Source organism: Clostridium sp. OS1-26 (assembly GCF_030915445.1).
Taxonomy (GTDB): Bacteria; Bacillota; Clostridia; order Clostridiales; family Clostridiaceae; genus Clostridium_AM.
Map to the genome: position 1 here is coordinate 4,265,314 of NZ_CP133264.1, position 57,671 is coordinate 4,322,984.

Annotated in this window: 54 protein-coding genes and 2 pseudogenes (1 of these 56 running past the window's edge); 41 read left to right on the top strand and 15 right to left on the bottom strand. The window is 31.0% G+C overall.

Annotation, left to right across the window (positions count from 1 at the left end):
• Positions 1–70 precede the first annotated feature (70 nt).
• Positions 71–241, top strand: a complete 171-nt coding sequence (locus RCG18_RS21110; protein WP_178908663.1) for a zinc-ribbon domain-containing protein — start codon at positions 71–73, stop codon at positions 239–241.
• A gap of 164 nt (positions 242–405) precedes the next feature.
• Here the strand turns inward: RCG18_RS21110 and RCG18_RS21115 are convergent, their stop codons facing one another.
• Entirely contained in the window at positions 406–864 is a 459-nt protein-coding gene (locus tag RCG18_RS21115) for a DUF441 family protein (RefSeq protein WP_308037983.1), read from the bottom strand.
• A gap of 217 nt (positions 865–1,081) precedes the next feature.
• Here RCG18_RS21115 and RCG18_RS21120 point away from each other — a divergent pair, with 217 nt between their 5' ends.
• The 4 genes and pseudogenes from RCG18_RS21120 (at position 1,082) to RCG18_RS21135 (ending at position 6,753) form a co-directional block, all read left to right on the top strand.
• Positions 1,082–3,379: an ATP-dependent Clp protease ATP-binding subunit gene (locus RCG18_RS21120; RefSeq protein ID WP_308037984.1), complete on the top strand. Its 2,298-nt coding sequence runs from the start codon at positions 1,082–1,084 to the stop codon at positions 3,377–3,379.
• Between the two features lie 111 nt (positions 3,380–3,490).
• Entirely contained in the window at positions 3,491–3,964 is a 474-nt protein-coding gene (locus RCG18_RS21125) for a metallophosphoesterase family protein (protein WP_308037985.1), read from the top strand.
• 63 nt (positions 3,965–4,027) lie between these two features.
• On the top strand, positions 4,028–4,987 hold the full coding sequence (uvsE, locus tag RCG18_RS21130; RefSeq protein ID WP_308037986.1) for a UV DNA damage repair endonuclease UvsE: 960 nt from the start codon (positions 4,028–4,030) through the stop codon (positions 4,985–4,987).
• 108 nt (positions 4,988–5,095) lie between these two features.
• Positions 5,096–6,753 (top strand): annotated as a pseudogene (locus RCG18_RS21135) (glutamine--tRNA ligase/YqeY domain fusion protein).
• A 114-nt stretch (positions 6,754–6,867) separates the two neighbouring features.
• On the opposite strand, the gene RCG18_RS21140 reads toward RCG18_RS21135, so the two are convergent.
• Entirely contained in the window at positions 6,868–7,617 is a 750-nt protein-coding gene (locus tag RCG18_RS21140) for a DUF438 domain-containing protein (RefSeq protein WP_308037987.1), read from the bottom strand.
• Positions 7,618–8,504: 887 nt separating this feature from the next.
• Here RCG18_RS21140 and RCG18_RS21145 point away from each other — a divergent pair.
• Positions 8,505–9,077, top strand: coding sequence for a hypothetical protein (locus RCG18_RS21145; RefSeq protein ID WP_308037988.1), 573 nt, complete (start codon positions 8,505–8,507; stop codon positions 9,075–9,077).
• 350 nt (positions 9,078–9,427) lie between these two features.
• On the opposite strand, the gene RCG18_RS21150 is transcribed toward RCG18_RS21145, so the two are convergent.
• Together RCG18_RS21150 and RCG18_RS21155 are read right to left on the bottom strand one after the other, a co-directional pair.
• Complete coding sequence (locus RCG18_RS21150; RefSeq protein ID WP_308037989.1) at positions 9,428–10,303, bottom strand: SDR family oxidoreductase; 876 nt, start codon at positions 10,301–10,303, stop codon at positions 9,428–9,430.
• A gap of 112 nt (positions 10,304–10,415) precedes the next feature.
• Entirely contained in the window at positions 10,416–10,961 is a 546-nt protein-coding gene (locus tag RCG18_RS21155) for a cupin domain-containing protein (RefSeq protein WP_308037990.1), read from the bottom strand.
• Between the two features lie 521 nt (positions 10,962–11,482).
• Between RCG18_RS21155 and RCG18_RS21160 the strand changes: the two genes are divergently transcribed.
• The 3 genes from RCG18_RS21160 (at position 11,483) to RCG18_RS21170 (ending at position 15,229) form a co-directional block, all read left to right on the top strand.
• Positions 11,483–12,559: a Xaa-Pro peptidase family protein gene (locus tag RCG18_RS21160; protein ID WP_308037991.1), complete on the top strand. Its 1,077-nt coding sequence runs from the start codon at positions 11,483–11,485 to the stop codon at positions 12,557–12,559.
• 430 nt (positions 12,560–12,989) lie between these two features.
• A complete protein-coding gene (locus RCG18_RS21165; protein WP_308037992.1) occupies positions 12,990–13,670 on the top strand; it encodes a response regulator transcription factor in 681 nt (226 codons plus the stop codon).
• Entirely contained in the window at positions 13,667–15,229 is a 1,563-nt protein-coding gene (locus RCG18_RS21170) for an ATP-binding protein (protein ID WP_308037993.1), read from the top strand. The genes RCG18_RS21165 and RCG18_RS21170 overlap by 4 nt, the downstream gene beginning before the upstream one ends.
• A gap of 102 nt (positions 15,230–15,331) precedes the next feature.
• Here RCG18_RS21170 and RCG18_RS21175 read toward each other — a convergent pair whose 3' ends face one another.
• The 5 genes from RCG18_RS21175 to RCG18_RS21195 all read right to left on the bottom strand — a co-directional run bounded on the left by RCG18_RS21175 (position 15,332) and on the right by RCG18_RS21195 (position 20,098).
• Complete coding sequence (locus RCG18_RS21175) at positions 15,332–16,438, bottom strand: endospore germination permease (protein ID WP_308037994.1); 1,107 nt, start codon at positions 16,436–16,438, stop codon at positions 15,332–15,334.
• Between the two features lie 50 nt (positions 16,439–16,488).
• Positions 16,489–16,701 carry a hypothetical protein gene (locus RCG18_RS21180; RefSeq protein WP_308037995.1) on the bottom strand — a complete coding sequence of 71 codons (213 nt, stop codon included), beginning with the start codon at positions 16,699–16,701 and terminating at the stop codon, positions 16,489–16,491.
• A gap of 3 nt (positions 16,702–16,704) precedes the next feature.
• Complete coding sequence (locus RCG18_RS21185) at positions 16,705–17,862, bottom strand: Ger(x)C family spore germination protein (RefSeq protein WP_308037996.1); 1,158 nt, start codon at positions 17,860–17,862, stop codon at positions 16,705–16,707.
• Between the two features lie 3 nt (positions 17,863–17,865).
• A complete protein-coding gene (locus RCG18_RS21190; RefSeq protein WP_308037997.1) occupies positions 17,866–19,401 on the bottom strand; it encodes a spore germination protein in 1,536 nt (511 codons plus the stop codon).
• A 172-nt stretch (positions 19,402–19,573) separates the two neighbouring features.
• Entirely contained in the window at positions 19,574–20,098 is a 525-nt protein-coding gene (locus RCG18_RS21195; RefSeq protein WP_308037998.1) for an amidase domain-containing protein, read from the bottom strand.
• 243 nt (positions 20,099–20,341) lie between these two features.
• Between RCG18_RS21195 and RCG18_RS21200 the strand changes: the two genes are divergently transcribed.
• From RCG18_RS21200 to RCG18_RS21300, 21 genes are all read left to right on the top strand, one after another.
• The gene (locus RCG18_RS21200; RefSeq protein ID WP_374118944.1) at positions 20,342–22,231 is read left to right on the top strand and encodes an LTA synthase family protein; all 1,890 of its coding nucleotides are present in this window, start codon (positions 20,342–20,344) and stop codon (positions 22,229–22,231) included.
• A 116-nt stretch (positions 22,232–22,347) separates the two neighbouring features.
• Complete coding sequence (ppaX, locus tag RCG18_RS21205) at positions 22,348–23,001, top strand: pyrophosphatase PpaX (RefSeq protein WP_308037999.1); 654 nt, start codon at positions 22,348–22,350, stop codon at positions 22,999–23,001.
• A 250-nt stretch (positions 23,002–23,251) separates the two neighbouring features.
• Positions 23,252–23,392, top strand: a complete 141-nt coding sequence (locus RCG18_RS21210; protein WP_308038000.1) for a hypothetical protein — start codon at positions 23,252–23,254, stop codon at positions 23,390–23,392.
• A 379-nt stretch (positions 23,393–23,771) separates the two neighbouring features.
• Positions 23,772–23,969, top strand: coding sequence for an alpha/beta-type small acid-soluble spore protein (locus tag RCG18_RS21215; protein ID WP_308038001.1), 198 nt, complete (start codon positions 23,772–23,774; stop codon positions 23,967–23,969).
• A 144-nt stretch (positions 23,970–24,113) separates the two neighbouring features.
• Positions 24,114–26,837 carry a sigma 54-interacting transcriptional regulator gene (locus RCG18_RS21220; protein ID WP_308038002.1) on the top strand — a complete coding sequence of 908 codons (2,724 nt, stop codon included), beginning with the start codon at positions 24,114–24,116 and terminating at the stop codon, positions 26,835–26,837.
• 214 nt (positions 26,838–27,051) lie between these two features.
• Positions 27,052–27,465 (top strand): PTS sugar transporter subunit IIA, encoded by a 414-nt coding sequence (locus tag RCG18_RS21225; protein ID WP_308038003.1) that lies wholly within the window; start codon positions 27,052–27,054, stop codon positions 27,463–27,465.
• A gap of 27 nt (positions 27,466–27,492) precedes the next feature.
• Positions 27,493–28,281 (top strand): PTS sugar transporter subunit IIC, encoded by a 789-nt coding sequence (locus tag RCG18_RS21230; protein ID WP_308038004.1) that lies wholly within the window; start codon positions 27,493–27,495, stop codon positions 28,279–28,281.
• Positions 28,268–29,089 carry a PTS system mannose/fructose/sorbose family transporter subunit IID gene (locus RCG18_RS21235; RefSeq protein WP_308038005.1) on the top strand — a complete coding sequence of 274 codons (822 nt, stop codon included), beginning with the start codon at positions 28,268–28,270 and terminating at the stop codon, positions 29,087–29,089. The genes RCG18_RS21230 and RCG18_RS21235 overlap by 14 nt, the downstream gene beginning before the upstream one ends.
• A gap of 15 nt (positions 29,090–29,104) precedes the next feature.
• Positions 29,105–29,581 (top strand): PTS sugar transporter subunit IIB, encoded by a 477-nt coding sequence (locus RCG18_RS21240; RefSeq protein ID WP_308038006.1) that lies wholly within the window; start codon positions 29,105–29,107, stop codon positions 29,579–29,581.
• Positions 29,582–29,641: 60 nt separating this feature from the next.
• Positions 29,642–30,550: an N-acetylmuramic acid 6-phosphate etherase gene (murQ, locus tag RCG18_RS21245; RefSeq protein WP_308038007.1), complete on the top strand. Its 909-nt coding sequence runs from the start codon at positions 29,642–29,644 to the stop codon at positions 30,548–30,550.
• Positions 30,551–30,620: 70 nt separating this feature from the next.
• Positions 30,621–31,412 carry a sulfite exporter TauE/SafE family protein gene (locus tag RCG18_RS21250; RefSeq protein ID WP_308038008.1) on the top strand — a complete coding sequence of 264 codons (792 nt, stop codon included), beginning with the start codon at positions 30,621–30,623 and terminating at the stop codon, positions 31,410–31,412.
• Positions 31,413–31,526: 114 nt separating this feature from the next.
• Entirely contained in the window at positions 31,527–32,252 is a 726-nt protein-coding gene (locus RCG18_RS21255; RefSeq protein ID WP_308038009.1) for a GntR family transcriptional regulator, read from the top strand.
• 265 nt (positions 32,253–32,517) lie between these two features.
• Positions 32,518–33,699, top strand: a complete 1,182-nt coding sequence (locus RCG18_RS21260; RefSeq protein WP_308038010.1) for an SIS domain-containing protein — start codon at positions 32,518–32,520, stop codon at positions 33,697–33,699.
• Between the two features lie 27 nt (positions 33,700–33,726).
• The gene (gene agaV, locus RCG18_RS21265; RefSeq protein ID WP_308038011.1) at positions 33,727–34,200 is read left to right on the top strand and encodes a PTS N-acetylgalactosamine transporter subunit IIB; all 474 of its coding nucleotides are present in this window, start codon (positions 33,727–33,729) and stop codon (positions 34,198–34,200) included.
• A gap of 27 nt (positions 34,201–34,227) precedes the next feature.
• The gene (gene agaW / locus RCG18_RS21270) at positions 34,228–34,995 is read left to right on the top strand and encodes a PTS N-acetylgalactosamine transporter subunit IIC (RefSeq protein WP_308038012.1); all 768 of its coding nucleotides are present in this window, start codon (positions 34,228–34,230) and stop codon (positions 34,993–34,995) included.
• On the top strand, positions 34,985–35,788 hold the full coding sequence (locus RCG18_RS21275) for a PTS system mannose/fructose/sorbose family transporter subunit IID (protein WP_308038013.1): 804 nt from the start codon (positions 34,985–34,987) through the stop codon (positions 35,786–35,788). The genes agaW and RCG18_RS21275 overlap by 11 nt, the downstream gene beginning before the upstream one ends.
• Positions 35,789–35,868: 80 nt before the next feature.
• The gene (agaF, locus tag RCG18_RS21280; protein ID WP_308038014.1) at positions 35,869–36,291 is read left to right on the top strand and encodes a PTS galactosamine/N-acetylgalactosamine transporter subunit IIA; all 423 of its coding nucleotides are present in this window, start codon (positions 35,869–35,871) and stop codon (positions 36,289–36,291) included.
• Between the two features lie 18 nt (positions 36,292–36,309).
• Positions 36,310–37,461 (top strand): N-acetylglucosamine-6-phosphate deacetylase, encoded by a 1,152-nt coding sequence (nagA, locus tag RCG18_RS21285; protein ID WP_308038015.1) that lies wholly within the window; start codon positions 36,310–36,312, stop codon positions 37,459–37,461.
• Positions 37,462–37,490: 29 nt separating this feature from the next.
• Complete coding sequence (locus tag RCG18_RS21290; RefSeq protein WP_308038016.1) at positions 37,491–38,348, top strand: tagatose bisphosphate family class II aldolase; 858 nt, start codon at positions 37,491–37,493, stop codon at positions 38,346–38,348.
• Entirely contained in the window at positions 38,345–39,271 is a 927-nt protein-coding gene (gene pfkB, locus RCG18_RS21295; protein WP_308038017.1) for a 1-phosphofructokinase, read from the top strand. The genes RCG18_RS21290 and pfkB overlap by 4 nt, the downstream gene beginning before the upstream one ends.
• Before the next feature lie 207 nt (positions 39,272–39,478).
• Positions 39,479–39,994, top strand: coding sequence for a GatB/YqeY domain-containing protein (locus tag RCG18_RS21300; RefSeq protein ID WP_308038018.1), 516 nt, complete (start codon positions 39,479–39,481; stop codon positions 39,992–39,994).
• Positions 39,995–40,080: 86 nt separating this feature from the next.
• On the opposite strand, the gene RCG18_RS21305 is transcribed toward RCG18_RS21300, so the two are convergent.
• Complete coding sequence (locus RCG18_RS21305; protein ID WP_308038019.1) at positions 40,081–40,428, bottom strand: HesB-like protein; 348 nt, start codon at positions 40,426–40,428, stop codon at positions 40,081–40,083.
• 352 nt (positions 40,429–40,780) lie between these two features.
• Here RCG18_RS21305 and RCG18_RS21310 point away from each other — a divergent pair, with 352 nt between their 5' ends.
• Positions 40,781–41,074 (top strand): hypothetical protein, encoded by a 294-nt coding sequence (locus tag RCG18_RS21310; protein ID WP_308038020.1) that lies wholly within the window; start codon positions 40,781–40,783, stop codon positions 41,072–41,074.
• A 61-nt stretch (positions 41,075–41,135) separates the two neighbouring features.
• Here RCG18_RS21310 and RCG18_RS21315 read toward each other — a convergent pair whose 3' ends face one another.
• Entirely contained in the window at positions 41,136–41,417 is a 282-nt protein-coding gene (locus tag RCG18_RS21315) for a DUF503 domain-containing protein (protein WP_308038021.1), read from the bottom strand.
• A 108-nt stretch (positions 41,418–41,525) separates the two neighbouring features.
• On the opposite strand from RCG18_RS21315, the gene RCG18_RS21320 reads away from it, so the two are divergent.
• Complete coding sequence (locus RCG18_RS21320) at positions 41,526–42,152, top strand: hypothetical protein (protein ID WP_308038022.1); 627 nt, start codon at positions 41,526–41,528, stop codon at positions 42,150–42,152.
• A 457-nt stretch (positions 42,153–42,609) separates the two neighbouring features.
• Here the strand turns inward: RCG18_RS21320 and RCG18_RS21325 are convergent, their stop codons facing one another.
• Together RCG18_RS21325 and RCG18_RS21330 are read right to left on the bottom strand one after the other, a co-directional pair.
• Complete coding sequence (locus RCG18_RS21325; RefSeq protein WP_308038023.1) at positions 42,610–43,491, bottom strand: anti-sigma factor domain-containing protein; 882 nt, start codon at positions 43,489–43,491, stop codon at positions 42,610–42,612.
• The gene (locus RCG18_RS21330; RefSeq protein ID WP_308038024.1) at positions 43,481–44,167 is read right to left on the bottom strand and encodes a sigma factor; all 687 of its coding nucleotides are present in this window, start codon (positions 44,165–44,167) and stop codon (positions 43,481–43,483) included. Before RCG18_RS21330 ends, RCG18_RS21325 begins: the two co-directional genes overlap by 11 nt.
• A 499-nt stretch (positions 44,168–44,666) precedes the next feature.
• Between RCG18_RS21330 and RCG18_RS21335 the strand changes: the two genes are divergently transcribed.
• Positions 44,667–45,782 carry a DUF5667 domain-containing protein gene (locus RCG18_RS21335; RefSeq protein WP_308038025.1) on the top strand — a complete coding sequence of 372 codons (1,116 nt, stop codon included), beginning with the start codon at positions 44,667–44,669 and terminating at the stop codon, positions 45,780–45,782.
• A gap of 230 nt (positions 45,783–46,012) precedes the next feature.
• Here RCG18_RS21335 and RCG18_RS21340 read toward each other — a convergent pair whose 3' ends face one another.
• Entirely contained in the window at positions 46,013–46,882 is an 870-nt protein-coding gene (locus tag RCG18_RS21340) for a fumarylacetoacetate hydrolase family protein (RefSeq protein ID WP_308038026.1), read from the bottom strand.
• Between the two features lie 228 nt (positions 46,883–47,110).
• Entirely contained in the window at positions 47,111–48,364 is a 1,254-nt protein-coding gene (locus RCG18_RS21345) for an Nramp family divalent metal transporter (protein ID WP_308042072.1), read from the bottom strand.
• Between the two features lie 314 nt (positions 48,365–48,678).
• Between RCG18_RS21345 and mntR the strand changes: the two genes are divergently transcribed.
• The 8 genes and pseudogenes from mntR to trsS all read left to right on the top strand — a co-directional run.
• Complete coding sequence (gene mntR / locus RCG18_RS21350) at positions 48,679–49,161, top strand: transcriptional regulator MntR (RefSeq protein WP_308038027.1); 483 nt, start codon at positions 48,679–48,681, stop codon at positions 49,159–49,161.
• A 172-nt stretch (positions 49,162–49,333) separates the two neighbouring features.
• Positions 49,334–49,615, top strand: coding sequence for a hypothetical protein (locus tag RCG18_RS21355; protein ID WP_308038028.1), 282 nt, complete (start codon positions 49,334–49,336; stop codon positions 49,613–49,615).
• Between the two features lie 319 nt (positions 49,616–49,934).
• A pseudogene (locus tag RCG18_RS21360) lies at positions 49,935–52,656 on the top strand (molybdopterin-dependent aldehyde oxidoreductase).
• An 82-nt stretch (positions 52,657–52,738) separates the two neighbouring features.
• Positions 52,739–55,012, top strand: a complete 2,274-nt coding sequence (locus tag RCG18_RS21365) for a pyridine nucleotide-disulfide oxidoreductase/dicluster-binding protein (RefSeq protein ID WP_308038029.1) — start codon at positions 52,739–52,741, stop codon at positions 55,010–55,012.
• A gap of 2 nt (positions 55,013–55,014) precedes the next feature.
• A complete protein-coding gene (locus tag RCG18_RS21370) occupies positions 55,015–55,221 on the top strand; it encodes a DVU_1557 family redox protein (RefSeq protein ID WP_178908706.1) in 207 nt (68 codons plus the stop codon).
• A complete protein-coding gene (trsM, locus tag RCG18_RS21375; protein WP_308038030.1) occupies positions 55,218–55,955 on the top strand; it encodes a DVU_1556 family methyltransferase in 738 nt (245 codons plus the stop codon). Before RCG18_RS21370 ends, trsM begins: the two co-directional genes overlap by 4 nt.
• Positions 55,948–56,400, top strand: a complete 453-nt coding sequence (locus RCG18_RS21380) for a DVU_1555 family C-GCAxxG-C-C protein (RefSeq protein ID WP_308038031.1) — start codon at positions 55,948–55,950, stop codon at positions 56,398–56,400. Before trsM ends, RCG18_RS21380 begins: the two co-directional genes overlap by 8 nt.
• 1 nt (position 56,401) lies before the next feature.
• Positions 56,402–57,671, top strand: the 5' portion of a protein-coding gene (trsS, locus tag RCG18_RS21385; RefSeq protein WP_308042073.1) for a radical SAM (seleno)protein TrsS. Its footprint extends 86 nt past the window's final position; only the first 1,270 of its 1,356 coding nucleotides appear in the window; its start codon is at positions 56,402–56,404; its stop codon lies beyond the right edge, outside the window.

Consider the following 57,671-nt stretch of genomic DNA (forward strand, 5'->3'; position numbering starts at 1 on the left):
ACATTTCCTCTTTTCAGGAATTTATTGTTATCAATTTTTAAATCTTATAATTAAAAGGAGGAATGTTGAAATGGCAGATAAGACATTAGTATGTAAAGATTGTGGAAAAGAATTCGTATTTACAGAGGGCGAGCAAGCTTTCTACAAAGAAAAAGGATTTGAAAATGAGCCACAAAGATGTGCTGATTGTAGAAGAGCTAGAAAGCAACAAAACAACAGCAATAGAGGATTCAGAAGATAATACATTTGGATGTATTAACCCTATAAGGTTTAAGCCTTATAGGGTTTTTTTGTATTATGTGTCCAGTTAGTAGTAATTTGTTAAATAATTATTGGATTTTGTTAAATATTTAAGAAATTTTAAAAAAGTTATTGTAGTATTAAAAACATTTTTATATAATGTTATTAATTTTTAAATATTGCATTAATTAGCCGTACAATTTCATAGGCAATACCAGAAGCAATAAGTGGGCCAACAGGTACTCCGCCTAAGAGTGCTACACCTATAATAGATCCTAATATTACTCCATTTAAGACATCAACACTGCCTTTTAAGAAGCTAACCCCTTGAGCTGCTAGCATGACAACGGCTACTCCTACAATAAATGATACAAGCCCATTAAGATTTAGAAGACTTTTTATGTTTGGAGTAAGTGAATTTTCAGCTTTAATTAATGGAACAAGCATCCACATCATCAAAAATATCATTCCTATGTCCAGAAAGTATTTTTCGATGAAATATATGGATTTTTGATTATTGATAAGTGATACTACAAATATAACGAAAGCTGCAATGGAGAGGTTTTTGTTTTTAGTAACAAAAGAGATGATAATTAGAAAAAATATCACAACTTTATAAAACATCAGTTACACCTTCAAAATGTTGCTTATGCTTATTATATTATTCTAAATTTATAAATTTGTTAACAAAAATTAGTGAAAGATAAAAAGATAAGTTAATAGATGATGGAGAAAATAACATGTAAAAGTTTTACAGATAAACTGTTATAATAAAAATTAATATATGATATACTGTAATTACAATAATCTAATTTTACTATTGAAATATGGAGATGATAACATGCAAATGTGTTCTATTTGTAATAAAAATATAGCAACTATATATACAGCAAAAATGGAGAATGGTAAGTCCGAAATGGTAGGTGTATGTTTAGAGTGTGCTAAAAAAATGGGTATTCCAATTGTTGATCAATTGATGAAACAAAGTGGCATATCAAAGGATGATATTGAGAATCTATCAGAACAAATGAATAGCATGCTTCAAGATATAAATATAGAAGACATGGGAAGTAACCCATTTTTAAATTTATTTAACAATTCAGTTTCCCCTACGGATATGGACAGCAAAGAAGCTACTGGAGAAAAGAAAGAAAAGTCTTCTAATAGAGATGAATCATCTAGAGATGAATCATCAAATGTTAAAACAAAAAGCAATTTCTTTAATAGAAAGAAAAGAAAGCACCTTGATACTTATGGAACAAACTTAACAGACAAAGCAAAAAATAAGGAAGTTGATAAGGTTGTTGGAAGACACAGAGAAATAGATAGGGTTATACAGATACTAAATAGAAGAACTAAAAACAACCCTATACTAATAGGAGAACCAGGTGTGGGGAAAACAGCAATTGCCGAGGGATTGGCAGTTAGAATAGCAGAAAAACAAGTGCCAACAAAGTTGTTTAATGCTGAGGTATATTTACTTGATTTAACAGCAGTTGTAGCTGGAACTCAGTTTAGGGGACAATTTGAAGGACGTATGAAGTCCATCATAGAAGAGGCTAAAGATAGTGGAAACATTATATTGGTAATAGATGAAATTCATAATATAATTGGTGCTGGTGAAGCTCAGGGGGGAGCAATGAATGCTGCTAATATACTAAAACCTGCACTTGCAAGAGGAGAAATTCAAGTAATTGGCGCAACCACTTTAGAAGAGTATAGAAAGCATATAGAAAAGGATTCTGCCCTAGAGCGAAGATTTCAGCCTATACTAGTGGAAGAACCTACAGTAGAGGAAACAATAGAAATTTTAAAGGGCATTAGAGGGTATTACGAAGATTACCATAAGGTTAAAATATGTGATGAAGTAATTGAAGCAGCAGCAAATCTATCTGAAAGGTATATAAATGATAGATTTTTACCAGATAAGGCTATAGATGTAATTGATGAAGCAAGTTCAAGGGCTAACTTAAAAAATCAAGGACTTGTGGAGCTGCACGCTTTAAAAGAAGAATTAAATGAAATTCAGAACAAAATGGAAGATGCTGCGGATAATAATGACTATGAGAAAGCTGCACAGTTTAAAACAGAAGAATGCAAAGTGCAAGGAAAGATAAAGTCTATAGAAAAAGAGTGTGCTTCTGCAAATTTAACTGTAGAAGATATTGCATTTGTAATTGAAGCTTGGACTAAAATTCCTGTGCAAAGTATTACTGAAGAAGAAGCAGAAAAGTTATTAAACCTTGAAGAGAGACTTCATAAAAGAGTAATAGGACAGCACTCAGCGATTATAAGTTTATCAAGATCAATAAGAAGAAATCGCTTAGGCTTTAGAAAAAAGAAAAAGCCATCTTCCTTTATTTTCGTAGGGCCTACTGGTGTAGGTAAAACTGAGCTTGCAAGAGCTCTATCCTGCGAACTTTTCGGAAGTGAAGAGGCTCTTATTCGCCTTGATATGTCAGAATATATGGAGAAGCATACAGCATCTAAGTTAATTGGTGCTCCTCCAGGATATGTTGGATATGATCAAGGCGGCCAGTTGACAGAGAAGGTTAGAAGGAAACCTTATTCCGTTATTCTTTTAGATGAAATTGAAAAAGCACATCCAGATGTGTTTAATATGCTGCTTCAAATTCTTGAGGATGGAAGGCTAACAGATAGCCAAGGAAGAACTGTTCATTTTGATAACTCTGTAATAATTATGACATCAAATGCAGGAACTAATTTTAAATCTAATGGAATTGGTTTTGCAAAGGAAGGCTATAATATTCTAGAAAATCAAGTGAAGGAAGCACTTAAGGAATTCTTCAGACCAGAATTTCTAAATAGAGTTGATGAAACGATAGTATTTACACCTCTTTCAAAAGAAGAACTGCGCAAAATCATTGACTTAATGTTAAAAGAAGTTATTGATGAAGTTAAAGAAAAGAATATTTTCTTAGATATATCTGATGAGGTAAAGGATTATATATTAAAAGTTGGATATGACGAAAGGTATGGTGCAAGACCTCTTAGAAGATCTATTCAAAAGTATATTGAAGATGAAATTGCTGAACAATATCTTCAAAAGAAATTTAGGGAAGGTTCTCATATTAAAGTCGACTTAGAAGATGACAAAATAGTTTTAAGAGTAAATTAATGCATAATTTCTATCCCCGGGTAAATACCGGGGATTTTATCTTAAGCGATCACTCATTTGACAGCATGGAGAAGGAGTTTCACATTAATAGTATGTTTAGGAGATGTTATTATGAGTAAGTATAAGATAGGTGTAATTTCTGATACACATGGATTATTAAGACATGAGGCTTTAGAGATTCTCAAAGGAGTTGACATGATTATACATGCTGGAGATGTAGGTGATCCTGCAATGCTCCAAAAACTAAAGGAAATAGCACCAGTAGTGGCTGTCAGAGGCAATTGTGATAAGGGAGAATGGGCATATAAGCTTAAAAAGACAGAAGTAATAAGGCTAGGAGAAGCACTTATATATGTGATTCACAATATTAATGATATTGATATAGATTTAGAAGCTGCAGGCTTTAATATTGTAATAAGCGGACATTCACATAAACCATTAAGTATGAAGGATAATGGTATATTGTTTTTAAATCCAGGAAGTATCGGACCTAGAAGGTTTAATCTACCCATAAGTATGGGCATATTAAATATTAATAAAGAGAAAGTAAATGCAAATTTAATAGAACTATCCGAAAATAGCTAAGGTATTAATAGCTTATCACTACACAAACTAGTATGGGATTATTACAAGAAGAAGGTGTTACTGATGAAAATGCGTTTAGGATACGTATCAATAGCTTTAAATCTTCCTAAAGTTACGGCCTCAAGTACAGTAACTTACACAAACTATGAAAAGCAAAGTAGTGATGAGAAAAAGTTAAATAAACTAAAGCAGGTAACTTTGTCAAACTTGAATGATTTATATACCATACTTAAATACAATGTAGAAAGAGGAATACATTTTTATAGAATAACTTCACAGCTTGTACCTTTGGCTACTCATCCTAGGGTTGATAACTGGAATTATAGAAAAATTTTTAGTAGAGATTTTGAAAGAATTGGTAAGTTTATAAAAGAACATAATCTGAGAGTGGATACACATCCAGATCAATTTAATGTACTTAACAGTATAAAAGATGAAGTTGTAGAAGTAACTAAAAGAAACCTTTGGTTTCATGTAAATCTCTTTAAGGATTTAGAATATTCTGAAGGAAAAATGGTATTACATATAGGAAGTAGTCAAGGTGGAAAAGAGCAGTCTATAAAAAGATTTATCAATAACTTTAACAGTTATCCAAAAGAAATAAGCAGTAGATTAATATTAGAAAATGATGATAAAACTTTTACAGCTAAAGAAGTATTAAAGATATGCAAGGAAATAGAAAGGCCTATGGTTTTAGATGTTCACCATCATAAGTGTAACAATGAGGGTGAATCAATAGGAGACTTGCTTATAGACATATTCAGTACTTGGAATAAAGAAGCATTTCCTCCTAAAATACACTTTTCAAGTCCAAGGGAAGGTGAGCTCGATAGGAAACATTCAGATTATATTAATCCGCATGATTTTATTGAGTTTTTGGAACTAAGTAAGTGTTTTGAAAGGGACTTTGATATTATGTTAGAAGCAAAACAGAAGGATTTAGCATTGTTAAAATTAATAGAGGATATTAAGAGTATTAAAAGCAATTGGAAGTGGGTAGATGAAACTACGATAGAAATTTAGCTAAAAAAATAATTAATTTGTAAATTATTAATAGAAAGAAATGTTATTTTGTGATATATTTATTTTTAGTGCAATGAAAAATTTAATATAGACGTGAAGGGAGAAAAAATGGAGAATATAACAAGTTCATCAAATTTTATAAGAAATATAGTAGTTGAAGATTTAGAAGCAGGAAAATATAAAGAAATAGTAACACGTTTTCCACCAGAGCCAAATGGCTATTTACATATTGGTCATGCGAAATCAATAGTATTGAATTTTGAGTTGGCAGATGAATTTAAAGGTAAAACAAATTTACGTTTTGATGATACAAATCCAACTAAAGAAGATACAGAATATGTTGAATCAATTAAAGAAGACGTTAAGTGGTTAGGATTTGATTGGGATGAATTATTTTTTGCTTCAAATTATTTTGAAGAAATGTATAATAGAGCTGTTTTGCTAATAAAAAAAGGTTTAGCCTATGTAGATGATTTAAGTGCAGAGCAGATGAGAGAATATAGAGGAACTTTAACTCAGCCAGGAAAAGAAAGCCCATTTAGAAATAGAAGTATAGAAGAAAACTTAGATTTATTCGAAAGAATGAGAAAAGGCGAATTTAAGGATGGAGAAAAGATATTAAGAGCTAAAATAGACATGGCATCTCCTAATATAACTATGAGAGACCCTGCAATATATCGTATAGCTCATGCTTCACATCACAACACCGGTGATAAATGGTGCATATACCCAATGTATGATTTTGCACATCCACTTGAAGATGCTATTGAAGGAATAACACATTCTATTTGTACATTAGAATTTGAAGACCACCGCCCATTATATGATTGGGTTGTAAGAGAGTGTGAAATGGAAAACACTCCTAAGCAAATTGAATTTGCAAGATTAAACTTAACTAATACAGTAATGAGTAAAAGAAAATTAAAGCAATTAGTTGATGAAAAATTCGTAGATGCTTGGGATGACCCTCGTGTTCCTACAATTGCAGGTTTAAGAAGAAAAGGATTTACACCTGAATCCATACGTAATTTCTGTAAAGCTATAGGTGTTGCCAAGGCTGCTAGTACAGTAGATGCTCAAATGTTAGAACATTTTTGAGAGAAGACTTAGAAAAGAAAGCACGTAAAACTATGGCAGTACTAAGACCTCTTAAGGTTGTTATTACAAACTATCCAGAAGATCAAGTTGAAATGCTTGAGGTGCCATACAGCGTAGATAATCCAGAGCTTGGAAGCCGCATGATTCCATTTTCAAGAGAATTATATATTGACGAAGATGATTTTATGGAAGATCCTCCAAAGAAATATCATAGATTATATCCAGGAAATGAAGTTAGATTTAAAGAAGCTTATTTCATTAAATGTAACGATGTTATAAAAGACGAAAATGGAAAAATTATAGAGCTGCACTGCACTTACGATCCTGAGACCAAGAGTGGAACTGGATTTACAGGAAGAAAAGTTAAAGGTACAATTCACTGGGTAAGTGCTAAACATGCAGTACCAGCAGAGGTGAGATTATACGAACCTTTAATATTAGATGAGGAAAAGGAAGAAGGAGAAACTTTCTTAGATCAAGTTAATCCAAATTCATTAGAAATACTTCAAGGATTTGTAGAGCCAAGTATGAAAGATGCAAAAGCTCACGACAAATTCCAATTTATAAGAGTAGGATACTTCAATGTAGATTCTAAGTATACTACTGAAGATAAATTAGTATTTAACAGAATAGTATCCTTAAAGAGTTCATTTAAGATAGAAAAATAAAATATTAGGGTTACAATCTAGAAAGTTAACTTATACAAAGGAATATATTTACGTAGCAAAGAACTGTAAATATATTCCGAGGTATAAGTTAACTTTCAGCCTTATAATCCTATACTATTTTCCAGGAGTGAATCTGCAGTAGCCGATTTTATCACATTTTTCTTTCATTTGACTCCATAGCGCTGAGTCTGTAAGTGTTTCCATGGAAGAAGGATAAAGAATATGATTTTCTTTATAAATGTGATCTCTAAGGTTAAAAATTAAATATTTAGCTGCTTCATCTAGTGCTTCTTTGAAATGATTGAAATCTATTTTGGATACTTCAAAAGCGAGCTTTCTTATTTCATGCTTTTTAGCTCTCAGCATGTCGTGTTCCATTCTCATAATTCTTGTAGGACCAGTAACTCCTCTTGACTCTAATTCAGGGAATAATACATTTTCTTCTCTTCTGTGATGATTTTCAGCATCAATTATTCCATCAGCCGTCTTTAAAAGTATACCAAATTCCACTGCATCTTTATCATAGCCATTCATCTTTTGTATTTTAATGTTAATTTCCTCTAATAAAGTTAATAGCTTTAATATTTCATCATGTTCTTGAATTAAAGTAGCAAGCATATGATCAGGCGATAATTTTAATTTAAGCTTATCTAATTCGCTTTTTAAAACCTCCATATGAATGTCACATAGGTGCCTTAAATCCTCAGGTTTAGTTCCTTCTTCAATTAACTTTTGTTCTGCTAAAGATAACTCTAATGGATCTACCTTTGAAACCATTTCTAAAGCCTCTGCTCTTAGTGATTCTGTAATCTCTTCAGAATTTAATCTTCTTAATAACTCTACTAATTTATCAGTTTTATTCATAATAAATCCTCCTAAAATACTTACGTACAATTTTGTTTTTCCTTGATTTTATTATAAAACTGAAAGGTTTTAATTACTGTGATTACAATCAAAATTTTTCTTAATTAAGACATAAATGTATATTTTAATGTACGGAGTATATATTTAGGAGAAGCAATTATACAACCGCATACTAGGTATGATATTATAAGATATAGCAAGAAAGATAAAACAAAGATAAAACAAAGCCTAGTAATATCAATAACATAAAGCTGCGTATTTTAATAAATGAATTCCATGCAGTTTTGATGGTTATTAAATTACTGGCTTTTGTTTTTTATAGAAAGGATATTTCTAATGATTTTATAATTGTTTTCGAAATTGAACAACGTATCAGGGTCAATTTTTGAATTTAATACAATAGTTTTGTCTATTGCTTCACAAAAACAACGTTAATAGCTTTGATTAGAGCTTCAACTGTATCTCCTTCTTTAAAGCCTGCATCTTCTAAACTTTCTTTAGTCATCACGGACGTAACTAATGGAGAGTTAGCTCATCCATCCACAGTCATTTTGATTTGAGCCATTACATTGTCAGCTTTAATTTCTTCAACTTTACCAATTAGCTTATTTCTTACACCAGCTTCCATAACTTTACCTCCTAATAATATTAATTCTCTATTAGTATTTTCTATGCATAGATAAGCATACATAATTATTTATAATAAGCATAATTATGTTTTGTTATTATAAATAAGGATAAAGCTTTAATTGAATAAGATAAGCACTAAATATGAAAACTAAAAACAATTAAGAAAGTATTAAGATTTAATTTATACTTTCTTAACAATAATGTATCTTATGTAATATATAATATTAATTAAGCATTATATTTTAGAAGGTGAAGTTATGAAAACAACTAATCAAAAGATAAATAGTAAAAGAAAACATACTATTGCAAATCCTGCAGAAAGGAAAAGGGTATTAGTTACAATATCTTTAGGCATTATTTTCTTAACTACTGCAGTAATATTTATAAACAATGCAATTGCGAATTATATGCCTATGCAAAGCAGAAGCTATAGAGAATTATATAAGAATGCTGCATCTATATCAAGAATATTATTTTTCTTTGTTATAGCTATATATCCTGTATTTTGGCTGTTAAGAAATAAAAGTGATAAGGTATTGAATTTAATTGAAAGGTTTAATCTTAAACCAACCTTAAGGTTTTTAGGCAAAACATTAAGACAATGGCATGTACCTATAGCTATAATTGGGGTTTCTATTGTTCTTATTCATGTTTATATGGTTCTTATATCTGGCTTCAAGTTTAATACAAAATATATCTCTGGGCTAGCGGCACTTATAGTATTATTTATACAATGTATATCTGGTGTGTTTAAATATAAAGGAATAGGGAGAAAGTGGCATATATCATTAGGTATACTATTTATAGCTCTAATGCTCATACATGGATAAATACCTAGGAGTCAGGAAGATGGAGGAGTAAGTAGACATTAAATGGTCCGAGCTGAACATAGTGGCTTAATGTCATATGAAACTCCTCTTCCTTACGTCAGAGGAGTACTCACTAAGTAAGAGACCATATCAAAATCAGCACGCTGTGTAAGTGACTATCACCAAATCATAGATTTGGGATATCTACTTAAGATTTTGGATGCTTGCTTAAGATTTGGGATATCTACTTAAGACTTTGGATGTCTGCTTAAAACACAAGCTTTAGGCTGACTAAAAGTTTTTAACGGACTAAAGCTTGGAAAAATAACTGGTCGTATAAGTTAACTTTCGGTCTAGTACCTTTATGCATATTAGCCGCCTATAAAAGCTCCTCCATTTACATGTATGGTTTGCCCTGTAACATATGATGATTCAGGAGATGCTAGATACACATAAGCAGCCGCCAGTTCTACTGGCTCTGCAGGTCTTCCGATTGGAGTATCTGTCCCGAACTTTCCTACCTGTTCTTTGCTAAATGATGATGGGATAAGAGGAGTCCATACAGGGCCAGGAGCAACTGCATTTACTCTTATATTTCTACTTATCAATGAAAGTGCTAAAGAGCGGGTAAGTGTAACTACAGCACCTTTTGTTGCAGAATAATCCAATAGGAGTTCATCGCCAGCATAGGCTGTTATTGAAGCAGTATTTATAATACAGCATCCTGGATTGAAATGGGGCATAACTGCACGTATCATATAAAATATGCTAAAAACATTGGTTTTAAAGGTTTTTTCCAACTGTTCATTTGTAATATCCTCAATACTGTTTTGTGGATACTGTGCAGCGGCATTGTTAACTAAAATATCAATCTTTTTAAACTGTTCTATAATTTTTTGAACTGCAGATTTGCAGAAGTTATCATCGGTAATATCTCCAGGCAGTAGTAAACATTTATGACCTTTACTTTCAATTAACTTTTTTGTAGCTTCTGCATCTTCATGCTCATCGTAATACATAATAGCTACATCTGCACCTTCTTTTGCATAGGCAATAGCTACAGCTTTTCCTATACCGCTGTCACCACCAGTAATTACAGCAACTTTTCCCGATAACCTATCAGAGCCTTTATAATTGGGATCCTCAAAAATAGGATTAGGATTCATTAGAGATTCTATTCCAGGTTGTTTATCCTGTTTTTGTTCAGGAACTGATTTAGGTAAGTTTATATAGAATTGATCGTCCATATTAAATAAAGTCCTCCTTATAACTTAATATAAATAAACAACTTCGAGTTATCGAAGTTGTTTGGCTACATTTAGTATTAGTATTTACGGACTTTATCATTCATAAATGAAACTAAAAAATTGGAGGTGTTACAATAGATAATAATTTTGCAGTTTGTTTTAGAGGATTTTTCCATATATGAGGAATCATAGATGGATAATGCATGGAGTCACCAGCTTTTACAAAGTATTCTGTTCCATCTACCTCTACAATAACAGCTCCTTCTAATACATAAATAAATTCTTCACCAGGGTGGTTGAATTTATGGCCGTGAGCCTTTTCTGGTGGGATGGAAACAATCATCGGTTCCATAGCTCTATCAGAGAACTTACCACTTAATAGGATAAATTCTGAATTTGAGCCTTCCATCTTTAACACGTGTTGCTCTTCGGACTTTATATGGAAGTTATTGTTTTGGCAATCTTCAAAAAAAATATTTATAGAAACACCTAAAGCATCTGCTATTTTTTTAAGAGATGTAATAGCCAATGATGATGTCCCATTTTCTACTTGAGAAAGAAAGCTAACTGATAGACCAGTTTTCTCACCAAGTTCTTTTAATGTTAAATTATTTTTTCTACGTAAATTACGAATTTTTTCAGAAATTTCATTCATCATTTTATCTTCTATAATCATCACAACCTTATCTAAATATAGAAATTTCTAGTGTTACCTTTAAAATAATATCATAGGAAGTAAATAAATTCAATATTTTATATGTATTTAAAGAATAATTGTTAATATTAATTTGTTAAGAATAGAAAAAATTAAGTTTAAACATAGAATTTTTGATATATTTAAAAAAAGTTAAGTAACACTGTAAAAATTACTAGGCATTTTAAGATTATTGTGATAATATTAATTTAGAGTCAAAAATATTCAGTTGCACTTATAAAATATATGTCAAAACTTAAGAAATATTTTGTTTTTAGATATGTTATAAAAATTTTATTGTAAACGTTTATTTAGTGCTCGATAAGTTTTAAATTGAAAAATTTCTCATACAATTTAATCAATATCTTGTGTTAAATTAAGGAAGACTATAGTTAATGAGTTTAAATTATACAAAGCAAAACTTCATAATTACAAAATTTATATGAGGTTTTTTTAATATTATCCAATATTAAGGAGGATGCATTATGAATCAACAAAGATTAGAGAAAGTATTAAGAGAGATGGAAGCTAAAGGATTACCACAAATGTTAGTTTCAGATCCTGCAGCTATATTTTATTTAACAGGAAAATGGATTCACCCTGGTGAGAGAATGTTAGCTTTATATATAAGCCTAAAGGGAAACAACAAATTGTTCATTAATGAATTATTCCCTGTACAGGAAGATTTAGGCGTTGAAAAAGTATGGTTTAATGATACTCAAGACGCTGTAGAAATAGTTTCAAAATATGTTGATAAAGAAAGTCCAATGGGAGTTGACAAAAACTGGCCAGCTCGTTTCTTATTAAGACTTATGGAATTAAAAGGTGGAAGCAATTTTGTAAATGGTTCAGCTATTTTAGATAGAGTAAGAGCGTGTAAAGATGAACAAGAAAAAGACTTTATGAGAGAAGCATCAAGACTTAATGATTTAGCAGTGGAAAGAATGATTAAAATTGTTCCAGAAGAACACACTGAAAAGAAAATGGGACAAATATTAGCAGGAATTTATGAAGAATTAGGTGCAGATGGATTCTCATTTGACCCAATCATAGCGTACGGCGCAAATGCTGCTGACCCACACCATGGACCAGATAACTCAGAAGTTAAAGAAGGGGACAGCGTAATAATAGACATCGGATGTGCTAAAGATTCTTACTGCGCAGATATGACTAGAACTGTATTCTATAAGCATGCATCAGATAAAGCTAGAGAAGTATATAACATTGTTTTAGAAGCTAACTTAAAAGCTATCGCAGCAGTTAAGCCTGGTGTAAGATTCTGTGATATTGATGCTGCAGCAAGAGATTACATTGAAGCTGCTGGATACGGAAAATACTTTACTCACAGAACTGGGCATTCAATTGGTATAGAAGTGCATGATTTTGGTGATGTTTCCTCAGCAAATACTGACAAACTTGAACCAGGTATGATATTCTCGATTGAGCCAGGTATATATTTACCAGGAGAAGTTGGGGTTAGAATAGAAGACTTAGTACTAGTTACTGAAGATGGTTGCGAAGTTCTTAACAACTATAGTAAAGAATTAACTATAATAGGTTAATTAAAAAGGCTTATTAACAACATTTATGTTGTGGTAAGCCTTTTTTATTTTACAATAAGTTAACAAATTTGCCATTAAAGTGTCACAGCACAAAGATAATATTTTAAGTATATGACTATAAGATCGAAAATTGACTTACACTCCTAACTTTAGGTTGCTACGCTCAGTCGGACCAACTTATTCCTTGATTAGAAATATTGATATAGAAGGCTTTTAATAAAGGAATAAGTCAACTTTATGGTTAAGAAACCTATATAGGGGTTTAACAGTGCTTCACAACGATGAAAGAATAAAAGTGAAGATAGAGGTTAGAATTTATGGTATAATTTTGTTTAATAAGGCATATGAAAGAAAACAATACTTAAAAGGATTAACATACTAGCTGATTATTTTTTAAATATGCCTAAATATAGATTAGGAGATTATAAATATGGCTAAAACTATATTAATAGTGGATGACGAAGAAAGAATGAGAGTTCTTATAGAAGCGTATTTAAAAAAAGAGAGCTTTAATGTACTGCATGCAGAAAATGGTGAAGAGGCCTTAGCAGTATTTAAATCAAATACTGTTGATCTTGTTGTACTTGATATAATGATGCCTATTATGGACGGATGGACAACATGTAGAGAGCTTAGAAGAATTTCAAATGTTCCTATAATAATGCTGACAGCTAAAAGTGAAGATGAAGACCAGTTGTTAGGCTTTAGTTTAGGAACAGATAGTTATGTGACAAAACCTTTTAGCCCTAAAATTTTAGCTGCTAAAATAGTAGCTTTATTAAAAAGGGCTTATCCAGAGAATAGTAAGGAAAGTAACAACAATATTTATGATGGATTATATATCAATGAGCAGTATCATGAAGTAAAAATAGATGATGCTGATGTATATTTGTCACCTAAAGAGTATGAGCTTCTATGTTACCTTGTAAAAAATAAGGATTTAGTATTAAGCAGAGAAAAAATTTTAGACTTCGTTTGGGGATTAGATTATTATGGAGATTTAAGGACAGTTGATACCCATATAAAAAGATTAAGAGAAAAACTTGCAGGAAAGGCTTATCTTGTTACCACTGTCAGAGGGGTTGGCTATAAATTTGAGGTGAAGAAATGAAGATAAAAAGAATAAAACTCAAAGATATAGATATTAAAAAGATAAATTTCAAAAAGATAAATAAGAGCATAACACTAAAGCTGTTTGTAGTAACAGCCTTAGTGTTTATTGTATTTATAAGCAGCACGCTGGTAATTCAATCCTTATTTTTTGGCCAATTTTATATGTCAAAAAAGAAAAATGATTTACAAAATGGAATAGAAAAGTTTAGGATTTCTTATAACAAAACTACGGATGAACAGAAGATAGCAGAACTTATAAGAGATTTTGAAGATGCAAATAATGCTAAAATGCTTATACTAGATAGCAATGGTAAATCAAAATTTATAACTAGGCCAGGCAGCGAAAAGACAGAAGCTTTAAAGCTTAGGTTAATAAATGACATAATAAAAAAGTGGACAATGAACCCAAGTATAATCATAGATATAAAAGCAAGCAACAAACCATTAACTATTCTAACTGACAAAAGGGGTAATGAAACTAGATATATGATAAGTGCAGTGCCAGACAATAGCAGAGGCGAAATTGTATTTGCGGTATCTTCATTACAACCTGTAAATGAAGCGTCTTCTGTAATAAAGGAATTTTATTTTTATTTTTATGTTGGCGCTTTATTTTTAATAGTAATATTATCTTTAATATATTCAAATATGGTAACTAAACCTCTTTTGGAGTTAAATAATTCTGCTTCTAAAATGGCTGATCTGGATTTTTCAAAAAAATGTAATATAAAAAGAGAAGATGAAATAGGAAATTTATCCGATACATTAAACTTTTTATCTGAAAATCTAAATAGATCACTAACATCACTAAAAGAAGCTAATTCTAAACTAGAAGAAGACATAGAAAAAGAGAGAAGATTAGAAAAGATGAGAAAAGAATTTGTAGCAGCAGTATCTCATGAACTTAAAACACCTATAAGCCTTATAGGTGGTTACGCAGAAGGATTAAAAGATGACATATTTGAAGGTGAAGAAAAAGATTATTATATAGATGTTATAATAGATGAAAGCAAAAAGATGGCAAACTTAGTTGCTGATATGCTTGATTTATCGCAATTAGAATCTGGAAACTTTAAGTTAGTTAAGGAAGAATTCTATATAGATGAACTTCTAAAAACTACAATAAAAAAGTTTGCTGCTGTTTTCAATGATAAGAATGTAAAGTTTGATGTAAATTTTATTGAAAAAACAAAAGTTTATGCTGATTGGAGCAGAATGGAACAGGTTATAACGAATTTTATTACAAATGCCATAAGACACACAAATGAAGAAGGAAGTATAATGGTTAATATGGAACAACAAGAAGATAGAGTTCTGATTTCAATAGAAAACACAGGGGAAAACATTTCAGAAGATGAGATAAATAAAATATGGGATAATTTCTATAAAATTGATAAAGCTAGAACTAGAAAGCTTGGAGGTACAGGAATAGGACTTGCAATTGTTAAAAATATTCTTATGCTCCACGGAAGCGAATATGGAGTAGAGAATACTCATAGAGGAGTAAAGTTTTATTTTACACTTAAGAACATTCAAATAAATAACAAGCTAGTATGATACAAAATATACTGTCATCTCTGACTTGCCATTTATCTGAATGTGCACTAATAAAAAAGATTTAGTAAATATGTCTACTGGTTTTTAATTAGTAGGCATATTTTATATTTTATGTATATTAGAAGAAGGTAGTTTACGCACTTTTATTTCAGCAGCAATAAGTATGATTACTGGTAATATAACTTGATGTGGTATTGCATAATAAGGCCATACTTTGAAAGCCCAATTTGTCATATCCATTGTACTTTTAAAATTGAACATAGAAAAAACAAGAGTTAATAGTGCAATAGGTGTGGCTAAAAATCTATAATCATCAATGTTAAGCAATTTTGCTATACCACGACAAGTAGCTAACATATCTAAGGTGGCCTTTGTAAATACATTTATAATCAGTACAATAATTACTGTTGCTTCCATTCTTTCTATAAAGGTACCAAGCCTTATTATACTAAGAGAAATATATGTTGGGAAATAATTAATAATCATAGTATCCGATCCTAAAACTAATATGTTTTGTAAGCTATTTATAAATAATATTAATGCTCCTATTATCAATCCATAGAAATAAATTTTATAAGATGATTTTCGATTTTCAAAGGAAGAAAAGACCATGGTAAACACAATTGTCTCAGCAAAGGGAAATGAAAGTGCAGAAAATGCTCCAGAAATAACTGGTTTAATACCATTATAAAGTACAGGTAAAAGATTGTTTATTTCCATTTGCGTAGATGATAAAATAATTGCAACTAAAATCACAGCTATAATATTTGCAATAATAAAAATTTCACTCCAGCGTCCTAATACTTCAATACCTAATTTAATAGCAAAAATACATAAAAGTATAAAAAATATCATAGGTACTACTATAGGTGTATCTGGGTATATTATTATATTAGTAAATTCAGAAAAATTTCTTAACACCAGCACGCCTAAGTAGAATGAAAACCAAATATATATAATGCTTAATATTTTACCTATAATATTTCCGAATACAATATATAAAATGTCAAATAAGTCTTTCCCAGGAAAGAGGTATAGAAGTCTAGAATATATCATAATAACTGGAATAGACAATAATGTACCAATAATAATAGATAACCAGGTATCATTTTCAGCAATTGATCCTGTACCTATTAGTAAAGTACTTCCCAATATAAACATTATTACTAAACATATGCCTTGTTTGTCTGTTATCACTTCTTTATTCATATTGCTTCCTCCATAGTAGCAAGGAATTTGTGCCTTTAGTTAAAAACATGCTATTTCTTTATAATAGCAAATACTATTTTTTCTATTGCAGATGCAGGACTAGGTATTTTTACTTCCAAACTAAGTAGAACACTTAATATTAGTGAAACAGCCATAAGGGTAATATATGTAAATATCATGTTTCTTTTCTTATCTCTTACCATTGGAATAATTTCTATGATAATAATTATTATATAAATTAAAATTATACCAGCTGCGTACATGGTTTATTCTCCTATTCTAATCGGTTTTGATATTTTACCGCTGCCTTTTATAATTAAGTCTACGTTAACATTGAATTGCAGCTTAGAAAACACCGTTTCATCGGTGTAAGGAATACTTTTCCATAGAGCAGGGTGTTGTTTTTCGATAATGTTACCAAATCCAAATATATCACTCTTATAATTTGTTTGGACTTTTTTTATGAGATTTTCTATTCTAGTTTTTAATAATTTTTTTGCATCTTTTTCTAATTCACTTCTTCTAGGCTCATCAATAAAATTTTGAGGGCCTGCTATTTCATCGATGGCAACAACTGTATTAATATTTATGTTTACAGTAAAGTGTTCATTTTGGTAAGTAGAGTTTATTTTAGTTTTACTTTTGAAAATTTCTAATGATACATCTGTGTCAGTATTATTGGTTTGCTTTAATATCAATGATCCTTCATGAATTTTGTTCCTTATAAATAGCAAATCCATTGTTTCTTCACCATCAAGGTATCCCACCAATTTATCCTTTTTAAATACAGCAGTGCCATAAATTTTAGGAAAGGTAAATTCATTAATCTTTTCAATTTTTATTACTGGTGCTAAGGCAGATGTAGTATTACTTGATATATCTCTTCTAAATCTCCAAATATCCATTTGGGGAAACTTATATATAGGATTTTGACTTCTAATTATCTCATTTAAATGAATAGAAGTAACTTCATTTGATGATAATTTTTGATTTAATACATCACGTGCAGTTATGTTATGACTTATAAGTATCCAAGTATTTTGTCTTGGTTCAGAATCTCTATTAATCCAATCAATTGCAGGCACAATTCCACTTAATGCAATATTTTCGTTTATTATTATAACCTTTGTATGTCCCCAATATATTTTTTTACCAGTTACCAATATTAAATTTCTTACAGCATCAAATATGGTTTTTCCCCGGGATGAAAAAAGTTGAGAAGATACTTTTGTGGAGCCTTTGGAAGGTTCCGTATTAATTAATTCTACGGTAACTATATAATTGTTATTATCTTCGTCCTTATCAATTGCAACTCCTGCAGCCAACCCTAATTGTTCAATTTCTCTATAATTCCAACAGCCTGTGGACAGGAAGACATTACTAATTATATAAATAAATAAAATTGATATTTTGATGAATTTCATGTTTTATTTTTTACCCTCTTTAATACTATTTTGACGTTTTAAATCCTTAGAAACTAATTTTGGTCGCCTTTTCATAAATATCTGTGGTGCTCGAATAGATGTATCTTTCAAATCTTGAAAGGTAATTGCTCCAGTTCCTGAGTTTAACATAAATGGAACGCCAAAGCTCCTAAGAGATGTAAGATATAGGAATACAGCTATTAAAGTAAAAATATATCCATATAACCCCAAAAACGATGTCATAATTAAAAATATTATTCTAATGGTTATTACTCCGGTAAATTGAGGAATTAAAAAGCTGGAGATTCCAGTTAGCGCAGTAACTATTACTATAGGTGCGCTAATAAATCTTGCATTTACAGCTGCATCACCTAGAATCAATGCGCCAACAATACTTACTGCCTGCCCAATATGCTTAGGAATTCTAGTACCTGCTTCACGCGGTAATTCAAAGATGAGAGTCATTATTAATACTTCAACTAAAGTGGGAACTGCAACTCCTTGTCTTGAAGCAGAAATACTTATAAGCAGTTGGGTAGGTATAAGTTCTTGATGAAAGTTTACCAGAGCTACATATAAAGCAGGTGTACTAGTAGATAAAAAAAAACCGCTCCATCTAATAAGTCTATTAAAAGATGCAAATAGATAGTTATTATAATAATCTTCACTTGCTTGAAATCGTTCTAAAAAAATGCAAGGCAGTGTTAATACAAAAGGAGTTCCATCACATATTATTGCAATTCTTCCTTCAAGTAGCCTACTAACAACAACGTCTGGTCTTTCAGTACTATTTATAGTTTTAATAAAGGAAAAGGGTGAATCTGTAATAAGTTCTTCTATATAATTAGAGTCTATAATGCCGTCAATTTCAATTTTATTCAACCTTCTATATAGCTCTTGCAATATTTTTTCTTGTGCTACTCCTTCAATATAACATATACAAATATTAGTCTTTGTACGGGTACCTAATTCCCCAAGTTTGAATTTTAAATTTGGATTTTGAACTCTTCTTCTAATTAAGGATAAATTTACTTTTAAACTTTCTATAAAGCCTTCTCTAGGACCTACAACTACGCCTTCGGATGAAGGTTCTTCAATTGATCTAGTTTCCCAACCAACTGTATCTACTATTAATATTTCTTGACAATTGTCAATCAATAAAGCCGTACATCCACAAATTAATGATTTCACTATTTCGTTAATATCTGAGGTTTTTTTTACTTTACTGGATTCTATAACACTTTTATATAATATATCAGCAAAATTGCTTTCAACATTGATGATATCGCAATTCATAATTGGCTTTAGAATATATTGATTCAGTGCAGTACTATTAACCATATAGTCTATATATATCATGCAAAATTTCGCTAAGCATTTCTTATTATTTTCAAATTCACGGTATGTAAGTGTATCATCATTAATAAAAATTTGTTTGAAAATATTGATGTTATCTTTTAAAGCAGTTGTTAGCTTTACGCTATATTGTATATTGCCAAGGGTATCTTCAGCTTTTATATTATTAGTGCTATTACACATAAGAACTCCTTTACTTTAAAAAAGTGTAATTAGTTATACTGTTAATATGAAGTATTTGTTATTATTGAGTATTTATTCATGAGATTTTAAAGACTAATTTGCTAGGAAATATAGAGAAAACTAAAAGACTTTATCCGGTTATAGATTGCAGATAAAGTCTTTTATAAAATATTTAGACGGTTATTTTTAAAAAGCGTTGCTTAGCTGCAGGCCATGAACTGTAATATGGTATGTTTAAAGCTTCAAAAGAGTGATGAGATATTAAAGGTACACCATTTGAAATTGATGTAACAATAGCAGAGTGAAATTTTATTCCCTTGTCATCCTCGAAAAGTACAAGATCACCAGGTTCAACCAATTGAATATTATTAACTTCTAAGCCTTTAGCACCAGGTCTTTTTGATTCTTCATTAATTCTTAGGAACCAATAAAGTGAATGTGCTACAGTCCATGATACTGACCAAGAATCATCATTTGTATTTGAAGTACTCTTATTATTGTACCACCAAGGATTACTCGAATTATAAATCATAGGAGCTCCTCCGGCAAGCAAACATTGGGAAATAAAATTAGCGCAATCTCCACCGACATTTTGATTAAGTTGAAAGTACCTATAGGCGGGATTTGGATTTAATGCATATTTAACAGCATAGCTGACAGCGGCAGCCCTCGAGTAGAAGTTTTGCCTAAAAAGCATAAAAAGTCTCCTAAATAATTATTCATACTTATATATTATGCTGATTTAAATATAAAGTGAAGTTTGAATTAGGGGAAGTACTCGATATTATAGGTAGTATATAAAAAAATATCACAGATAATTACAACTAATTGAAATAATATGGTAGTTAAGTATGGGTATTTACAATTTATTAATATTGTTGCCACCAAAGTGTAACAAAATGAATGTAATATTTATTTATAGGATTTTTCAAGAGGTGAAATGATGAATATATATAAATTAAAAAATAGCACTCTAATTAATATTTGCAAACGAAATGCAGATATTATAATATTTTTTATATTAATTTTCATAAAAATAATGTTTTATGCTAAAGAGATTTCTCCTGAATATTTATATATTGGGGTAACACATCCTGTGTTTGCATCAGTATTGGTACTGGTGAGTTTCTCAGTACTTCTAAAATACAATAAGAGGATAGGATATCTATACGCATTAGATGTAATAGTAAGCTTGCTGCTTGTGGCCGACCTTATGTATTATAGGTATTTTAAAGATGTAATTACTGTAGCAGCATTAAAAAATGTGAAGCTATTAGGAGGCGTTTCTTCAAGTGTGGGAAGTTTATTTAGCTTAAAGGACTTACTATACTTAGTAGATGTTATAATTTTAATACCTTTTGTTAAGAAGTATAAAAATAAAGAGAACATTAAAAAAAAGCCTTTATTAAGTAAGTTTGCTGCATTTGGCATAATGTTTATAATTGGAGTTACTATAAATGCTAAATCTGTCTATGCTGTTTCAAAGGAACAGCCAACTTTACTAAGTTCCATGAGCAATAGAATATATTTAACTAAATTGATTGGAAATCTAAATTTCCACGCAATAGATGCATACAATTATGTAAGCACAAAAATAAAAAATTCAAAAAATTTATCTTCTCAGGAGGAGCAAGAAATTAAGAGCTTTCTAAAAAATAATAATAACTCCTCTGGCACCTATTTAAAAGGAGTGGGAGAGGGCAAGAATTTAATTGTTATTCAAGTAGAGGCCTTACAGCAGTTTGTAATAAATAAAAAGATAAATGGTCAGGAGATAACTCCTAACTTAAATAAATGGTTAAATAGAAGTTTGTATTTTGATAACTATTTCTATCAAGTTGCTGGTGGAAATACTTCCGATGCAGAATTTATGTCAAATAATTCATTGTATCCAGCTCAATCCGGTGCAGCTTATTATAGCTACAGTGGCAATCAATATGATTCCTTGGCAAAACAATTGAAGGACAAAGATTACTATACTGCTGCTCTTCATGGATACAATGAAGGCTTTTGGAATAGAAATGTTATGTATAAATCTGAAAAATTCGATAACTTTTATGGAGAACATAGTTTTAATTTAAATGAAACTGTAGGATTAGGATTAAGTGATAAATCCTTTTTAGAGCAATCAGTAGATAAATTGAAGTCCTTTCAGCAGCCTTATTATTCATTTTTGATTACTTTAAGTAGCCATTTTCCATATGATGATGTACAAGGGTATGGTAACTTCGATGTAGGAGAATACAATAATACTTTACTAGGAAATTATTTAAAAGGAATACATTATACAGATGAGCAATTGGGAATGTTCCTAGATAAATTGGACAAGGAAGGCATAACACAAAATTCTGTTATCGTATTATATGGAGATCACTTTGGGATTCCTAGAGATAATATAGAGGAATTATATAAATTTGAAAATATGAGTAATGTAAATGACTTGCAGTGGTTTCAGTATCAAAAGGTTCCTCTAATTATACATTTCCCCGAAGATGCTAATAAAGGAGTAAATCATACTTACTCAGGACAAATGGACCTGTATCCAACTTTAGCGAATTTATTCAATCTGCCTAAGCAATATATGTTTGGAAAGGATATACTAAACAGTGATAATGGTAAAGTCTTATTTAGAAATGGTTCTTTTACCGATGGAAATGTTTTTTATGTTTCTTGGACAAACACCTACTATGATATTAAGTCAGGAAAACAAATTGAAGAAACAGATGAATTAGCTAAGATGAAAGAAGAATATAATAAAGAACTTCAATATTCCGACGATATTTTAAATCATAACTTGATAAAAGTTTTTGAAGATAATAACAAGAAGTAAATATAGAATTTCAAACTAGAAAGTTAACTTTCGGTCTAGTAACCCTATAGGAAACTTGTTGTAGGATATGAGCTGTGCTATTATATATTAAGAGTATTTAACATAGGAGGATATATATGATAAAAGCTATTTTGTTTGATTTAGATGGTACGCTTATAAATACAAATGAACTTATAATACAAAGCTTTAAATATGCATTTAACAAACTTTTTAATAGAGAATTGCCAAGAGAAGAGATAGTGAAAACCTTTGGTGAGCCACTTAGAGATTCAATGGCTAAATACGATGCGGACAAAGCTGACTTAATGGTAAGCACTTTTAGAGTTTACAATGAGAGTAATCATGATGATATTGCTACAATATTTGAAGGAGTAAAGGAAGGCATTGAATCGCTTAGAAATGCTGGAATAAAATTAGGAGTAGTTACTTCTAAAAGAAGACCTATGGCGGAAAGAGGTCTTAAACTAATAAACATATATGATTATATGGACATTATTGTAACGCCTGAGGATACTAAAAATCACAAACCATTAGGAGATCCTGCGCTAAAAGCTTGTGAACTGCTGGGAGTTCAACCGCAGGAGACAATAATGGTAGGAGACAGCCATAATGATATTCTTTGTGGAAGAAATGCAGGCTGCAGAACTTGTATAGTTAAATATACAGCTCTTTCATTAAAGGATCTTATGGAGTATGAGCCGGATTGCGTTATAAATAGCATAGAAGATTTAGAAAAAATATGTGAGGATTTAAATAAGAAGGCTGTTTAGTGAGGTATGTTTTAAAGCATGCCTCATTTTTACAATTTCTTCTTTTGTTCCGCCTTTAATTATTAGAACGTATATTAGACAATTGGAGAGAAATTAATGGATTTAAGAGGTTACAACATTATGTAATTTAATGTTATATGTATTGTTAGCATATATGATTTTTTGATAGTGGTTTTCACAGAGTACTATCTAGTAGTAATAGGATAAAAGGATTCCTTGTTACAGATACTAACACTTGGAGGTGGTACTAATGGTAAATAAACGTAAAGTAAAAGACAAAGAGTATGCAAACTTAGGGATAAGAAGAAATGCTAATGGAGATTTTCAGTATATAAATCCTTCTGAAAAAAATAAATCAAAATATGAATCAATAAAAAAATATACGAGATAACAGTGAATTTTTGTAGATATAGCGTTGATATGTTTAGAGCAACCTTGAAATTTTAAGGTTGCTCTAACATTTAATAAGGAATTTCATTATAACAAACAAACTTACTTTATCCGGAAAAGTAAATTTTATACTATAAATTTATCCGATGTCTACCGCCACTGGATAACGGCTTCTAAGCTTCAGATGGAGTTTAAAACTCCACCTAAAGCTAAGAATCCTGTTAATAATAACATTACTTTTATTATTACAATTACATATCTAGCAATGGCTGGAGTTTTTTCCTATAGGTTCATAGAGTAATTAAGCTTAAACTGTACAAACTGTAACTATAAAACATATTAAAAAAATAAAAACAATAAAAACAAGGAGGAAAAAAACTATGGCAAATAGAAGTAATAGAGCATTAGTTCCACAAGCTAAAGAAGGATTAAATCAATTTAAAATGGAGTCAGCTAGAGAAGTTGGAGTAAATCTAAAAGAAGGATACAATGGAGACCTTACTTCAAGAGAGGCTGGATCAGTAGGCGGAAACATGGTTAAGAAAATGGTAGAAGCTTACGAACAAGGCTTAAAATAATTAATAATAAATAAATTAAAAAGAGACATCTTTATGATTTTATGGATTTTATGAAAAATCTATGGCATAAGGATGTTTCTTTTTGTATTATTAAATAAATAATTTCTTTTATTTTATTAAGTATAGTAAAGAAGGTTGAACATAATGTTAAAGAATAACAAGAGAAGAATTGAAGAGTTACTTAGGAGTGTTACAGAAAATCACATGGGAAATGATGATTTTAAAGGAATTACCACTGAGGAAATATCAAAAATATTATCTATTAGGAGAAATCTAGTCAGTCAGTATTTAAATGAGCTTGTAGAAGAAAAGAAGGCTATGAAGATTAAAACAAGACCAGTATTGTTTAATTATATTATAGATAATAAAAATACAATCTTAAACAACGAAGGTGATGATGTTTTTAAGGATTTAGTAGGATACAAGGGCAGTCTTAGGGACGCGGTTGAAAAATGTAAAGCTGCAGTATTTTATCCAGGTAAGGATATGTCGGTACTTTTAACTGGGGACAGTGGAGTAGGTAAAAGTTATATTGCAAGCCTTATACATAAATATGCCGAAAAAGAAGGTAAGATAAAAGCTGATTCTCCTTTTATAATTTTTAATTGTGCAGATTATGCTGATAACCCAGAGCTTTTATCGGCTAATCTTTTTGGATATGCTAAAGGAAGCTTTACAGGAGCCGATAAGGAGCACCTAGGAGCGCTAGAGTTAGCTGATGGAGGATATTTATTTCTAGATGAGGTTCATAGGCTTTCAGCTGAAGGACAAGAGAAGCTATTTGTATTTATGGACAAAGGGGTATTTAAGAGACTTGGCGAAAGCAAAGCCGAGAGAAGAGCAAATGTAAGATTTATTTTTGCAACTACAGAAAATCCAAAAGAAGCTCTTCTACAAACTTTCAGGAGAAGAATTCCTTTGGAAATAAATATTCCTAAACTATATAAAAGACCAATAGATGAAAGAATTACAATGATTTATAAGTTTTTTAAAGATGAGAGCTTAAAAATAAATAGGGATATATACATAAGTAGAAAAATAATAAACTATATATTATCACAAAAAAATGGTGGCAATATAGGAAGCTTAAAAAATATTGTAAAGCTATGTTGTGCATTGGCTTATAAAGAACAACAAGCTAAAGAAGTAATAAAGATAGATAAAATACATTCAGCTTTGCATGAAGAAAAATTTAATCAAAATATAAAGCAGTATTACTTTGAGGACTATATGAAGGTGAAAAGAGAAGATAAAGATATAAGCGAAATAAATATTTTAGAAATTGATAGATACAATAGGTTAAATGAATTAATAGAAACAGTTGAATACTTATGTACTGAATATCAAAAACATAATATATCAATAAGTGAGCTTCGAAAAGGTTTAGCTATAGAGTTAAACAGGAGTTTAGAGCTTATAGTTTATGAGCAAGAGGATGATAAATGTAATGACCTAATTAATAATATCTATTTAGAAACAGTAGATAATACTCTAAAGTTAATAGAGAGCACCTATGGAATAAAATATTATGGAAATACTAGCAAAATTTTAACAAAATTTTTAATCTATAATAGAAATAATATAATCTCAGCTAAGGATGAAGAGGACTTTAGGAAAGTAACAAGGATTAAAAATATATTAAGAAGAGAAATAAGTAAGCCTCTAATAATATCAGAAAAGATAATTAATAACCTAGAGAACAATTTAGATTGTGAGTTAGATATTAGAATTAAAGTTATTATAATACTTTATGTATTTACAATGATGAGCAACGAATCTACATTAATAAATGCTATAATAGTTGCTCATGGATATTCTACAGCTAGCAGTATAGCTAGTGTGGCTAATCAGTTATATGGTGAATTTATTTTTGAAGCATTTGATATGCCTATGGAGAGTAGTCCAATAGAGGTGAAAAACAAAATCAAAAATTATATCAGTGAAATAAATACATCCAAAGGAACTATAATACTAGTAGATATGGGATCATTAGTTGATATAAATTTAGAGTTAGAAAAAATTATAGATGGAGATTTAGGTATAATTAATAATATAACAACTAATATAGCTCTTGATATAGCTGGAAGAATTATTAATGGACAAGATGTTGAAAGTATGATTACTGGTATAGAAAAAAGTAATCCACTAATGTGTAAGCTAATAAAGGTAAAGGGTAAGAAAAAAGCAATATTAACAACTTGCATATCAGGTATAGGGACGGCAATAAAGGTTAGAAATCTTATTAGAGAATGTATAGGCAACGCGGATATAGAGGTTAAGGAGTATGATTATGCTTCATTAAATCTTAAGGGGAAAGATGATAAGGTTTTCTCCGATTATGATGTTAAACTTGTAATAAGTACTACTAAGCTAGAAATAGAAGGAGTAAAAACTATACTTATGCATGATTTGATAAATGATGATTATGATGATACATTATTTGATGTATTAGAAGATGTTACTATGGATAAAAATATTAACAACATAAAACAAGATATAATAAAAATGTTTTCTATGGACAACCTCATATCTAGAATGACTATATTAAATCCAAAAAATATAATCAATGAAGTTGAAAGCATAATACTTGACTATGAAAGAATTTTAGATAAGAGGTTTAACGTAGATTTGAAAATAACTTTATATATTCATATAAGTATAATGATTGAAAGAATAATGTTAAAGCAAGGGCTTGAGTTTATAGAAGAGGAAAGTAAAAACTATGAAAGCAATAATATTAAATTTGTAAAAATATCGAATTCTATATTTAAAGCAATTAGTAATGAATATAACTTTACTATTCCTGTAAAAGAGATTTATATTATACAAAGCATAATAGAGTCTAAGATAGGTAAATTAAATTTTTAAAAAATAAGACACATGTGATTTGTGTCTTATTTTTTTATGTTTTTTAGATAGGACAGAAGGATGATTTGTTGACAGATCTTAAGATCCATATTATGACAACCTGTGGAATAAGTATTTTAAACATTTTAAAAGTAATAGATATGTTTATAAAAAGTTGGCATAATATTTGCTTAATAAATTAATGACAATAGAAAATAAGAAGAGGAGAGATATAATGTATAAAATAATGATAGTAACCCATGGAAACATGGCTGCTACGTTAAAAGAAACATTAAAGATGTTCACTAATGATGTAGATCACGTTTATGCTGTTGGGTTAGATGAAAAAGGAGTAGAAAACTTTAAAGAGAGGTTAGAACAGGAAGTAGCAAAGTGTTATGAAAAAGATAAAGGATTATTAATTTTAGTAGATATCTTTGGAGGTACGCCTTTTAATACCTGCGTGCTTGAAATAAAGAATAAGTATAATGGAGTTGAAATAATCACAGGCGTAAATTTACCAATACTAATTGAAGGGACTTTGTTAAAGGATAGTTGTCTTAAAGATGTAGTTAAAAGTTTACAACAATCAGCGAGAGAAGCCATTGTACTGCCAGAGGATCTAAAATCTTCAGAAGATGAAGATTAAATATAAATTTAGTAAGGAGGAGAAGAGATGCATATACAATTGTGGCAAATCATAGTTTTGTCTTTACTAGGTGGAATAGCTCAGTGGGATGAAACAAATATGAAGATAGGATTTAGGAATCCGGCAATAACAGGACTAATAGTAGGACTTATAATGGGCGATGTAAAAACAGGATTATTAGTAGGTGGAACTTTACAATTAATGACTTTAGGAATAGGAAGCTATGGAGGAGCGACAATACCAGACTATGCAACGGCAACAATAATAGCAGGGGCATTAGCAATATCAACAAAGCAAGGACTAGATTTTGCAATAGGAATAGGGGTACCAGCAGCACTACTTCTAGTTCAACTAGATGTGCTAGCAAGAATGAGTAATGTATTTTTCCAACATAGAGCAGAAAAATATGCAGAAGAAAGAAAGTATGAAAAGATTGAATTAATGAATATATTGGGTTTATCAACATGGCTTATATCAAGGTTCATACCAGTTTTCCTATGTTTATACTTTGGAGAAGGTTTAGTTAAGCAATTATTAGCTGTATCACCAGCATGGTTAATGGGAGGACTAAAGGTAGCAGGAGGAATATTACCAGCACTAGGCATAGCATTACTTCTTAAGTATTTACCAATAAAATCATATGCTCCATATTTTATAGTAGGGTTTGTGTTAGCAGCATATTTAAATATGCCAATGCTAGGAATAGCTTTAATAGGATTCGCGGCAGCATTATATAATTTTAAAAAGGTTCAAAATCAATCTACAAATAATAATGTAGCATTAGCATATGAAGGAGGTGCAGATGAAGATGAATAATACAGTAGAGAAAGAAAATAAAAAATTAGATAACAAGGTGATAAATAAAGTATTTGCAAGGTGGTTATTAGCATCACAGACAGCATGGAACTATGAAAAAATGCAGGGATTAGGATATTGTTTTGCAATGCTTCCAGCATTAAGAAAGATATATAAAAATGAAGATGAATTAAATGAAGCGGTAAAAAACCACCTTCAATTCTTTAATTGTAATATAGTAACAGGTCAATTTATATTAGGTGCAAACTTAGCTATAGAAGAAGCCGAAGGAGCAAAAGCAAAAGATGCAGTAGCAGCTATAAAGACAGGATTAATGGGGCCTTTAGCTGGTATAGGAGATACTTTATTTGGAGTAACATTAAATACGGTATTTGGATCAATAGCAGCATATATGGCACTACAAGGTAGTTCAATAGGATGCTATTTATGGGTAATGGCAAACATAGTGAAAATTATTATAAGCAAAGGATTTATAAAATCAGGATATAAGCAAGGGGCAAAACTTGTATCATCAATAGGAAATGTTCTTAAAAATGTGGCAGAGTCAGCATCAATGTTAGGTTTAATGGTAATAGGGGGCTTAATACCAACAGTTATAAAAGCAAAGGTACCATATATATACACTTCGGGGAAAGTAAAATTAGTGGCCCAAGAAATGTTAGATAAGATGATGCCTGCATTAATACCATTAAGTATAGTTTTACTAACTTATTGGTTATTAGGTAGAAAGAACATGAATTCAACTAGGGTAATAATATTATTGATTGTTTTATCAATAATTGCTTTTAATTTGAAAATTTTAGGTTAATTGGGAGGAGTAAGAATGAAAGGAATAGTGCATATAAGAATTGATGATAGATTAATACATGGACAGGTAGCAGCTTTTTGGACAAATTCTTTATCCATAAGCAGAATAATGGTAATTAACGATGAAGTAGCAGACGATGAAATGCAAAAGTCGCTTTTAAGAATGGTTGCACCTGCTTCAGTTAGAACTTCAATAATTAATAAAGAAACAGCAGTAAAGAATATTCTTGCTGGAAAATATGAAGGACAAAGAGTTTTAGTGATAGTAAAGAATCCTAAAGATTTATGGGATTTAAAAGAAGCTGGATTAGATATCAAGAAACTTAATGTTGGAAATATGGCTACAAGAGAAGGGACAAGATCTATTAAACGTTCTGTTAATGTGACAGATATAGATATATGTTATTTTAATAAACTTTTAGAAGCAGGTGTAGATATAGACGCTATAATGGTACCTGATGATAAGGAATGTAAGCTGAAAGACTTATTATAATAAAAATCTCGGAATTTAATTCATAGTTAATAAAAATAAATTTTATTAGGAGATAACGCTATGAGTATAGATTTATCTAAATTAGATACAGAAAAGGTAAATAAAAATACTGTAAATATAGATAGAGTTTCTACTGTTGAAATGATAACACTTATGAATAATGAAGATTTTACTGTTGCTGAAGCTGTAAAAAAAGAAGTAAAAAATATAGCAAAGGCTGTAGATATAATTCATGAAAGATTATCAGAAGGTGGAAGATTAATCTATGTTGGTGCTGGGAACTCTGGTAGATTAGGGGTATTGGACGCCTGTGAATGCCCACCAACCTTTGGAGTAAATGAAGGCATCGTTATAGGAATATTATCTGGAGGTTACAATGCAACAGTTAGGGCCAACGAAGGTTCAGAAGACATTGAAGAAGGAGCTATAGAGGAATTAAAAAGAATAGAGCTTTGTGAAAAAGATGCTATAGTAGGATTATCAGCTTCAGGTAGAACACCTTATGTTAAGGGGGCCTTAAAATATGCAAAGGAGATAGGAGCCTCTCATATAGCAATAAGTTGTGTAAAAGATGCTGAAATATCTTCATTAGGTCAAGTTGCCATAGAAATAATCACTGGAGCAGAGGTTGTAACAGGTTCCACCAGGTTAAAAGCTGGAACAGCACAAAAGATGGTTTTAAATATGCTTTCTACTGGGGCTATGATAAAGTGTGGCAAAGTTTATGGAAACTATATGGTAGATGTTCGAGCGAATAATAATAAGCTTGTAGAAAGAAGTAAAAAAATAATAATGGAGTGTACCTCTGTGGATAGAGAAAAAGCAGAGAAATATCTTCAAGAAAGCGACAAAAATGTTAAGGTCGCAGTATTTATGATATTGTCTGGGTTAAATAAGCAGGAAAGTATAGAGTTATTAGCTAAAAACGATAATACAATTTATAAAGCCTTGCAAGCTATAGAAAAATAAAATATACAAAAGGCGTAATATAGCTTACGCCTTTTGTTTTTATTATACATTTTTTATGGAGATGATAAGTATGACAATTATATATTTCTTAATAGCATTAATAGCTACAACAGTTGGTTCCATGGTAGGTTTAGGTGGAGGCGTAATAATAAAACCACTTTTAGATTTTTTAGGCCATTATAATGTATCTACTATAAGTATTTTATCTTCATCTACAGTTTTTGCTATGTCTGTAGTTTCTATTATAAAGCAAATTAGGTATAAGTTTAAAATAGACGTAAAAAGAACTGTGCTAATAGGTACAGGATCAGTAATAGGAGGAGTTTTAGGCGATAGTATTATGCATATAATTTTAAATGCTACTAATGAAGAGTATGTTGCTTTGTTTCAAAACATAATATTAGCACTTCTCATTATTTTCGTATACGTATATATGAACAATATGGACAAGTATAAAAGTTATAGGATTAAAAATCTGTTTTATTGTATGATTATAGGCTTATTTTTAGGATTTTTGGGATCTTTTTTAAGCGTTGGAGGAGGTCCTATAAATGTTTGTATATTAATTATTTTCTTTTCTATGGATACTAAAGAAGCAGCTGTAAATTCCATAATTACAATATTATTTTCTCAAGGAGCAAAACTTATTAAGATAATAACTACTATAGGGCTTTACAGTTATAATTTAAATATTTTACCTTACATGATAGCTGGAGGAGTTATTGGAGGGATATGTGGAACAAAACTTAACAAGAACCTTTCCTCAAATATGATATTAAGAGTATTTAATGTGCTACTATTATTTTTAATACTTCTTAATATATACAATATAGTGAAAATAGAAAAAATATTGATTAGCTAAATAATCTATTATATATAAAAATGTTGACAACGTTTATATAATGATATATATTATAAATATAGGTGGTACGTACCACACTACCAGTGATGAAATGCACGGGATTTGGAGGTGGATATGAAACAAATTGATAAAGCAAGTAGAATTCCGCTGTATTCTCAATTAATGGATATAATAATTGAGGAAATTGAAACCTCAATGCATGAAGATGATCAGCTGCCTTCTGAAAGAGACATTTGTGAGAAATATGATGTAAGCAGGTCCACGGTAAGGCAAGCCATAACGGAGCTTGAAAGAGAAGGTTACATCTATAAAGTGCATGGCAAAGGAACCTTTGTGGCATCAAAAAAATTGGATCAGGATCTAGTTAAATTCTATAGCTTTACCGAAGAAATGAAAAAGCTAGGTAAAAAGCCAGTTTCAAAAGTTTTGATGTTTGAAATTGTAGGTATTAGCAATAAGATAAGCAAAAAGATGAGGATGGAAGAAGGAACTTTGGCTTATAAATTTACAAGATTGAGAATAGCGGATAATATTCCTATGATTGTAGAAACAAGTTATGTTCCATATGATAAGTTTCCTGGAATAACTAAGGAAAACTTAGAAAAAGAGGCATTGTATGATATTTTAAAAAATAAATTTGAAGTTAACCTTACAATGGCGGAGGAAACATTTCAACCGGTTTTAACAAATGAAGAAGAAGCTGAAAAGCTAGAGATATCTAAGGAGTCGCCAAGTTTGAAAATAGAGAGATTCACATATGAAAATGATGACATTATAGAATACACTATAAGTATTGCTAGAGGTGATAAATTTAAATATAGAGTAAGATTAGAAAAGTAATGTAGTATATCAATAATAAAAAAAATATTATTGATATACTACAAAAAAATAATTATACTGGTAATGACGTCATTACTTTTACGTGTTTCTTAAAATAAATGGATAAGCATATTTCAAGTATAAATGCAGATTAGTATTATACTAATCAAAATATAAGAATTTAAATTTAGCCAAACTGGTAATGATGTCGTAATAACATTACTACCTAGAACATATAAATAAAATATGAAAAAAATACAGTTAATATAAAAGAGTAGGTGATTATATGAATAAGTTATTCAATGTAGATGTTAATGAACTAAAAAAGATTGGAGGATATCACACAGCAAAGGAGGTTTACCATCAACCAAAGCTTTGGAGGGAAACCTTAGATATAATTAATCTTAATAAAGAACAAATATCTGTCTTTATAAATGGTAAGTTAAATAAGGATTCAGTAAGAATAATTCTTACTGGCGCAGGAACCTCTGCTTATGTTGGAGATATAGCTGCACCATATTTATCAAGAATTTTGGGAGTAAGGGTAGAAGCAATAGCAACAACTGATATAGTAAGTAATCCAGAAGACTTTTTAAAAAAAGATACGCCAACAATATTAGTATCCTTTGCACGCTCAGGGAATAGTCCTGAAAGTGTTGCAACCTATGACTTAGCCGAACAGTTAGTAAATGATATAAATCAAATTGTTATAACCTGTAATAAAGATGGTGCTTTGGCAAAGAAAGCCCAAGGTAATGATAACAATTTAGTGATACTAATGCCAGAAGAATCAAATGATCAGAGCTTTGCGATGACAAGCAGTTTCAGCTGTATGCTGTTAACAACTTTAATTATATTTGATATGAAAAATCTTAATAAAAACACTGTTACTATTGAAAATATTATAACAAATGCTAACAAAATATTGGATACTGAAGTCAGTGAAATATTAAACTTAGTTAAATTAGGCTGTGACAGAGTTGTATATTTAGGATCTTCAGCATTAAATGGACTATCAAAAGAAGCAGCTTTGAAGAATCTAGAATTAACAAGTGGTAAAGTAAATTCAACTAGCGAGTCAGTTTTAGGCTTTAGACATGGTCCAAAATCAATTGTTAATGAAAAAACTTTAGTTTTTGTGTTTGTATCTAATGATGAGTACACAAGAAAGTATGATATAGACTTGTTAAGAGAAATATACAATGATAAGGGAAATCATAAGGTAGTTGCTATAACCTACAATAAAGATACTGAAATAGATGAGATAGCAGATAAAGTATTTATCGCAAATTCAGAACAGTATGAAGTAATTAGTGATGCTTTTGAAGCTTTAAATTTTGTTCTTTATGCTCAAATGTTTGCACTTTTTTACTCATTAGAGCTTGGAATATCACCAGACAATCCAAGACCAGATGGAACAGTTAATAGAGTAGTCAAAGGTGTTACAATACACCAGTATGATAAATAAAAAGCTTAATATTAAGGAGGGGACATTATGCCAAATATTTTACTAACTAGAATCGATAATAGACTAATACATGGACAGGTGGGAGTAACTTGGGTAAACCACTTAGGTGCAAATTTAATAGTAGTTGCAAATGATGAAGTTGCTGATGATGAAGTACAACAAAACTTAATGGATATGGTAGTACCTGATGTGATAGGTACAAGATACTTTACTCTTCAGAAAACAATAGATGTGATTCATATGGCTTCTGATGATCAGCTTATTTTCATGGTTTGCAGAACACCACAGGATGCATTAAAACTAGTAGAGGGTGGAGTTCCTATAAAAAAAGTAAATATAGGAAATATGCACTTTAGCGAAGGTAAACAACAGGTAACTAGCACAGTATCACTAGATGAAAGTGATAAAGAAGCCTTTAGAAAGCTTCACAAGCTTGGAGTTCAATTAGAGATTAGAAGAGTTCCAGATGAAAAAGCGGATGATATACTTAAATTTTTATAATATTAATTAAAGGGGAGGGAATTTATTATGCTTATTCAAGCCTTATTAATCGCTATTTGGGCTGGTATAGCAGGAATAGACTTGTTCGACGGATTGCTGCATATACACAGACCACTTGTTACTGGTTTAGTTATTGGTTTAATTTTAGGTGACGTTCATACCGGTCTTGTTACCGGTGCAACTCTAGAACTTGTTTGGATGGGTATGGTTCCATTAGCAGGAGCTCAGCCACCAAACGTAGTAATAGGGGGTATTATTGGTACATCTTTTGCAATATTAGCTAAGCAAAATCCAAATGTAGCTGTAGGAATAGCAGTTCCTTTTGCAGTAGCAGTACAAGGAGCAATAACATTAATATTTACAGCTTTTTCACCTATAATGCATAAGGCTGACAGATTTGCAGAAGAGGCTAATACTGCCGGAATTGACAGAATAAACTACTTAGGGATGGCAGTATTATTTGTCTTCTACTTTGTAATCGCTTTCTTACCTATATATCTAGGTGCAGACTCAGCTAAAAATATAGTTCAAGCATTACCAACATGGTTAATTGGAGGATTATCTGTAGCAGGTGGCATGATGCCAGCAATAGGATTTGCAATGCTATTAAAGATTATGTTGAAGAAAGAATATATTGCATTTTTAATAATCGGATTTATATTTGCAACTTATGGAAAACTTCAAATACTACCAATTGCATTAATAGGAACAGCAATTGCATTATATGACTTCTTCGCAAATAAAAGTAGAGGGGAAAAGGTTACTAAAAGGGAGGTGCATTCAGGTGGAATCTAATGTAAATGTAGAAAAAGTTATAACCAAAAAAGACTTAAATAGAATGGCTTGGCGCTCATTATTCCTTCAAGCATCCTTTAACTATGAGAGAATGCAAGCTTGTGGATGGCTATACAGCTTGTTACCTGGATTAAAGAAAATTCATAAAAATAAGGCTGACTTATCAACTGCAATGAAAGACCATATGGAATTCTTTAATACACATCCTTTTCTTGTAACTTTTATTATGGGTGTAGTTACTGCTATGGAAGAAGCAAAGGAAAATAGGGATACAATAAGAGCTATTAAAGTTGCAACTATGGGACCACTTGGTGGTATCGGTGATGCTTTATTCTGGCTAACAGCTCTTCCAATATGTGTAGGCATTGGAGCATCTTTAGGTATGCAGGGCAGCATAGCGGGTCCAATTATATTCTTAGCATTATTTAATGCATTGCATTTTGGATTAAGATTCGGATTAATGCACTATGGTTATAATACAGGAACTAAAGCTATTAAAGCATTAAAAGAAAATACTAAGTATGTTGCACATGCTGCATCAATAGTTGGTATAACAGTAGTTGGTGGATTAATAGCATCATATATAAACTTCAAAACTACTATAGTTTTAACAGCAGGTAAAGCAAAGGTTGCTCTTCAGCCAGATGTTTTAGACAAAGTGCTACCTAATATGCTTCCCCTTGGATACACATTTTTAATGTACTATTTACTAAAGAAAGGATTTTCACCAATCAAGCTTATTGGAGTAACTGTAGTATTTGGCATAATAGGAAGATTAATAGGAATAGTATAGTAGATAAATTTAGACAATGCTTCAGTTGGAACTCTAGTCTCAACTGAAGCTAAAAAATTATTTGAAGCGAGGTAAGCAGCATGATAGGAATAGTTGTAAGTGGTCATGGAAATTTTGCCAGTGGAATTATGAGTTCATTAGAACTTATAGCTGGAAAACAAGAAAATGTAATAGGAGTAGACTTTACTATAAAAGATAATATTGAAAGCCTACAAAGTAAACTTGAAAATGCAGCAAAGGAACTAAGTGGTTGTGAAGGAATATTATTTTTAACGGATATAGCAGGGGGATCGCCCTTTAGAACCTGTGCCCTTTTATGTCAAGAGTTAAAAAATAGCAGGGTTGTGGCAGGTACGAATGTAGGAATGATACTAGAAATCAGCTTATCTAGAGAAGGTATAAGCATAGAAGAATTAAAAAACATGGCGCTGCAATCAGGAATTAGTGCAGTAAAGGCTTTTGAACCAAGAGAGAAAAAACAAGTTAATAATAATGGAATCTAGATTTGGAGATGATCTAAAGTGCTATATGGTATAAAAGCTAAAAGTATTTATTGTGAAAATAGAATTTTAGAAAATGCAACTATTATAATTGAAAACGGAATTATAAAAAAAGTTCTAGAAGAACATGAAGAAAATAATGTGGGAAATGTAATAGATTTAAGTAAATACAGTATTATTCCAGGTTTAATTGATTTGCATGTACACGGTGCCAATGGATACGATACCATGGACAGTAATCATCATTCACTAAATGAAATATCAAAATACTTAGCATCTCGTGGAATAACTTCATTTCTTCCGACTACAGTTACCGAAGAGGTTAAAAAAATAAAACAAGCTCTTGTTAACATTAGTTTCTGCATGGATAAAGTTGAAGGTGCTGAAATTTTAGGATCTTATATAGAAGGACCATATATTTGTAAGGAGCATAAAGGTGCTCATGCGGAACATTTAATAAGGGACTTAAATTTAAAGGAATTAGAAGAATTAATTGAAGTGTCAAAACATACTGTAAAAGTTATAACTATTGCACCAGAGAAGAAGAATGCATATGAGTGTATAAAATATTTAACATCAAATAATATACAAGTATCAATGGGACATACAAATGCTACCTATGATGAAGCAGCTGTTGCTATAGATTCTGGAGCTAAAGTTGCGGTACACACCTTTAATGGCATGAGAGGTTTTAACCATAGAGAACCGGGGATTTTGGGAGCAGTTTTAACTAAGGATGACGTGTATTGCGAATTAATATGCGATTTAGTTCATGTTCATCCCGCTGCTGTAGATTTGTTATTAAGGTGCAAAGATAAAGAAAAAGTAATTTTAATTAGTGATGGAATTCAAGCGTCCGGACTGCAGGATGGTGAATATATGCTTGGGGCATTAAAGGTTAATGTAAAATGTTCTATTGCTAGAGTAGAAAGCGGCTCATTAGCAGGAAGCACAACTGCTATTTTGACTTGTGTGAAGAATATTATAAAAAAAGTAGGGGTAGAACCTCTAGACGCTATAAAAATGGCTTCTTTTAACCCAAGCAAATTATTGAATGTTGATAAATTAGTAGGAAGTATTAGAGAAGGAAAAAAGGCAAATTTAGTTATTATAGATGATAATTTTAATGTAGTAAAAACTTTAATTAATGGTAAAGAAGTATTTACTCGCTAAAGACATATTTAGCTAGGGAGGAATTATAAATGAAAGAAATAGTATCTACAAAAGAAATATTGCTTAAGGCCCAAAAGGAAAGGTATGCAGTTCCAGCCTTTAATATACACAATCTAGAAACTATACAGGTTGTAGTAGAAACAGCAGCGGAAATGAAATCGCCTGTAATCTTAGCTGGAACACCTAGTACATTAAAATATGCAGGTGCTGACTATATAATTTCAATTGCAAATGCTGCAGCTAAAAAATATGACATTCCTATAGCAATTCATTTAGACCATTTCGAAAATACTCAAACTATCAAAGACTATCTTGATCTAGGCTTTAAATCTGCGATGGTTGATGCTTCCCACGAAAGTTTTGAAAAAAATATAGAAATAGTAAAAGAAGTAGTAGAATATGCACATAGACTCGATGCTACAGTTGAAGCGGAGTTAGGAAGATTAGGTGGACAAGAGGATGATTTAGTAGTTGATGAAAAAGATACTATGTATACTAATCCTGAAAGTGCAAGAGAGTTTGTTGAAAGAACAGGGATAGATTCTTTAGCCGTGGCTATAGGAACTGCCCATGGATTATATAAGGGAGAGCCTAAGTTAGACTTTGATAGGTTGAAGGAGATAAGAACCATTGTTAACGTGCCATTAGTTCTTCATGGTGCATCCGATGTTCCAGATAATCTGGTTAAAAAAGCCATTGAACTCGGCATTTGTAAGGTTAATGTGGCAACAGATTTAAAAATTCCTTTTGCTAGTGCTGTTAAAAAGTATTTTGTTGAACATCCAGAAGCATCTGATCCAAGACAATATATGATTCCAGGAAAGGTTGCAATGAAAGATGTTGTAATTCATAAAATAAAGGTTTGTGGAAGTGAAAATAGAGCATGATAGCAACAATAACATTTAACCCATCTATAGATAAACGCTATATATTAGATGATATAGTTAAGGGTGAAGTAGCTAGAGCAAAAAAAGTACAAAACACAGCAGGTGGAAAAGGTTTAAATGTAAGCAGAGTAATAAGACTGCTTGGAGAGGAAGTTACAGCTACAGGATTTTTGGGTGGACATTCAGGAGACTTTATTTCAGACAAGCTTTTAGAGCTAAAAATAAAAGATAAATTTGTAAAAATAAAAGGTGAAACAAGAAGCTGTTTAGCTGTAATTACTAAAGATTTGACTCAGACAGAAATACTAGAACCAGGTCCTATTGTGGAAGAAGATGAAATAGAAAGATGGAAAGAAACCTATGATGAAATATTAAAGAATTCCTTAATAGTATGTGCATCAGGAAGTCTGCCTAAAGGTATGATAACTTCTACCTATAAAGAAATAATTGAAAAGGCAAATCTAAAAGGAGTTAAATTTTTATTAGATACCAGTGGAGAGGCATTAGTTCAAGGAATTCAGGGAAAGCCATTTTTTATTAAGCCTAATATAGATGAATTAAAAATAATAACAGGTGAAAGTGTTAATAATGACAAAGATATAATAAAGATAATAGATAAGATACATTGCAGCGGAGTAGAGTTTATATTTGTGTCATTAGGTTCAGAGGGATCTATTATAGGTTACAAAGGTAAAAAGTATAGAGTTCAGGTTCCTAAAATTAAAGCAGTTAACCCTGTGGGTTCTGGTGATTCAACGGTGGCAGGAGTTGCAGTAGCTTTGCATAGAGGTTACAACATTGAAGACACTATAGCTTTCGCATCGGCTTGTGGTACAGCGAATGCCATGGAAGAGCAAACAGGATATGTTAACCTTGATATTGTAAATAAGATAAAAGCTGAGATAAAAATAAGTATGTTATAGTTTTAAGATAGTTTTAGACTGTAGTTAAATGTATATTTAATTACAGTTTTTTCTTTATATATATGGCTTTAAATCAGAAAGTTAACTTTCGAGCTTATACCCTGTAGCGCAAAAATCCTAAATATATAAGAAACTTTGATTTTATTTATAATATTGGTATAATTTAAATATGCAAATTATTCTAGAGAAAAGAGGTAACTGAATATTATGTTAAAAGAATTATTAAAAAAAGATGAAATAGCAGCAATGAAGGCAAGAGAAAAGGCAAAGGTAAGTGTTTTAAGATTAGTGAGCGCTGATATAAAAGCCTTTGAAGTTAATGAGAGACAGGATATTTCTGATGAAGGTGTTATAAAAATAATAGAAAAAAATATAAAACAAATAAAAGAAGCCTTAGAGTATGCTAAACAATTAAACAATGAAGAAAAAATAGCAGAAGGGAATTATGCTCTTGAAGTTTTAACCCCATATCTTCCAAAACAATTAAGTGAAGAGGAAGTAGAGGAAATAATAAAAGAGATTATAGCTAATGGAAACTATACAGCAGCAGATATGGGAAAAATAATGAAAGAAACTATGCCAAAAGTTGCTGGTAAATTTGATAGATCAAAAATTAATCCTGATGGTAAAAAAATTATTAGGATAATTTATAGGGGATTAGGCAGAAAGTTAACTTATACGACCGGATATGTTTCCAAGCTTCAGCCTGTTAAAAGTTTTTAAAACTACCTTCAGCTTTGGAACCATATTCCTTTGTATAAGCTAACTTTCTAGATAGTTTCTTTATAACTCATCTAAATTATACAGTATTAGTTACAACCATCACAGGAACAGCTAGAACATCCTCCGCCACAACCTGAACTTTCAGGTTTATATACAGGCTCAAGGGTAATCCCACCAAGACCATTCTCTTCACCACATAATAAAATAAAACCACTATATTGCATAAAAAGAGTCTTGTCCACTATAAAAATTGTATCTTGTACCTTTTGGGTTAGATCGCTTTCCTTTGGAGTATCAACAACTATATTAAAGGAAGGACCATGGCAAGACATACCAGCTAGATAAATTCTAAGCATACTAGTTCCTATATTTTTTTCAGATAAAAGTTTTTTTAATTCGTTATAGGCTAAATCTGATATCTTTAAAAAATTCATTTCCCAAACCTCTCTTATGTTTAAATCATGAAAATATTTTCCATTATTTTAATAATAGTACATTTTAAATACTTTTTCAATAAAAGATACTCTATAAGTTATCCTTCAAAATTGTTAGCAGTACAGAAGAGATACTCCCATGAATACCGCTAATAAGGCAAACACTCAGTTTAGATATCTATAGTGAGTTCCATGCCATGCTGATGCTGATCAATTTTATTTAAATAGCATCAAATAAATCTTTATACAAGATATAATAATACCTAATCGAGTTGCATATATACTTATAGGGGTAATTCTCAAAGAATCACTTTATAGGAACTAACAATTCATATAAAAGGAGAAGGGGGATATGGATTTATTACAATTTGCTATTGCAGCTTTAATAGTAGAATCACTATGGGAAACTACAAAGATGTTTTGGCAAAATGGTAAGTTTAGCTATGACAGATTAGGAGCGGTGTTGTTTGGAGAACTTGTGGCTATTGGAGCTGGTATAGATTTTATGGCTGCAGTTAACCTACCTACCAAGATACCTTATCTTGGTATGATTCTTACAGGGATTCTTATATCTAGAGGATCGAATTTTATGCATGATATATTAGGAAATATGAATAATATCCACCAAAAAAACAAAGTCAAATAAATTTAATAAAAATAAATCCAGAAGTTCAAATTTTCATGCTCTGGATTTATTTTTATTAAATTTACAGCAATTCTGTTTCGATATCCTGAATTGAAGCATCAGTATTTTCTTCTATAAAGTTAAGTACATTTTGCAGCATACTATCAGCATGTCTTTTATCAGTACTTACACAAGCAATGCCTATAACAATGGATTGGTGTAAATCGTTGTTCTCAACCTCAGCTATGGAAACATTAAATTTATTCTTGGTTTTATCTATAATACTTTTTACTATCATTCTTTTTTCTTTTAATGAATGAACCCAATTTGCAAATAGATATATTTTAGCTGTACCAATAATCAAATGAACCACTTCCTTTAGTTATTATTATATCCAATTTTCATAAAGCATAAAATAGACATTGGTGGAAAATATAATAGTTATCACAAACTGTTTTAAAGGAGGGATTTAATGATTAGAATATTTACGGATTGGCCTGAACCTTTAATTTCTTGTATTTCTATAATAATTGGGGCCATAGTTGGTGGAGTATTCAGTTGGATTATAACTAAAAAATCAACAGATAGAAGTATAGAAGTTCAGAACAAAATTTTTGAAGATAACAAAAAATATACAGAAAAAACTAGAATAAGAAGAAGTAGAGAGTATGCAAATATCATAAGATTAGATATATGCACAGCATTATTTAATAGTATCAGAATATTAAAAAGTATTAATAATAAATTTGATATAGATGTATATCCCATACCAATGGATAGAGATTATTCTATCAATGTTGCATATTTAAAAGGTCAATTCCAATTAAGAGAACTCAGTTATATTTATCAATTATATGGGGTAATAGAAAAGTTAAATAAGGATACAAATAAATTCAGATACTTTAATGAGGAAGATCATAATAATGTTAAAATGGGATGTCAGATGTTTCTGAAAAAATTGTATGGAGATAATCTGAATAATATACTAGAGTTTGATATAGAAAAAGTTAGTTACGAAGAACTCTACAATAATGAATTGATTAAAGTTGGATATAAAGAGGTATTAAGCAAATTGGATGATATTTGTAATACAGAGTGATGTAATAAGTACATAATTTCAATTAAAGATAAACAGAGTTCTTGGCATCAGATGGAGTTTGTCTGCGACCACTGGGCAATTCTGCCCGTTAAATGCCATTTAGGCATTTAACCTCCACCTGATGCTTATTAACAGGCTTCTTAGTGTCTTTAGCACTTAGAATGCGTTATCCTTTAGGGGAAATCGTTATCCAGGGACGTAGCCGCTCTTTACTCCCGCTTGGAGAAAAGTAGAGAACCAAAATCTCTGATTTTGTGTGAATCGCTTTCACAGAGTGCGGTGGGAGTATTAGAGCGGGTAGTCATCGGATAAAATTATTAACAATATAGAAGATGTACTCCTATGAACACCGCTAATGAGTCAAGTACTCAGATTGGATATCTATAATATAATTGAATTATATAGTTGGAAAATTAAGAACTTTTGAAAAATGTTTTGTTTTCAAAAGTTCTTAATTTTACTTTTCTTTGTTTTTATTACCTTTATCGTGGGTGTCATGTTTACCATTTTTGTCTTCTTTGTCATAGCCATGCTGCTTGTCGTCGTTGAATTTATTAGAATTTTTATTTGATTTTTCAAAGTCATCGTTATATTTTTTGTTGTTTCCTAAGCCGTTGTTATTTTTAGTGCTGCTGTCACTGTCATTATCTGATGCATTATAATTTTTATTAGGATTTGAATTAGCCTTATCAGCATTTGATTTATTTGAATTTGAATTATTATTTTTAGGTGAAATATTATTAGTACTTTTATTAGTCTTATTAAATACAGTAGTTCCGTTGTTGTCAATTTTTGCATTAAGGTTATTTTCTGATAATTCTTTTTCAAGGCTTGGTAAACCAATTTCTTTTCCAGTTATATTTACTGCAATTGTTTTATCAGCATTAATGTAGTTGTCATTTATATATTTATCTTCTTTAGCTTGGTTCACTACCATTACCAAGGCATCATCTATTTGTGTATTCTTAGTTTTTATTTCTTTTAAAATTTTATCTCCATCAGAATTCAATGCTTGAGAGGACAATACTCTGTTCCATCTGTTTAATTTGAATTCAATAGAGGGGTTTATACTAATAGTAACTGTAGAAACAGGGATATAATAAGCATAAACTCCTCCTCCTAAGCTTAGTACGAAAAATATTAAACAAGCTGCTGTAATATATTTAAACTTTCTTATGTATATAAAAGGAGTGCTATAAACTTTTCCCTTGTATTCTCCGCCTACAACAGGTAAAGCCTTGCTTTTATCAATTTTAATTTTTAGAAATTCACCGTCGGGAGTCATTATATAAGCAGCATTTTCTTTAATCTCCATAACTAGTCCATTTTTAATATTCATTACCTTCACCTACCTTTATATTTAAATAAGACCTTATATAAGCATATTCTTTATTAGAAAAAATTAAAATTAAAGCAAGGATGTATCGTCTCCATTTTTCAATGAGTTTTCTATTTGAATTTGTCAGAAGACAAATTTGTTTTACAGGAAGCATTTTTGATCTATGTATATATTCTAAAACAGAAGGTTCATTTGAACAAATAAAGGCTAAATTTAGAAGATTATCCTTTGTGTCCTTATGTGTAGGAGAGGATTTACCAAGCACTTCAAAGGAAAGACCATATTTTTTTAATTCATCATTAAATAACTTTATTTCTTCGAGCCTTCTAATATTTTCTTGTTCAATTTCATAATTAGTCATGGAATTTTTAGCATCTATATATTCAATTTGACTGTTCTCACCATCAAAGGTTAAATAAGGGTTATTTGAGTTCTTCCTAAAGTAATCAATAAGTGCATTTTTTATAAGAACCTTAGAGTAACTAAAAAAGTTTCCTTTATCTTCAACATAAGATTCACAAGCGTTGTTAAAGGCGATTAATGCTACGCTTAGTTCATCATCATTTTCCCATTGTAGATTCTTTTTGCAGATGTTAGTGGCAACACTATATATAAATTTTTTACTTTTCTCTATAAAATCATTTCTGTTATCATTCAAGTCATTTTTTAGTATCATTTAACCACCTCACTATTTATTACGGTATAATAGGTAAATTTTATGGGGGTATACAAAAAATAATTCCAACCTATATAAAATAAAAAGAGATCCCGCGAATATTTATAAAAATATCATTAATTTATTTGATGTCTACCGTTACCAACACTCTAATGAATTCCGTGAAAGCGATTTGCACTAAATTAGGAATTTAAGATCTCTGCTGAAGATTTTTTCAAAGGTACCTATCTAAAACATGGATATACTCCGTATAAATCTATGAAAATCATAATTGATATAAAAGTAAGCTGAGTTACTTTTATATATAGTACATAAGAATTTTTAATAGTACCATTATAAAACGATAGATGCGCGCGCAAATGTATATGGGAAAATTTATCATATTATAGTTAGTTTAACTACTTTTATAATAATATTAAAAAAAAAATTATGGTACCCCTATAAAATAGGAAAGGTTACCGTAAATATGCATGAGAGGATTTTAAAGGAGGAATTTATTATGAAAAAAATAGCATTATTTGTAGCAGCAATAACTGTATCATTAAGTATTACTGGAAAGGTTTTTGCAGAGGGAGAAACTGCAAGTTATAAAGAAAATGCTGGAATAACTCCAGATAACGTAATTTTATATCCAATAGATAAAGCAATAGACAATTTAAAAATAAATATTGCAAGAGGAGATGAAAGTAAGGCAGAGGCGCTAACTGATGTAGCTCTAGAAAGATTAGGAGAAAGCGAAGTTATGGCTGATAAAGAAAAAACAGAGCTTTCTACAGAAGCGTTAAAGGATTATAGCAACAAAATAAATGAAGCACAGGAAAAAGTAGAGGATGCCGTAGATAAGACATCTGTAGATAATGAAGCAGATAAGGAAAAGTTATCAAAACTTGAAAATCTTGAAACAAAAATAACTGAACAACAGAAAAAGTCAATAGAAGTTTTAAAGGGCTTAGAAAGTAAGCTTCCTGAGAAGGCAAAAGAAACAATATCTATGGTTATCGAAATGCAAACAGCTAAGAAAGAGGCTATAGTTGCAGTATTAAATGAAAGAAAGGTATTAATAGAAAATAAGCAAGCTGTAAAGGATGCTGAAACCAAATTAGCAGAAGCTAAGAAATCAGGAAATGAGCAATCTATAAAGGCTGCAGAGGATTCTTTAAAACAAAAACAAGAAGCCTATAATGTTCAAAAAGATAAGTTTAAACAGTTAGTTGCAGAAAAGAAGGAAGTAATGAAAGGTGGAGTAGGGAAATTAAAGAAGGCTGCTAAGGAAGATGCTAAAAAGAATAGCAGTACAGAGGCTGATTCTCAGAGTAAAGATTCAACAACACAAACTGGGCAACAGCAACAAGAAACAAGCACTACTGCACCAAATAGTACAACTACTACTGATACAAGTAGTGTTTCAAATGCTTCCAAAACACAAAGTACTTCAACTGCAAATAGCACTGCTTCTGTAAGTGAATCAAACAAAGATAAAATTGAAATAAAAGAAAAAGACGAAGATAATGATTCACAAGGAAAAGATGATAAAAATGATTCAAAAGAAAAGAAAAATAAGGAAGCTAAAGAGCACAAATCAGAAAAGGGAAATAAGTCACATGAAGAAGACTAAAATCAATTAAAGCTTAAAACATTTCTTAATATAAACTATTTTATATCTTCAAATTATGTTCAACTAAACTCTAACTGAAGTTTAATTGAACAAATCTAGAGAGGCTTTGGACCTCGAATAAATTAATGGCAATGATATTTTTATCATTGCCATTAATTTATTAATATGATTTTGCTATATTTTCAAGTATTTGAGCGCTGGCAGAAAGCTCCTGAAATAATTTTACATAATTATAATACTTTATTTCTCAATATTCCTATGTTTTCTATATAACATTCAACTTCATCTCCAGATTTTAAATATCTTGGAGGTTCAAAGCCCATACCAACGCCTGCAGGTGTTCCAGTAGCAATTACATCGCCAGGTTTTAAAGTTATGCCCTGTGAAAATTCACTTATTATATTAGGTATGTCAAAGATAAATTCTCTCGTATTTGAATCCTGTCTTAATTCACCATTTATATATGATTTAATGTTTAATTCAAGTGGTAATTTCAATTCATCTTTATAGACTATCCATGGTCCCATTGGGCATGTCCCATCAAAGCTTTTTCCCTTAAGCCATTGTACGTGCTTCCATTGAGCATCTCTTACAGAAACATCATTTAAAATTGTATAACCAAATATATATTCTTCGGCTTTATCTCTAGGAATATTTTTACCTTCTTTTCCTATAATAACAGCTAACTCAACTTCATAATCTAATTTATCAGTTAAATTTTCATGAGATTGTATAATTCCGTTATGAGCTATACATTTATCAACAATTTTAGAGAAATATATTGGGTGTTCAGGTACTCCATTTTCTTTATCAATAACCTTTGCAACCTCTTTTATGTGCTCTCTGTAATTTTTACCTAAGCAAATTATGCCTCTAGTAGGATTAGGAATAGGAGATTCTAAGGTTACATCATCTAAGCTTATTGTATTACTGCTATTTAAAATCATTTTTATTTGATTTTCAATTTGTACATTAAATTTATTTATAAGGTCCAACATTGAAAAATTCGGAAAAAGATTTTCAAGAGAAATTAATGAATTGTTATTTGATAAAACACCTATAACATCTTTAGTTCCTAATTTAAAAGTAACAAAACGCATAATTATTACCACCTTTTTATATAAATAATTATCAATATTTTTGAAACTATTTTAATTATATCATCAAAAAAGAGAATTTAAATAATAAATTGCTAATTTTAGAAAGTTTATAGGTATATGGTATTATAAGCAATTAACAGTATAAAGGCATATCTGATAAAGTTTTTTTAGTATCAGATATGCCTTATTTATATCCTTGTATTAGCAGTTTTTAATTAAGCTGGCTATTTAAACTCTACCTGCAAAGGTAAGTATCAAGAGAACAATGTTTAAAATGATAATAGTAGATGCAATAAACCAGCCTATTATTTTTGTAGGGGTGGTATTAACAAAGCTGCCCATTAAATTCTTTTTACTACTTATAATCATCAAAGGAATTATAGCAGCAGGAAGTGCAAAACTCAGTATGACTTGACTCAATACTAGAGCTTTCATTGGGTTAATACCGAGTAAAATAATAATCATTCCTGGCGCCATAGTTATAATTCTTCTTATGTTAATATTGATTTTTAAGTCTACAAATCCATCTAAAAGACTTTCACCAGCCATAGCTCCAACTGCAGACGAAGATAAACCAGATGCTAAAAGAGCCATTCCGAAAGCTCCACTAGATAAAGTTCCAAGTAGGGGCTGAAGTGATCTATGGGCTTGTTCAATTGAGTCAACAGCTATTCCCTGTTTATAAAATACTGCTGCTGATACTATTAACATTGCTGCGTTCACAAGAAATGCAATATTCATTGCTATAAATATATCTATTTTTTCCATTTTAAAGTGCTCAAGTTTTTCCCTAAGTGTATTATTGGTGTTCCTAGGCTGAACTAATGCAGAGTGAAGATAAATAACATGCGGCATAACGGTTGCACCTAGCATGCCTACTGCTATCAATAAGGCATCACCATTGGGAATGGATGGCATTATAGTATGAGATGCCACAGAAGACCATTCAGGCTTTGCGAGAAAAACCTCTAAAGTGTATGCAGCGCATATTACTGCTACCAGTACTGTAATAATAATTTCTACTGCTCTTTGTCCGTATTTTTGCATATTCACGATCAGAAAAGTTAGAAAGATTGTAGCTATACCTGCATATACCAAATCAACTTTAAATAAAAGGTATAATCCTAAAGTGGCTCCTAAAAACTCTGCTAAAGTTGTAGCCATAGCAGTAATACAAGAAATACCCCACAGAAACCAATTGACTCTTTTTGAAAAAACCTGCCTACACATTTGAGAGAGATTAAATCCTGTAGCAATGCCTAATTTTGCTGATAAAGTTTGAAGAAATATAGCCATTATATTGCTCCAGAGTATTACCCATATTAAATTATAGTTGAAAATAGAGCCACCAGCTATATTTGTTGCAAAATTACCAGGATCTACATATGCAACACTTACGATGAAGGCTGGGCCTAAATATTTTAATAAATTTTTAATTTTTCCAAACACACCTATGTTATAGCGACTATTTACTATTATCATTTTCTTTAATTCTGTATCTTCATACATATACTAAACCTCCAATAGAATATAAAATTTATTAGCTCAATATAATATCAACTAACTTAAATTTACAATTTAGCTGCAAGTTAGAATTTATCTATAGTTAAATTGTTTGCTGGTTTAAATATTAATGCCATGTAAGATAATTAAAGGCCATTAACATTTTTAGTCCAAACTAACTTTTCTAATTTTAGGATATGTATTTGTAAAATAAATGTGATAAAAAAGTTCTATTTTATATTTTTAATGCATATATTTGTACATGGAATAATATGAGTAGAGCAGGTGGGGAAATGGATAATGAAGACTTTTTTACCTTTAGTGAATACATGAAAAAAGAATGTGATACTTTAACTGCATCTATGGAAGATTATTTAGAGATGATTTACAGACTTTCTGAACAAATAGGATTTACACGAATTCATGATCTAGCTAAATCCTTAAACGTACAGCCTCCGTCAGCAACAAAAATGGTTCAAAAGCTATCAGAATTCAAATTCGTCAATTATGAAAAATATGGAATAATAATACTAACAGATGAAGGAAAAAAAATGGGGAAGTATCTGCTTAATAGACACAATATTATTGAAGGATTTTTTAAGGTCTTAGGCATATCTGATGGGTTATTAGAACAAACAGAAAAAGTTGAACACACGATAAGCAATGAAACAGTAGAATACCTCAGAGATTTTATAGCTTTCATTCAAGAACGACCAGACATAATTAGTGATTTTGATATGTTCAGAAAAAATGTGAAAAAAAACGAAGAACTTTAATAAAAAGTTCATGAATTATTAATACTTTATAAAGTGATATTTAATACTGGTTTCTTTGGTTGTGTGATATAATATTCTTATATTAATCTTGAACTATAATATCTATGTATTATAATAGAATATAAAATAGTCAGTTTAAGATAAGTAAAGTAAAGAAATGAGGTTTTAAATCATGGATTTTATAAACAGAAATTTTTCAGGAATGTTTAGAACTATAATTATAATAGCTGCGGTACTTATATTTATCAGAATATTTCCTTGGCTTATAGCAGTAGGGGTTGTTGCTTGGGGAGGAATCAAATTAGTGAATTACATTAAATCATATAAAGACGTAAAAACAAGAAAAAGAGAAAAAGTTGATACTAAAAGCAAAGCTTATGAACAACAAAATTATTATGATTTTTCAAATAAAAATGTTGTAGATGTGGAATATGAAGAGGTTAAAAATAATTAAAGCTAATTAAGAGAAGGAAGCTCAAAATATATGGGCTTCCTTTATTTTTTTATAATTTGTTCGAAAATTGAGCAATAATTTTGATAAAAGTAAAAAAATACAAGTTTGTAGAATGAATTTTATAATATTGATTAAAAAACGAACACTAGCTCAATGTGATTTTGTTAGAAAAACGAACAAAAAATAATTTTATATATTGAAAATGGCTTAATTCCATATTATTACTGTTGGCACGTATATTGCTAAACAATTTATATAGGTAGCTTGAGTTATATTAAAATTTATAATATAACAATTAAATAAAAATGGGGGTATTTTAATGTTAAAGAAAACTTTAATTATTAATGGTATCAGTAGAACTGTTATTGCTAATCCGGAAATGACTTTGGCAGAAGTTTTGAGAAAACAAATGCTTCTTACAGGTACTAAGGTTGGTTGCGGTAAAGGTGAATGTGGGGCTTGTTCCATAATAATGGATGGGAAAGTTGTAAGGTCTTGTATCGTAAGAATGAAAAGAGTTCCAGATGAAGCAGAAATAATTACTATTGAAGGTGTGGGGACTAAAGATAACCTTCATCCACTTCAATTAGCATGGATGATTCATGGAGCTGCACAGTGCGGATTCTGTTCCCCAGGATTTATAGTATCTGCTAAAGCTTTGCTTGATGAAAATATAAATCCAACTAGAGAGGATGTAAGAAGCTGGTTCCAAAAAAATAGAAATGTATGCAGATGTACAGGATATAAGCCATTAGTAGATGCAGTTATGGATGCAGCAAGGCTAATAAGAGGGGAAATAAAGAAAGAAGACTTGTGGTATAAGCTGCCTGAAGGAGCAAGTGTTTTAGGTTCAAAGGTTGTTCGTCCATCTGCAGTAGCAAAGGTAACAGGAACCTGGGATTTTGGAGCAGATTTAGGGTTAAAACTTCCTGAGGATACATTACACATAAAATTAGTACAGGCTAAAGTTTCACATGCTAATATTCTCTCAATAGACACATCAGAAGCAGAGAAAATGCCTGGAGTTTATAAAGTTATAACATATAAAGACGTTCCAGGAACCAACAGAATAAATGGATTGGCATTCCCTTCAAATAAAGGTGATGGTCTGGATAGACCTATATTAAATGATAAAAAAGTTTTCCAATTTGGTGATGCTATAGCTATGGTACTTGCAGATACTCCATTCCAAGCAGAAGCTGCTGCAGAAAAAGTTAAAGTTCAATTAGAAGAACTTCCAGCATATATGAGTGCACCAGCAGCCATGGCTGAAGATGCTATAGAAATTCATCCAGGAACTCCTAATATATATTTTGAGACAACAATAGCTAAAGGTAATGACACTAAAGATTTAATGGATAAATTAGATTATGTAGTTGAAGATAATTTTTATGTAGGAAGACAGCCGCATCTTCCAATAGAGCCAGACGTAGGTTTTGCTTATTTCAATGAAAATGGAAAACTAGTTATACATTCCAAAAGTGTAGCACTCCATTTCCATTCACTTATGATAGCAGATGGTATAGGAATGCCAGCACAGGATGTTCTTATAGTTCAAAATCCTACAGGTGGTACTTTTGGATATAAGTTCAGCCCTACTATAGAAGCTTTACTTGGTGTAGCTGCAATAGTAACAAAGAAACCAGTATACCTTGAATTCAATATGTATCAGCAGATAACTTATACAGGAAAGAGATCACCTTTCTTTATGAATGTTAAGTTTGGAGCCGACAAGAACGGAAAGCTTGTTGCAATGGAAAGTGATTGGTCAGTAGACCATGGTCCATACTCAGAGTTCGGTGACCTACTTACTATGAGAGGTACGCAATTTATAGGAGCTGGATACGATATAGCAAATATAAGAGGAGAAGGAAGGACTGTTTGTACTAACCATGCTTGGGGATCAGCCTTCAGAGGATACGGTTCACCACAGAGTCTTTTTGCTTCAGAAGTTTTGATAGATGAATTAGCTGAAAAGGCAGGAATAGATCCACTTGAAATTAGATACCAAAATGTATATAGAGAAGGCTCTACTACGCCTAATGGTTGTGACCCAGATGTTATTTGTTTACCAACTATGATAGAAAAGTTACGTCCATTATACAAAGATGCAAAGAAAAAAGCTGAAGATAAAAACAAAAATAGTGGAGATAAAAAATATGGAGTAGGAGTTTCATTACTTCTTTATGGCTCAGGTCTTGATGGTGCGGATTCTTCAGAAGCTTGGGCAGAATTGACTCCAACAGGAATAGTTATTGGCAACTCATGGGAAGACCATGGACAGGGTGCTGACATGGGAACTTTAAGTATAGCTTATGAAACTTTAAGACCACTAGGAATTAAGCTTGAACAAATAAAATTAGTTATGAATGATATGGAAAAAACTCCAAACAGCGGACCAGCTGGCGGAAGTCGTTCTAACGTATTAACTGGAAATGCTACAAGAGTTGCCTGTGAAAATCTATTAGCAGCTATGAAAAAAGCTGATGGAGCTTATAGGACTTATGATGAAATGGTAGCAGAAAATATACCAGTAAAAGTTGATGGAAAGTGGACAGCACCTTGTACCGCTTGCGATGTAGCAAATGGTCAAGGTAACCCATTCCCATGTTACATGTATGGAGTACTCATGGCAGAAGTAGAGGTAGATACTACTACTGGAAAGGTTAAAGTAGAAAAGCTTACTATAAGTTGCTGATGTAGGAACTGTAGTAAATAAACTAGTAGTAGATGGTCAAATATATGGAGGTTTAGTTCAAGGTATAGGTTTAGCATTAAGTGAGGACTTTGAAGACTTAAAGAAACACACTACGCTTACAGGTTGCGGTATACCTCAAATTAAGGATGTTCCTGATAATATAGAAATAATTTATCAGGAAACTCCAAGACCATATGGACCATATGGTGCTTCAGGAGCAGGAGAAATGCCTCTTTCAGCACCACATGCAGCAATAGTTAATGCAATATACAATGCTTGTGGAGCGCGCATAACTAAACTGCCAGCACTTCCAGAAAAAGTTTTGGCAGCACTTAAAAAGTAATTATATAGGGGTATAAGACGGTCAGTTAACTTATACCCCGGACTATGTTTCCAAAATACAGACTGAATGAAAGGTGAATGCTATGGATTTAGATAAGTTATTGAAAAAAGGTGATAAGTGTATTACAGATGCACCTTCAGCTTGCGTAGCTGCTTGTCCTGTGCATATGGATGTAAAATCATTTGTTGAGGAAATAGAAAAGGGTGATTTTAAAAAGGCTTATAAAGTTATGGCTAAAAAGCTTCCATTTACGAGAGTAATAGGCCGAATATGCGATCATCCCTGTGAAGATGTATGTGTTAGAAAAGAACTTGGAGGAGCTATAAATATATCTGAGCTTGAAAAAGTTACAGTAAAACTGGGGGCTTCAACTAACAAAAGAACATTGGCTATACCTAGGAACGGAAAGACTGTGGCAGTAATCGGTGGAGGAGTAAGTGGAATTACAGCAGCTTTTGATTTAGATAAAAAAGGCTATGAGGTCACAATATATGAAAAAAATTCAAAGTTAGGAGGAAGGTTATGGGACTTTGAAGGAGAAAATCTTTCAAAGGAGCTTATAGAAGAAGAGCTTGAAGTATTTAAAAAAGGAAGTATAAAGATAGAGCTAAATAGAGAGATTGATGAAAAAGAATTGAGTAAAATATTAAAAATATATGGCGCAGCCTATATTGGAACAGGCTCTTGGAAGGAAGATATAAATGTAGACTTTAGAACCTTCCAAGTAGAAAACACTTCACTATTTGCAGGAGGAAGGCTTATAAATAAAAATAACTCTATTATATTGTCATTAAGTTCAGGGAGAAGAGCCGGTATATCTATAGATAGGTACATTCAAAATACTTCAATTACCGCTGCGAGGGGAAATGAAGGAGGGTATAAAACACCTTTAAAAATTGCAACTGATGATATAGAGTCAATGCCAGCAATGAGAAAATATGACTCACAATATAGTGAAGAAGATGCAATAATTGAAGCCAAAAGATGTTTGAAATGTCAGTGTCTTCAATGTCTAAAAGCTTGTGTTCATCTTCAAAAATATAATGTTATCCCTAAGAACTATGTAAGACAGATAAATCATAATGAAACTATAGTACTTGGAGATCGCTATGCAAACAAAATGATTAATTCCTGCACCCTTTGTGGGCTATGTGGAGAAATATGCCCAGAAGGCATAGAGATGAAGAATATAATAAAAGAAACTCGTGAAAGTATGGTAGAAAGAGAAAAAATGCCAATATCTGCTCACGATTTCGCATTAAAGGATATGGAATTTAGCAATAGCAGCTATTTTTCAATGATAAAGAATCAGCCTGGTTATGAAAAGGTAAAGTATGTATTTTATCCAGGATGTCAGCTGCCAGCATCTACACCAGAATATATAGAAAAAATATACAGTTATCTTATGTCAAATATTAAGGATGGTGTAGGTTTAATGTTAGGGTGCTGCGGTGCACCAGCAGATTGGGCAGGAAGACAGGATTTAATGCAAGAGAATATAAGACATATCAAAAATAGTTGGGAGAGCATGGGAAGACCGACTTTCATTCTAGCTTGCTCAAGTTGTTACAGTATATTTGAAAAATATATGCCTGAAATAAACTCAGTATCCTTGTGGGAAACCATGAAAAATCACAAGATTCCTATTAATAATAAAATAAAAGAGAACTATGTTTTAAATGTACATGATGCTTGTACTACTAGATACAATGAAAAAATTCATGAAAGCATAAGAACTATAGCATCTGAACTGGGATATAAAATAGAAGAATTAAAGTTCTCAAAGGAAAAAACCAAGTGCTGCGGCTATGGTGGACTTGTGTATTTTGCTAATAAAGAGCAATCACAGGAATTTATAAAAGATAGAATAAAAGAGAGCAGTAGAGATTACTTAGTTTATTGCTCAATGTGTAGAGATTTATTTGTATCTGAAGAAAAGAGGACTTTTCACATTTTAGATTTAATTTATGGTGAGAATTTGGAGAAAGTATCATTAAGACAAGCTCCTACTTTATCTCAAAGACATGAGAACAGAGCACTTGTTAAAATTAATCTATTAAAGAGGTTTTGGAATGAGGAAATAAATGATTTTACTAGGGGTTCCGGACTAAAGTTAATCATAAATGATAATATACAAAAACAAATGGAGGATAGGTTAATTCTTTTTGAAGATATAGAGAAAGTAATAGTTAATGCACAGAAAAACAGGGAAAGATTTTTAAATCCAGAAACTATGCATTATTTGACCAGGATGAGAATTAGAAATGTTACCTATTGGGTGGAATACGAAGAAAAAGATAAGGAATTAATTATTCATAGTGTTTACAGTCACAGAATGGAAGTAGTGGAGGAATAATTATGAATATTAATAAAGAAGAAAAAACTCCCTGGATTTGTGATAAGTGTAATAAGGAGCTTCAACTCTCACAGGTAAAGGTTGTCTACCTTGGAGGAAACTTTGAAGTAGAGCTTATGCAGTGTCCGCAGTGTAAAATGGTAATTATAGATGAAAAGTTGGCACTAGGCAAAATGCTTGAAGTTGAAAAAGGACTGGAAGATAAATGACAAAATGCTGTAATGCTTATGAAAACAAAAACATGCTTGAGGTTACAGGAACAACCTTAAGACCAGGGGGATTTATCTTAACAGATAAAGCTGTTCAATTTTGTAAGTTTTCTGTTAGAGATCAAATAATGGATTTAGGCAGCGGAATGGGAGCTACAGTTAACTATCTTTATGAAAAGTATGGAATGAATACTGTAGGAGTAGACCCATCACAAAAATTAATAGCTATGGGAAGAGATAAATATAAAAATATTAACTTGATTAATGGCAGGGGAGAAAAGCTTCCTTTTGAAAATGAAAGTTTTCAAGGAGTATTTGCAGAATGTACTTTATCTCTTATGAATAATTTAAATGTTGTTATAGAAGAAGTATATAGGGTTTTAAAAAATTATGGATATTTCGTAATCACAGATGTATATGCAAAAAATCCTCACTTTGCAGATAAACTAAATACGCTTTCAATTAATAGCTGTATGAGGGGTCTTCACAATTTGAAAACACTTAGAGAAAAATTAATAAGACAAGGCTTTGAGATAATGCTTTTAGAGGACTGTAGTTCTATGTTAAAGGCACTTATGGTTAAGATAATATTTTCATATGGTTCTATGAGTGTTTTTTGGAATAAAACTTCAGAGTGTTCTGTGAATGGAACGGAGTTTCAAGAAATACTTAAAAACTGTAAACCTGGATATTTTATTATGATAGCTAGGAAAGGGGATAAAGGTAATGAATGATACTGCTTTTCGCATATATAAATTAGCTTCTACAGGCTTTTGTTGCAGTCAAATAATGCTGAAGCTTGCTTTAGAGGAAGAAGAAAAAGAAAATGCAGATTTAATAAGAGCGGTAAATGGTCTCTGCGGAGGTATAGGTTTTACTAAAAAGACCTGTGGAGTTCTTACAGGTGGAATAGGGATTATAGGTTTGTATGCTGGCAAAGGTGAGGATAGAGAAGTTTATAAGGAAGATTACAAGACTATGATAGAGGAATATATAGATTGGTTTGAGGAAGAGTTTAAAAGCACAGAATGTGGGGATATAATAGGAATTCAAAGTATCAGTGATGATGCTGGGAATATACACTATCCAATAAAATGCGGAGATATATTACAAAAGAGCTATGAAAAAGTTCAGGAGATATTATACAAACATGGATATGAGTTTGGAGATAGAGATTAGTATGAAGAATGTAAAAGTAATTTCCAGAACTGAAAGCTTATGTCCCCACTGTTTAAAGAAAATAAAGGCAGAAAAGATTTTAGAAGATAATAAAGTGTATATGAAAAAGTATTGTCCGGAGCATGGACAGTTTAAAACTATTATATGGAGTGGAAGTACTCCTATGGAAAAATGGGTGAGAAATAAGGAAAGAGCCTATATAAAGAATCCTGCTGTTTCCAGTGAAAAAGGGTGCCCTTTTGACTGTGGCCTTTGCAGTGAACATAGGCAACATACCTGTACAGCACTGATAGAAGTTACTAACCGTTGTAATTTAAATTGCAAATTTTGTTTTGCTGACTCCTCCTGTAATCAAGATGAGGATGTTTCAATAGAAAAAATAAGGTTTTTATATGAAAGAGTTCTAAAATACTCAGGCAATTGCAATATTCAGTTATCTGGTGGTGAGCCTACAGTGAGAAATGATTTGCCACAGATAATAAGGTTAGGAAGAGAACTGGGGTTTGATTTTATACAGGTTAATACTAATGGAATACGCATAGCGCAGGATGAAGGCTATGTTAAAGAGCTTAAGGAAGCAGGATTAGCTTCGATTTTTTTACAGTTTGATGGCACCAATGATTCAATATATAAAAAATTAAGAGGAAGGGAATTGCTGGAGTTAAAAATGAAAGCATTAGAAAACTGTAAAAAGTATGGCATAGGAGCTGTACTAGTTCCAACCTTAGTTCCAGGAATAAATGTAGATAACATAGGAGAAATAATAGACTTTGCACTGGAGAACATAGCTGTAGTAAGAGGAGTACATTTCCAGCCTGTAAGTTATTTTGGAAGAATACCTAATATTCCAAGGGATGAGGATAGAATTACACTACCAGAACTTATAGACAAAATAGAAGAACAAACAAAGGGTAAGATTAAGGTCAGCAGCATGAAGCCTCCTGGGTGCGAAAACGCTTTATGTTCTTTTCATGGTAATTATATTTACAAGAACAAAAATGAGTTACTAAGCATTACAAATAAATCAAATAACTGCTGTTCAAAAACTGAAAAGGCAGAAGAAGGAGCTAAAAAGACAAAGGAATTCGTTACACGTAATTGGTCTTCAAGAAAAATGGAAGGTTTTAACGGCAAACTAAATTCTAAAAAAGTGATGAGTTGGGATGAGATATTATACAGTATAAAAAATTATTCCTTCAGCATCTCTGCTATGGCTTTTCAAGATATATGGAACATAGACTTAGAAAGAGTTAAGGATTGCTGCATTCATG

Bases quoted from the DNA above. Each gene is read 5' to 3' on its own strand.
- RCG18_RS21110 (WP_178908663.1), top strand. From the start codon at position 71: ATGGCAGATAAGACATTAGTATGTAAAGATTGTGGAAAAGAATTCGTA.
- RCG18_RS21115 (WP_308037983.1), bottom strand. From the start codon at position 864: ATGTTTTATAAAGTTGTGATATTTTTTCTAATTATCATCTCTTTTGTT.
- RCG18_RS21120 (WP_308037984.1), top strand. From the start codon at position 1,082: ATGCAAATGTGTTCTATTTGTAATAAAAATATAGCAACTATATATACA.
- RCG18_RS21125 (WP_308037985.1), top strand. From the start codon at position 3,491: ATGAGTAAGTATAAGATAGGTGTAATTTCTGATACACATGGATTATTA.
- uvsE (WP_308037986.1), top strand. From the start codon at position 4,028: ATGAAAATGCGTTTAGGATACGTATCAATAGCTTTAAATCTTCCTAAA.
- RCG18_RS21140 (WP_308037987.1), bottom strand. From the start codon at position 7,617: ATGAATAAAACTGATAAATTAGTAGAGTTATTAAGAAGATTAAATTCT.
- RCG18_RS21145 (WP_308037988.1), top strand. From the start codon at position 8,505: ATGAAAACAACTAATCAAAAGATAAATAGTAAAAGAAAACATACTATT.
- RCG18_RS21150 (WP_308037989.1), bottom strand. From the start codon at position 10,303: ATGGACGATCAATTCTATATAAACTTACCTAAATCAGTTCCTGAACAA.
- RCG18_RS21155 (WP_308037990.1), bottom strand. From the start codon at position 10,961: ATGATGAATGAAATTTCTGAAAAAATTCGTAATTTACGTAGAAAAAAT.
- RCG18_RS21160 (WP_308037991.1), top strand. From the start codon at position 11,483: ATGAATCAACAAAGATTAGAGAAAGTATTAAGAGAGATGGAAGCTAAA.
- RCG18_RS21165 (WP_308037992.1), top strand. From the start codon at position 12,990: ATGGCTAAAACTATATTAATAGTGGATGACGAAGAAAGAATGAGAGTT.
- RCG18_RS21170 (WP_308037993.1), top strand. From the start codon at position 13,667: ATGAAGATAAAAAGAATAAAACTCAAAGATATAGATATTAAAAAGATA.
- RCG18_RS21175 (WP_308037994.1), bottom strand. From the start codon at position 16,438: ATGAATAAAGAAGTGATAACAGACAAACAAGGCATATGTTTAGTAATA.
- RCG18_RS21180 (WP_308037995.1), bottom strand. From the start codon at position 16,701: ATGTACGCAGCTGGTATAATTTTAATTTATATAATAATTATTATCATA.
- RCG18_RS21185 (WP_308037996.1), bottom strand. From the start codon at position 17,862: ATGAAATTCATCAAAATATCAATTTTATTTATTTATATAATTAGTAAT.
- RCG18_RS21190 (WP_308037997.1), bottom strand. From the start codon at position 19,401: ATGTGTAATAGCACTAATAATATAAAAGCTGAAGATACCCTTGGCAAT.
- RCG18_RS21195 (WP_308037998.1), bottom strand. From the start codon at position 20,098: ATGCTTTTTAGGCAAAACTTCTACTCGAGGGCTGCCGCTGTCAGCTAT.
- RCG18_RS21200 (WP_374118944.1), top strand. From the start codon at position 20,342: ATGATGAATATATATAAATTAAAAAATAGCACTCTAATTAATATTTGC.
- ppaX (WP_308037999.1), top strand. From the start codon at position 22,348: ATGATAAAAGCTATTTTGTTTGATTTAGATGGTACGCTTATAAATACA.
- RCG18_RS21210 (WP_308038000.1), top strand. From the start codon at position 23,252: ATGGTAAATAAACGTAAAGTAAAAGACAAAGAGTATGCAAACTTAGGG.
- RCG18_RS21215 (WP_308038001.1), top strand. From the start codon at position 23,772: ATGGCAAATAGAAGTAATAGAGCATTAGTTCCACAAGCTAAAGAAGGA.
- RCG18_RS21220 (WP_308038002.1), top strand. From the start codon at position 24,114: ATGTTAAAGAATAACAAGAGAAGAATTGAAGAGTTACTTAGGAGTGTT.
- RCG18_RS21225 (WP_308038003.1), top strand. From the start codon at position 27,052: ATGTATAAAATAATGATAGTAACCCATGGAAACATGGCTGCTACGTTA.
- RCG18_RS21230 (WP_308038004.1), top strand. From the start codon at position 27,493: ATGCATATACAATTGTGGCAAATCATAGTTTTGTCTTTACTAGGTGGA.
- RCG18_RS21235 (WP_308038005.1), top strand. From the start codon at position 28,268: ATGAAGATGAATAATACAGTAGAGAAAGAAAATAAAAAATTAGATAAC.
- RCG18_RS21240 (WP_308038006.1), top strand. From the start codon at position 29,105: ATGAAAGGAATAGTGCATATAAGAATTGATGATAGATTAATACATGGA.
- murQ (WP_308038007.1), top strand. From the start codon at position 29,642: ATGAGTATAGATTTATCTAAATTAGATACAGAAAAGGTAAATAAAAAT.
- RCG18_RS21250 (WP_308038008.1), top strand. From the start codon at position 30,621: ATGACAATTATATATTTCTTAATAGCATTAATAGCTACAACAGTTGGT.
- RCG18_RS21255 (WP_308038009.1), top strand. From the start codon at position 31,527: ATGAAACAAATTGATAAAGCAAGTAGAATTCCGCTGTATTCTCAATTA.
- RCG18_RS21260 (WP_308038010.1), top strand. From the start codon at position 32,518: ATGAATAAGTTATTCAATGTAGATGTTAATGAACTAAAAAAGATTGGA.
- agaV (WP_308038011.1), top strand. From the start codon at position 33,727: ATGCCAAATATTTTACTAACTAGAATCGATAATAGACTAATACATGGA.
- agaW (WP_308038012.1), top strand. From the start codon at position 34,228: ATGCTTATTCAAGCCTTATTAATCGCTATTTGGGCTGGTATAGCAGGA.
- agaF (WP_308038014.1), top strand. From the start codon at position 35,869: ATGATAGGAATAGTTGTAAGTGGTCATGGAAATTTTGCCAGTGGAATT.
- RCG18_RS21290 (WP_308038016.1), top strand. From the start codon at position 37,491: ATGAAAGAAATAGTATCTACAAAAGAAATATTGCTTAAGGCCCAAAAG.
- pfkB (WP_308038017.1), top strand. From the start codon at position 38,345: ATGATAGCAACAATAACATTTAACCCATCTATAGATAAACGCTATATA.
- RCG18_RS21300 (WP_308038018.1), top strand. From the start codon at position 39,479: ATGTTAAAAGAATTATTAAAAAAAGATGAAATAGCAGCAATGAAGGCA.
- RCG18_RS21305 (WP_308038019.1), bottom strand. From the start codon at position 40,428: ATGAATTTTTTAAAGATATCAGATTTAGCCTATAACGAATTAAAAAAA.
- RCG18_RS21310 (WP_308038020.1), top strand. From the start codon at position 40,781: ATGGATTTATTACAATTTGCTATTGCAGCTTTAATAGTAGAATCACTA.
- RCG18_RS21320 (WP_308038022.1), top strand. From the start codon at position 41,526: ATGATTAGAATATTTACGGATTGGCCTGAACCTTTAATTTCTTGTATT.
- RCG18_RS21325 (WP_308038023.1), bottom strand. From the start codon at position 43,491: ATGAATATTAAAAATGGACTAGTTATGGAGATTAAAGAAAATGCTGCT.
- RCG18_RS21330 (WP_308038024.1), bottom strand. From the start codon at position 44,167: ATGATACTAAAAAATGACTTGAATGATAACAGAAATGATTTTATAGAG.
- RCG18_RS21335 (WP_308038025.1), top strand. From the start codon at position 44,667: ATGAAAAAAATAGCATTATTTGTAGCAGCAATAACTGTATCATTAAGT.
- RCG18_RS21340 (WP_308038026.1), bottom strand. From the start codon at position 46,882: ATGCGTTTTGTTACTTTTAAATTAGGAACTAAAGATGTTATAGGTGTT.
- RCG18_RS21345 (WP_308042072.1), bottom strand. From the start codon at position 48,364: ATGATAATAGTAAATAGTCGCTATAACATAGGTGTGTTTGGAAAAATT.
- mntR (WP_308038027.1), top strand. From the start codon at position 48,679: ATGGATAATGAAGACTTTTTTACCTTTAGTGAATACATGAAAAAAGAA.
- RCG18_RS21355 (WP_308038028.1), top strand. From the start codon at position 49,334: ATGGATTTTATAAACAGAAATTTTTCAGGAATGTTTAGAACTATAATT.
- RCG18_RS21365 (WP_308038029.1), top strand. From the start codon at position 52,739: ATGGATTTAGATAAGTTATTGAAAAAAGGTGATAAGTGTATTACAGAT.
- RCG18_RS21370 (WP_178908706.1), top strand. From the start codon at position 55,015: ATGAATATTAATAAAGAAGAAAAAACTCCCTGGATTTGTGATAAGTGT.
- trsM (WP_308038030.1), top strand. From the start codon at position 55,218: ATGACAAAATGCTGTAATGCTTATGAAAACAAAAACATGCTTGAGGTT.
- RCG18_RS21380 (WP_308038031.1), top strand. From the start codon at position 55,948: ATGAATGATACTGCTTTTCGCATATATAAATTAGCTTCTACAGGCTTT.